At 69.4% G+C, this 56,854-nt stretch carries 52 protein-coding genes, 1 tRNA gene and 1 pseudogene (1 of these 54 cut by a window edge); 20 read left to right on the top strand and 34 right to left on the bottom strand.

The window, feature by feature from the left end:
- Nucleotides 1-622 carry the 5' portion of a Sir2 family NAD-dependent protein deacetylase gene (locus ABI385_RS09880; protein WP_348103576.1) on the bottom strand. 293 nt of this gene lie to the left of the window's left edge, so only the first 622 of its 915 coding nucleotides appear in the window; its start codon is at nucleotides 620-622; the stop codon falls past the left edge of the window.
- Between the two features lie 85 nt (nucleotides 623-707).
- Here ABI385_RS09880 and ABI385_RS09875 point away from each other — a divergent pair, with 85 nt between their 5' ends.
- Nucleotides 708-1,628, top strand: coding sequence for a LysR family transcriptional regulator (locus ABI385_RS09875; RefSeq protein ID WP_348103575.1), 921 nt, complete (start codon nucleotides 708-710; stop codon nucleotides 1,626-1,628).
- Nucleotides 1,628-2,503: an alpha/beta fold hydrolase gene (locus ABI385_RS09870; protein WP_348103574.1), complete on the top strand. Its 876-nt coding sequence runs from the start codon at nucleotides 1,628-1,630 to the stop codon at nucleotides 2,501-2,503. Before ABI385_RS09875 ends, ABI385_RS09870 begins: the two co-directional genes overlap by 1 nt.
- 4 nt (nucleotides 2,504-2,507) lie before the next feature.
- Here the strand turns inward: ABI385_RS09870 and ABI385_RS09865 are convergent, their stop codons facing one another.
- The 5 genes from ABI385_RS09865 to ABI385_RS09845 form a co-directional block, all read right to left on the bottom strand.
- Complete coding sequence (locus ABI385_RS09865; protein ID WP_348103573.1) at nucleotides 2,508-5,042, bottom strand: ComEC/Rec2 family competence protein; 2,535 nt, start codon at nucleotides 5,040-5,042, stop codon at nucleotides 2,508-2,510.
- Nucleotides 5,039-6,088 (bottom strand): helix-hairpin-helix domain-containing protein, encoded by a 1,050-nt coding sequence (locus tag ABI385_RS09860; protein WP_348103572.1) that lies wholly within the window; start codon nucleotides 6,086-6,088, stop codon nucleotides 5,039-5,041. The genes ABI385_RS09865 and ABI385_RS09860 overlap by 4 nt, the downstream gene beginning before the upstream one ends.
- Before the next feature lie 112 nt (nucleotides 6,089-6,200).
- Entirely contained in the window at nucleotides 6,201-7,070 is an 870-nt protein-coding gene (locus tag ABI385_RS09855) for a DegV family protein (RefSeq protein WP_348103571.1), read from the bottom strand.
- A 38-nt stretch (nucleotides 7,071-7,108) separates the two neighbouring features.
- Entirely contained in the window at nucleotides 7,109-10,081 is a 2,973-nt protein-coding gene (gene leuS / locus ABI385_RS09850) for a leucine--tRNA ligase (protein WP_348103570.1), read from the bottom strand.
- A 164-nt stretch (nucleotides 10,082-10,245) separates the two neighbouring features.
- Nucleotides 10,246-10,896, bottom strand: coding sequence for a lysoplasmalogenase (locus ABI385_RS09845; protein ID WP_348103569.1), 651 nt, complete (start codon nucleotides 10,894-10,896; stop codon nucleotides 10,246-10,248).
- 73 nt (nucleotides 10,897-10,969) lie between these two features.
- Here ABI385_RS09845 and ABI385_RS09840 point away from each other — a divergent pair, with 73 nt between their 5' ends.
- Nucleotides 10,970-11,359, top strand: a complete 390-nt coding sequence (locus ABI385_RS09840; RefSeq protein ID WP_348103568.1) for a thioesterase, FlK family — start codon at nucleotides 10,970-10,972, stop codon at nucleotides 11,357-11,359.
- A gap of 48 nt (nucleotides 11,360-11,407) precedes the next feature.
- Here ABI385_RS09840 and ABI385_RS09835 read toward each other — a convergent pair whose 3' ends face one another.
- The 5 genes from ABI385_RS09835 to ABI385_RS09815 form a co-directional block, all read right to left on the bottom strand.
- Nucleotides 11,408-12,307, bottom strand: coding sequence for a carbohydrate ABC transporter permease (locus tag ABI385_RS09835; protein WP_348103567.1), 900 nt, complete (start codon nucleotides 12,305-12,307; stop codon nucleotides 11,408-11,410).
- Nucleotides 12,304-13,206 carry a carbohydrate ABC transporter permease gene (locus ABI385_RS09830; RefSeq protein WP_407068255.1) on the bottom strand — a complete coding sequence of 301 codons (903 nt, stop codon included), beginning with the start codon at nucleotides 13,204-13,206 and terminating at the stop codon, nucleotides 12,304-12,306. Before ABI385_RS09830 ends, ABI385_RS09835 begins: the two co-directional genes overlap by 4 nt.
- A gap of 132 nt (nucleotides 13,207-13,338) precedes the next feature.
- On the bottom strand, nucleotides 13,339-14,724 hold the full coding sequence (gene ngcE, locus ABI385_RS09825; RefSeq protein ID WP_348103585.1) for an N-acetylglucosamine/diacetylchitobiose ABC transporter substrate-binding protein: 1,386 nt from the start codon (nucleotides 14,722-14,724) through the stop codon (nucleotides 13,339-13,341).
- Nucleotides 14,725-14,892: 168 nt separating this feature from the next.
- Nucleotides 14,893-15,702: an SIS domain-containing protein gene (locus ABI385_RS09820; RefSeq protein ID WP_348103565.1), complete on the bottom strand. Its 810-nt coding sequence runs from the start codon at nucleotides 15,700-15,702 to the stop codon at nucleotides 14,893-14,895.
- The gene (locus tag ABI385_RS09815) at nucleotides 15,699-16,571 is read right to left on the bottom strand and encodes a MurR/RpiR family transcriptional regulator (RefSeq protein WP_407068253.1); all 873 of its coding nucleotides are present in this window, start codon (nucleotides 16,569-16,571) and stop codon (nucleotides 15,699-15,701) included. The genes ABI385_RS09820 and ABI385_RS09815 overlap by 4 nt, the downstream gene beginning before the upstream one ends.
- 196 nt (nucleotides 16,572-16,767) lie before the next feature.
- Here ABI385_RS09815 and ABI385_RS09810 point away from each other — a divergent pair, with 196 nt between their 5' ends.
- On the top strand, nucleotides 16,768-17,769 hold the full coding sequence (locus tag ABI385_RS09810; protein ID WP_348103563.1) for a BadF/BadG/BcrA/BcrD ATPase family protein: 1,002 nt from the start codon (nucleotides 16,768-16,770) through the stop codon (nucleotides 17,767-17,769).
- A 147-nt stretch (nucleotides 17,770-17,916) separates the two neighbouring features.
- On the opposite strand, the gene ABI385_RS09805 is transcribed toward ABI385_RS09810, so the two are convergent.
- From ABI385_RS09805 to ABI385_RS09780, 6 genes are all read right to left on the bottom strand, one after another.
- Nucleotides 17,917-17,992: transfer RNA gene (locus tag ABI385_RS09805), tRNA-Ala, on the bottom strand.
- 67 nt (nucleotides 17,993-18,059) lie between these two features.
- Nucleotides 18,060-18,716 carry a histidine phosphatase family protein gene (locus tag ABI385_RS09800; RefSeq protein ID WP_348103562.1) on the bottom strand — a complete coding sequence of 219 codons (657 nt, stop codon included), beginning with the start codon at nucleotides 18,714-18,716 and terminating at the stop codon, nucleotides 18,060-18,062.
- A 12-nt stretch (nucleotides 18,717-18,728) separates the two neighbouring features.
- Nucleotides 18,729-19,097, bottom strand: a complete 369-nt coding sequence (gene rsfS / locus ABI385_RS09795) for a ribosome silencing factor (RefSeq protein WP_348103561.1) — start codon at nucleotides 19,095-19,097, stop codon at nucleotides 18,729-18,731.
- Between the two features lie 7 nt (nucleotides 19,098-19,104).
- On the bottom strand, nucleotides 19,105-19,767 hold the full coding sequence (gene nadD / locus ABI385_RS09790) for a nicotinate-nucleotide adenylyltransferase (protein WP_348103584.1): 663 nt from the start codon (nucleotides 19,765-19,767) through the stop codon (nucleotides 19,105-19,107).
- A gap of 4 nt (nucleotides 19,768-19,771) precedes the next feature.
- Complete coding sequence (locus ABI385_RS09785) at nucleotides 19,772-19,966, bottom strand: hypothetical protein (RefSeq protein ID WP_348103560.1); 195 nt, start codon at nucleotides 19,964-19,966, stop codon at nucleotides 19,772-19,774.
- Nucleotides 19,967-20,166: 200 nt separating this feature from the next.
- A complete protein-coding gene (locus ABI385_RS09780; RefSeq protein ID WP_348103559.1) occupies nucleotides 20,167-20,760 on the bottom strand; it encodes a DUF402 domain-containing protein in 594 nt (197 codons plus the stop codon).
- 127 nt (nucleotides 20,761-20,887) lie between these two features.
- Here ABI385_RS09780 and ABI385_RS09775 point away from each other — a divergent pair, with 127 nt between their 5' ends.
- Nucleotides 20,888-22,006 (top strand): glycosyltransferase family 2 protein, encoded by a 1,119-nt coding sequence (locus tag ABI385_RS09775; RefSeq protein WP_348103558.1) that lies wholly within the window; start codon nucleotides 20,888-20,890, stop codon nucleotides 22,004-22,006.
- Here the strand turns inward: ABI385_RS09775 and ABI385_RS09770 are convergent.
- The gene (locus ABI385_RS09770; RefSeq protein WP_348103557.1) at nucleotides 21,947-22,642 is read right to left on the bottom strand and encodes a class I SAM-dependent methyltransferase; all 696 of its coding nucleotides are present in this window, start codon (nucleotides 22,640-22,642) and stop codon (nucleotides 21,947-21,949) included. The two genes, ABI385_RS09775 and ABI385_RS09770, sit on opposite strands and share 60 nt — an antisense overlap.
- Before the next feature lie 108 nt (nucleotides 22,643-22,750).
- Nucleotides 22,751-24,034: a glutamate-5-semialdehyde dehydrogenase gene (locus ABI385_RS09765; RefSeq protein WP_348103556.1), complete on the bottom strand. Its 1,284-nt coding sequence runs from the start codon at nucleotides 24,032-24,034 to the stop codon at nucleotides 22,751-22,753.
- Between the two features lie 212 nt (nucleotides 24,035-24,246).
- Here ABI385_RS09765 and ABI385_RS09760 point away from each other — a divergent pair, with 212 nt between their 5' ends.
- From ABI385_RS09760 to ABI385_RS09750, 3 genes are read left to right on the top strand one after another with little or no spacing between them, the layout of a single operon-like run.
- Complete coding sequence (locus tag ABI385_RS09760; protein ID WP_348103555.1) at nucleotides 24,247-24,774, top strand: CDP-alcohol phosphatidyltransferase family protein; 528 nt, start codon at nucleotides 24,247-24,249, stop codon at nucleotides 24,772-24,774.
- Complete coding sequence (locus ABI385_RS09755) at nucleotides 24,771-25,688, top strand: phosphatidate cytidylyltransferase (RefSeq protein ID WP_348103554.1); 918 nt, start codon at nucleotides 24,771-24,773, stop codon at nucleotides 25,686-25,688. Before ABI385_RS09760 ends, ABI385_RS09755 begins: the two co-directional genes overlap by 4 nt.
- Nucleotides 25,685-26,887: a lysophospholipid acyltransferase family protein gene (locus ABI385_RS09750; RefSeq protein ID WP_348103553.1), complete on the top strand. Its 1,203-nt coding sequence runs from the start codon at nucleotides 25,685-25,687 to the stop codon at nucleotides 26,885-26,887. Before ABI385_RS09755 ends, ABI385_RS09750 begins: the two co-directional genes overlap by 4 nt.
- Before the next feature lie 12 nt (nucleotides 26,888-26,899).
- Here ABI385_RS09750 and ABI385_RS09745 read toward each other — a convergent pair whose 3' ends face one another.
- Together ABI385_RS09745 and ABI385_RS09740 are read right to left on the bottom strand one after the other, a co-directional pair.
- Nucleotides 26,900-27,703, bottom strand: coding sequence for a DeoR/GlpR family DNA-binding transcription regulator (locus ABI385_RS09745; RefSeq protein WP_348103552.1), 804 nt, complete (start codon nucleotides 27,701-27,703; stop codon nucleotides 26,900-26,902).
- Nucleotides 27,704-27,705: 2 nt separating this feature from the next.
- Entirely contained in the window at nucleotides 27,706-29,694 is a 1,989-nt protein-coding gene (locus ABI385_RS09740; RefSeq protein ID WP_348103551.1) for a beta-galactosidase, read from the bottom strand.
- Nucleotides 29,695-29,963: 269 nt separating this feature from the next.
- On the opposite strand from ABI385_RS09740, the gene ABI385_RS09735 reads away from it, so the two are divergent.
- From ABI385_RS09735 to ABI385_RS09725, 3 genes are read left to right on the top strand one after another with little or no spacing between them, the layout of a single operon-like run.
- Nucleotides 29,964-31,322: an ABC transporter substrate-binding protein gene (locus ABI385_RS09735; RefSeq protein WP_348103550.1), complete on the top strand. Its 1,359-nt coding sequence runs from the start codon at nucleotides 29,964-29,966 to the stop codon at nucleotides 31,320-31,322.
- A gap of 7 nt (nucleotides 31,323-31,329) precedes the next feature.
- Entirely contained in the window at nucleotides 31,330-32,274 is a 945-nt protein-coding gene (locus ABI385_RS09730; protein WP_348103549.1) for a sugar ABC transporter permease, read from the top strand.
- The gene (locus tag ABI385_RS09725) at nucleotides 32,271-33,188 is read left to right on the top strand and encodes a carbohydrate ABC transporter permease (RefSeq protein WP_348103548.1); all 918 of its coding nucleotides are present in this window, start codon (nucleotides 32,271-32,273) and stop codon (nucleotides 33,186-33,188) included. The genes ABI385_RS09730 and ABI385_RS09725 overlap by 4 nt, the downstream gene beginning before the upstream one ends.
- 14 nt (nucleotides 33,189-33,202) lie before the next feature.
- Here the strand turns inward: ABI385_RS09725 and proB are convergent, their stop codons facing one another.
- The 8 genes and pseudogenes from proB to ABI385_RS09685 all read right to left on the bottom strand — a co-directional run bounded on the left by proB (nucleotide 33,203) and on the right by ABI385_RS09685 (nucleotide 42,576).
- Nucleotides 33,203-34,315 carry a glutamate 5-kinase gene (proB, locus tag ABI385_RS09720; RefSeq protein ID WP_348103547.1) on the bottom strand — a complete coding sequence of 371 codons (1,113 nt, stop codon included), beginning with the start codon at nucleotides 34,313-34,315 and terminating at the stop codon, nucleotides 33,203-33,205.
- A gap of 159 nt (nucleotides 34,316-34,474) precedes the next feature.
- Nucleotides 34,475-35,998, bottom strand: a complete 1,524-nt coding sequence (gene obgE, locus ABI385_RS09715) for a GTPase ObgE (RefSeq protein ID WP_348103546.1) — start codon at nucleotides 35,996-35,998, stop codon at nucleotides 34,475-34,477.
- Between the two features lie 213 nt (nucleotides 35,999-36,211).
- Nucleotides 36,212-36,454 (bottom strand): annotated as a pseudogene (rpmA, locus tag ABI385_RS09710) (50S ribosomal protein L27); the annotation flags it as partial.
- Between the two features lie 44 nt (nucleotides 36,455-36,498).
- The gene (gene rplU, locus ABI385_RS09705) at nucleotides 36,499-36,807 is read right to left on the bottom strand and encodes a 50S ribosomal protein L21 (RefSeq protein WP_348103583.1); all 309 of its coding nucleotides are present in this window, start codon (nucleotides 36,805-36,807) and stop codon (nucleotides 36,499-36,501) included.
- Between the two features lie 158 nt (nucleotides 36,808-36,965).
- Nucleotides 36,966-40,211: an Rne/Rng family ribonuclease gene (locus ABI385_RS09700; RefSeq protein WP_348103545.1), complete on the bottom strand. Its 3,246-nt coding sequence runs from the start codon at nucleotides 40,209-40,211 to the stop codon at nucleotides 36,966-36,968.
- A 155-nt stretch (nucleotides 40,212-40,366) separates the two neighbouring features.
- Nucleotides 40,367-41,179: a TIGR03936 family radical SAM-associated protein gene (locus ABI385_RS09695; protein WP_348103544.1), complete on the bottom strand. Its 813-nt coding sequence runs from the start codon at nucleotides 41,177-41,179 to the stop codon at nucleotides 40,367-40,369.
- A gap of 102 nt (nucleotides 41,180-41,281) precedes the next feature.
- Nucleotides 41,282-42,094, bottom strand: a complete 813-nt coding sequence (locus tag ABI385_RS09690; protein WP_348103543.1) for a lysophospholipid acyltransferase family protein — start codon at nucleotides 42,092-42,094, stop codon at nucleotides 41,282-41,284.
- A 32-nt stretch (nucleotides 42,095-42,126) separates the two neighbouring features.
- Complete coding sequence (locus ABI385_RS09685) at nucleotides 42,127-42,576, bottom strand: MarR family winged helix-turn-helix transcriptional regulator (protein WP_348103542.1); 450 nt, start codon at nucleotides 42,574-42,576, stop codon at nucleotides 42,127-42,129.
- 83 nt (nucleotides 42,577-42,659) lie between these two features.
- Between ABI385_RS09685 and ABI385_RS09680 the strand changes: the two genes are divergently transcribed.
- The 7 genes from ABI385_RS09680 to ABI385_RS09650 all read left to right on the top strand — a co-directional run bounded on the left by ABI385_RS09680 (nucleotide 42,660) and on the right by ABI385_RS09650 (nucleotide 51,778).
- Complete coding sequence (locus ABI385_RS09680) at nucleotides 42,660-44,582, top strand: ABC transporter ATP-binding protein (RefSeq protein WP_348103541.1); 1,923 nt, start codon at nucleotides 42,660-42,662, stop codon at nucleotides 44,580-44,582.
- A 116-nt stretch (nucleotides 44,583-44,698) separates the two neighbouring features.
- Nucleotides 44,699-47,434, top strand: coding sequence for a valine--tRNA ligase (gene valS / locus ABI385_RS09675; protein ID WP_348103540.1), 2,736 nt, complete (start codon nucleotides 44,699-44,701; stop codon nucleotides 47,432-47,434).
- 78 nt (nucleotides 47,435-47,512) lie between these two features.
- The gene (locus ABI385_RS09670; RefSeq protein ID WP_348103539.1) at nucleotides 47,513-48,319 is read left to right on the top strand and encodes a DUF4129 domain-containing protein; all 807 of its coding nucleotides are present in this window, start codon (nucleotides 47,513-47,515) and stop codon (nucleotides 48,317-48,319) included.
- Nucleotides 48,316-48,840, top strand: coding sequence for a hypothetical protein (locus tag ABI385_RS09665; protein ID WP_348103538.1), 525 nt, complete (start codon nucleotides 48,316-48,318; stop codon nucleotides 48,838-48,840). The genes ABI385_RS09670 and ABI385_RS09665 overlap by 4 nt, the downstream gene beginning before the upstream one ends.
- Nucleotides 48,841-48,869: 29 nt before the next feature.
- Entirely contained in the window at nucleotides 48,870-49,862 is a 993-nt protein-coding gene (locus tag ABI385_RS09660) for an AAA family ATPase (protein ID WP_407068254.1), read from the top strand.
- 15 nt (nucleotides 49,863-49,877) lie between these two features.
- The gene (locus ABI385_RS09655) at nucleotides 49,878-51,191 is read left to right on the top strand and encodes a DUF58 domain-containing protein (protein WP_348103537.1); all 1,314 of its coding nucleotides are present in this window, start codon (nucleotides 49,878-49,880) and stop codon (nucleotides 51,189-51,191) included.
- Nucleotides 51,188-51,778: a hypothetical protein gene (locus ABI385_RS09650; protein ID WP_348103536.1), complete on the top strand. Its 591-nt coding sequence runs from the start codon at nucleotides 51,188-51,190 to the stop codon at nucleotides 51,776-51,778. The genes ABI385_RS09655 and ABI385_RS09650 overlap by 4 nt, the downstream gene beginning before the upstream one ends.
- 17 nt (nucleotides 51,779-51,795) lie before the next feature.
- On the opposite strand, the gene ABI385_RS09645 is transcribed toward ABI385_RS09650, so the two are convergent.
- The 3 genes from ABI385_RS09645 to ABI385_RS09635 all read right to left on the bottom strand — a co-directional run bounded on the left by ABI385_RS09645 (nucleotide 51,796) and on the right by ABI385_RS09635 (nucleotide 55,046).
- Nucleotides 51,796-52,584, bottom strand: coding sequence for a nucleoside phosphorylase (locus tag ABI385_RS09645; RefSeq protein WP_348103535.1), 789 nt, complete (start codon nucleotides 52,582-52,584; stop codon nucleotides 51,796-51,798).
- Between the two features lie 96 nt (nucleotides 52,585-52,680).
- Nucleotides 52,681-54,267, bottom strand: coding sequence for an MFS transporter (locus tag ABI385_RS09640; RefSeq protein WP_348103534.1), 1,587 nt, complete (start codon nucleotides 54,265-54,267; stop codon nucleotides 52,681-52,683).
- A gap of 158 nt (nucleotides 54,268-54,425) precedes the next feature.
- A complete protein-coding gene (locus tag ABI385_RS09635) occupies nucleotides 54,426-55,046 on the bottom strand; it encodes a TetR/AcrR family transcriptional regulator (RefSeq protein ID WP_348103533.1) in 621 nt (206 codons plus the stop codon).
- A gap of 114 nt (nucleotides 55,047-55,160) precedes the next feature.
- Here ABI385_RS09635 and ABI385_RS09630 point away from each other — a divergent pair, with 114 nt between their 5' ends.
- A complete protein-coding gene (locus tag ABI385_RS09630; protein ID WP_348103532.1) occupies nucleotides 55,161-55,583 on the top strand; it encodes an Ohr family peroxiredoxin in 423 nt (140 codons plus the stop codon).
- A 2-nt stretch (nucleotides 55,584-55,585) separates the two neighbouring features.
- Here the strand turns inward: ABI385_RS09630 and ABI385_RS09625 are convergent, their stop codons facing one another.
- Both ABI385_RS09625 and ABI385_RS09620 read right to left on the bottom strand, forming a co-directional pair.
- Nucleotides 55,586-55,888: a hypothetical protein gene (locus tag ABI385_RS09625; protein ID WP_348103531.1), complete on the bottom strand. Its 303-nt coding sequence runs from the start codon at nucleotides 55,886-55,888 to the stop codon at nucleotides 55,586-55,588.
- Nucleotides 55,885-56,211, bottom strand: coding sequence for a hypothetical protein (locus ABI385_RS09620; protein ID WP_348103530.1), 327 nt, complete (start codon nucleotides 56,209-56,211; stop codon nucleotides 55,885-55,887). The genes ABI385_RS09625 and ABI385_RS09620 overlap by 4 nt, the downstream gene beginning before the upstream one ends.
- Nucleotides 56,212-56,368: 157 nt before the next feature.
- Here ABI385_RS09620 and ABI385_RS09615 point away from each other — a divergent pair, with 157 nt between their 5' ends.
- On the top strand, nucleotides 56,369-56,704 hold the full coding sequence (locus ABI385_RS09615) for a hypothetical protein (RefSeq protein ID WP_348103529.1): 336 nt from the start codon (nucleotides 56,369-56,371) through the stop codon (nucleotides 56,702-56,704).
- Nucleotides 56,705-56,854: the final 150 nt, after the last annotated feature.

Here is a 56,854-nt window from a genome sequence, read left to right as displayed (position 1 = left end):
AGACCAGACAGCACGGCAGGTGGAATCGGTCGGTGACCTCGTCGTCCAGCACGATGTCGCCGTCCGGCCTGATCTGGCTCGAGACGCGCGAACCGTCCGCGGCCAGGCCCAGAGCCCGCTCGGTGAAGCCGGGGTTGGCTGCGCGCAGCCGCTCGTGCAGCTCCTCGCGCCCACTCAGGTCGCCGCAGGTCAGGCAGACGACGCGGTCCAGGCTGCCGTGCAGCTCCACGACGTCCGTCGCTCCGCTGGCCTGGTGGAGGCCGTCGACGTTCTGCGTGATGAGGCCGTCCAGCAGCCCACCCCGCTGCAGGACAGTCACCGCGCGATGACCGTCATTGGGTTCCGCCCTGGAGAACCGTTGCCACCCGATGTGGCTACGTGCCCAGTAGCGGCGACGGGCGTCGCTGGAGCCGGCGAACTCGGCATACTGCATCGGCGTCACCCGCCGGGTGCCGTCCGGGCCGCGATAGTCGGGGATGCCCGACTCGGTGGACAGACCCGCCCCCGTGAGAACGAGGACGCCGCCCTGGCGTACCAGATCGAACAACCCCTGTCGCGGCGCCTCGGAGACTCCCTGCTGACCGGCGCCCCCCGACCGACCCGAGGCAGGTGCGCTGGTCATGTGACCAGTATGTGTCTCAGCCGGCCGCAGAACAGCAGGTGATGGAGTGGCTGGCTTCGATAACCGCTCGTTATAGAATGTGGTCATGATCGACGCCGCCGGCCTGCGGGTCATGAAAGCCATCGCCGACGAGGGCAGTTTTACCGGAGCCGCCGTCGCGCTCGGATTCTCGCAGCCCGCCGTCTCACAGATGGTGCGGCGTCTCGAGCAACGCACTGGCACCGTGCTCGTCGAGCGGTTCGGTCGCAACGTCCGCCTCACCGAGGCAGGCGAGGTGCTGGCCAGACACGCCGTCGGCGTCCTGGCGGCCCTCGACGCCGCCGAGGAGGAGGTCGCCGCGATTGCTGGACTGCGTGCCGGTCGGGTGCGCCTGATGGCCTTCCCGTCCTCGTCCGCGTCGCTGGTCCCGCGGGCGCTGGCCCTGGTCAAGGAGCGTTTTCCCGACATCAGTGTGACATTCAGCGAAGGCGAACCGCCGGAGTCCCTGGCCGCACTGCGGGCCGGTGAGTGCGACATCGCGGTGGCCTTCGCCTACGAGGGCACCGATATCGGGCGTGGCGAGGACCTCGACTACTTCGTCACCCACCACCTGCTCGACGACGAGGTGCGGCTGGCCGTACCCCTGGGTCATCCACTCGCCGACCGCCAGCAGGTCGACCTCTCAGAGTTCGCCGACGAGGAGTGGATCGCCGGGTGTCCCCGCTGTCGCGGCCACCTGCTGGCGCTGACCCGTCAGGCCGGCTTCAGCCCGACGGTCTCATTCGAGACCGAGGACTACATCGCCGTCCTCGGGCTGGTCAGCTCCGGGCTCGGAGTCGCGTTGGTTCCCGACCTGATCCTGGCAGCGGCCCACACCACCGACGTCGCCACCCTGTCTCTGCGACCGGCTTCGCGGCGAGAGATCCACGCCGTGACGACCAAGGATCTGCAACGGGTCCCGGCGGTGAAGGCCACGCTCGACGCCCTCACCGACAGCGCACGGCACCAGTCGTTCGCGCCGGCCTGATGCTGCTGGACCTCCCAGACGGGCGGCAGCTGGACGTCCTCGTGTCCGGGCCCGACCACGCGGTCCCCTTCGTCTTCCACCACGGGACGCCGGGTTCCGTCCTCCAGACGAGGGTCATGCGCGCGGCGACGCTCGAGCACGGTATGCGTCTGGTCACGTTCGCCCGTCCCGGGTACGGGGCGTCGTCACGTCTGCCTGGACGGCGGGTCGTGGATGTCGCCGCCGATGTGGAGATCGTCCTCGACCACCTCGGTGCCGAACGCGCGGTCGTCGCAGGTTGGTCGGGAGGAGGTCCGCATGCGCTGGCAACCTCAGCCCGGCTCACCGACCGGGTCGCCGCGACCGTGCTGATCGCCTCGGTGGCCCCGTGCGGCGACGCGGGGATTCCTTGGGACGTCTGGCTGTTGGGGATGGGCGACGACAACCTGGACGAGTTCGGTTGTGCCGCACGGGGTGAGGAGCCGTTGCGGGCGTACCTCGACGGACAGGCCGCCGACCTGCGCGAAGCCGACCCGCATCAGATCATGGCGAACATGGCATCCCTCCTTCCTCCCGTCGACCGCGCTGCTCTCACCGACGAGTTCGGTGACGAGCTCGCGGCGGCCTTCCACGAGGGTCTGCGCAACGGGGTGGACGGCTGGCTCGACGACGATCTGGCCTTCGTCGAAGACTGGGGTTTCGACCTCGACGAGGGGACGGTCCCGACCTACGTCTGGCAGGGGTCGGCAGACCTCATGGTCCCCTTCGCCCACGGACAATGGCTGAGCGAGCGCCTCCCGAGGGCGATCCCCCACCTAGAAGTCGGCGAAGGGCATCTGTCGATCGCCATCGACGCCCTCGACCGGATGCTCGACGAGGCCGTCACCCACATCTGACCAGTCAGCGCTGCGTGGCGACTTCGACGGCGGCTTGCGCGCTCGTCCTCTCCACCGCCACGTCACCGTCCTGGTCGGTCCGAAACACTCGGTAACCGTCGGCCACCAGGGTGGCCACTGTCGACGGTGCCGGGTGCCCGTAGTCGTTGTCGCGACCGACGCTGATCACTGCCACCGGCGCGCGGACCAGTTCGAGCAGCGCGTCGTCGCGGTTCGCGGACCCGTGATGGGCGACCTTGACGAGGTCGAAGGGGGGCACCGGCGGCCCGGCCCCGGCGAGGGCCTGCTGCATCTCCAGGAGCACCGCGTGCGCAGCCTCCCGTTCGACGTCCCCGAGGAGCAGCAGGTGCAGCCCGGCGACGTCGATCGAGAGCACAAGCGATGCGTTGTTGGGGACCGATCCGGCGTGGATCACGCGCTCGGGCCACCAGACGTGGGCGGCGATGCCGTCCCAGGCCAGGTCGTCTCCAGCGTACGCCGGAGTGACCGGCACCGCTGCGGCAGCAGCCCACGACTGCACCTCCTGCGCCTGGAAGGGTGGGTCGCGGACGGGAGTGGTGATCACCTGCCGGACCACTCGACCTCGCAGGACGCCTGGGAGCCCGTCGACGTGGTCAGCGTGGAAGTGGGTGAGGACGACGGCGTCGACGACCTCGACGTGCAGGCGGGACAGGCAGGCATCGACCAGGGTCGGGTCCGGTCCAGCATCGACGACGACTGCCCGTCCCGGTCCCGACGACAGAACCAGTGCGTCGCCCTGTCCCACATCGCAGGCGACGAACTGCCAGCCGGGCAGCGGCCAGGTCATCAGATGGGTAGGGAGCACGGCTCCGACGCCCAGCACCCCCACGGCGGCGACCACGACCGGTGCCCGGCGGGCGCGGTGCACCAGCCACGGCCCGGAGAGCAGGATCCCCCCGCTGAGCGCGGCGAGCAGGGCCGCACCCCACCAGGTGGCCGGCCATGGCAGTACCGCAAGCGGTGCGTCGGCGCCGGTGCGAGCGACCCAGGCGATACCCAGCGTGGGGAGGGCCGCCAGCCAGCCCAGCCAGGTGGCTCCCCACAGCCAGACCACGGACGTCAGCGCTGTCGCGACGCCGATCACGGTCGCAGGCGCGACGAGCGGTGCAGCCGCGAGGTTCGCGAATACTCCCACCACCGACACCGAGCCCTGGAGAAGCACGATCACCGGCGCGCACATGAGCTGGGCGGCACACGGGACGGCGAGGGCGGTACCCCAGGAGCGGATCCGAGCCGGTAGGAACCGGCCGATGACGGCGCCCCAGCTGGAGGCGAAGAGCAACAGGCCGAGCGTGGCCAGAGAGGAAAGGACGAACCCGGCGGACCGGGCCAGCCACGGGTCCCAGCACAGGAGCGCGAGGATGGCGGCCGCCAACGCCGGTATGCCTGCTCGTCGCCTCGACGTCCCCATCCCCAACAGTCCGACCGCCCCCATGGCGGCCGCTCTGAGAACACTCGGCTCGGGCCGCACGAGGACGACGAACGCGACCAGTAGCCCGGCCGCGACGACAGGACGCCATCGACGACGCAGACCCAGCAGGCGGCACAGCGCCAACGCCGCCGCAAGGACGATCGCGACGTTGGAGCCACTGACGGCGGACAGATGGGTCATCCCCGTCACCAGCATCGCGTCGTCGAGCTCGGCGGGCGTTCGCGAGGTATCGCCGATCACCAGACCGGGCAAGAGGCCGCGGGCATCGGCGGGGAGCGAGTCGGTCGCGGTGGCGAAGCGTTCCCGCACGGTCGCAGCCACGCCCTCCACCCGGCCCGCATCGGCGAGGACCCTCGGCGACCCACGCGCCGTGAGTACCGCCGCGACGTCGTCGGCCGGGTCGTCAGTGGGCGCCAGGCGACCACCCACCTCTACCTCGTCGTGCCAGCCCACGGCCAGCCACGACCGGTCGCCGAACACCAGCACCGGGGTGTGGACCGCGGCGACGAAACCACGTCCGGTGACCCGTTCCAGGTCGAGGGTCACAAGGACCATCGGGTCGCTCTCGGGCCTACCGGACGGTGGGGCGAGCGCCCGGGGGTCGGACGCTACCCGCGCAACCACCGTCACCGTGGCTTGTTCGCGAGCGAGGTCGAGAACGGGTCCGGCGTCGCGAACCGCCCGTTGAGCGGACAGGGCCACGAGCGCGACGGTGGTCGCCACGAGACACAGCAGGACCAGGGTGAGCCACGCCGAAGGCTCACGAGCACTGCGCCGCCGCTGCCGCCACCAGAGGGAGAGGGCGGCCGTGAGCATCGCGCAGACACCGGCCCCGGCCGCAGTCGTCGACGGACCTGACCCGAGCAGGGCGGCCACGAGCGCCCAGGCCAGAACTGCGGGCAGGAGGAGTCGAAGGTCGGCGAGCCGATGGACGGTCCTGTCGGCCGGAGGCGCAGAGAGGGGGTTTTCGGCTGGGATGGCGGCTGGGGTGGCGGGGGGAGCTGCGGCAAAGGCCGCGGGACGTCCGGGGACGCCTTCGGGACGAGCGTTCGGACCACCAGTGCCACCCGCCGCCGCGTTGCTCACACGCGTACGCGTAGCCGCAGCTGCTCCAGGAGCTTGTCGCCGATGCCGCTCACCTCGCCCAGCTCGTCGACCGTGCTGAAACGGCCGTGCTGCCGCCGCCAGTCGAATATCCGCTGGGCAAGCACCGGTCCGACACCGGGGAGGCCGTCCAGCGCGCCCACGTCGGCAGTGTTGAGGTCGACCACTGCAGCAACGCCGTTGGAGCTGCCGGCGGTTCCGGATCCGCCGCCCACTCCTGTGGCCCCAACCGGACCGAGGGTCTGGGGAGGGTTCTCACCGGGTCGTGGGACGAACACCTGCTCGCCGTCGGACACCGCCCGGGCGAGGTTGAGCCGGCGCAGGTCCGCCTCGGGTAGCGCACCGCCCGCCGCAGTGAGGACGTCGACGACCCGGGACCCGTCGTCGACCGAGACGATGCCCGGATGGGCCACCTGCCCCACGACGTCGACAACCAGCCTGCGCGACTGTGTCGCACCCGTCGCGGTCGCAGCCGGACCAGTGCCGCTGGTCGCGAAGGCCGCGGGCACGCTTCTCGCGCCGGAAGCCCTGCTGGCGTCCGCAGCTCCCGACCGGGGCACTGCCTGTGGCGTGGAGCTCTGCTCTGCCCAGGCCACGCGCACGGCGAAAACCGCCACGGCGCACACGAGCACCACGGTGAAGGCGATAACGGCCCGCCAGGACACCCGCAGCCGGGCTCCCCGCAGGATCGCCGGCAGCGTCACGATGCGGGGTCGGTCGGCTGCCGTTCGGCGATGTCGCCCACCGGTGTCACGGGCGTCGCCGGTGCCACGGCCGCGGGCCGCGCCTGCCGCGCGGCCCTCGTCCCCTCCCGCCTCTGCGCTTGCGTCGGGACCTCCCGAGAACCACGCCTCGTCCTCGTCGGCGTCAGTGAGCTCGGGAAGGTCCCACCCGTGCGGCACCCAGCCGCGCGACGCTTCCGCCTCGGCCTGACGCGAGCGACGCTCGGTCGGTCCGGGCGAGCGCGACCGGGCCAGCAACGCCCGCACGCGGGTGAGGTCGGGCTCCGGTGGTGGGTGACGCGGCATACGACGACGGTAAGAAGCAGATCCGTGCCGGTCGAACCGCCGGACGGGCCCTGTGGATCATGGGACGAACGGTCCGGGGGGTGTGGAGATCAGGGAAGGGCGGGCGACCCGGTCAGGGCCGGGGCCGTGGCGAGGCCACAGCCGCCAGCGTGCCCGGACCCGCATGCGAGCCGACAACAGCCCCGAGCTCGGCCACGACCACCTCACCGACACCCGGAACCCGCTCGCGCAGCGTCTGCGCCAGAGCTTCGGCGCGTACCTGTGCGTCGAGGTGCTGCACCGCGATGTCGACCTGCCCACCGCTCGCGATCACGTCGTTCGCGGCGGAGGAGATCAGCTCGGTGACCCGGGCGAGTGCTCGGCTCGCGGTGCGCACCTTCTCGAGTGGCCGGATGGTCCCGTCGACCAGGGTGAGGATGGGCTTGATCGAGAAGGCCGACCCGACCAGCGCCGACGCCGCCGCGATACGGCCGCCGCGTCGCAGGTACTCTAGCGTGTCGACGTAGAAGGCCACCTTCGCGGCGGCTGCGCGAGTCCGGGCGATCCTCGCGATGGTTGCGGGATCCGCCCCGGAGGCTGCTGCCTCGGCTGCGGAGAGGACCGCAAAGCCCATCGCCATACCGAGCGACCTCGAGTCGACGACGTCCACCGGCACGGGAGAGTCGGCCGCCGCCAGCCGGGCCGACTCACACGTCCCCGACATCGCCGAGGAGATGTGGATCGACACGATGTGCGAGGCCCCAGAGGCGGCTGCCGCCTCGTAGGCGTCGAGGAACGCCTGAGGCGGCGGCCGCGACGTGCTCAGCGGCGTGAAGGTGCGCAACGCAGCCGACAGGTCCTCGACGGTCACGTCGACCCCTTCACGATGCTGCTTACCGCCCATGACGATGTGCAGCGGAACCACCGTGATCGGAACAGAGCCGCTGCGGACCAGCTCCGCCGGCAGGTATGCCGTGGAGTCGGTGACGATGGCAACGTTCACCTGAGCCACGCTAGCGCCTCGCCAGGTCACAGCTCCCGTCAGACCGGAACCACGTTGACCAAGCGAGGAGCCCGCACGATCACGGTGCGGACACCGCCGGGCGTTGCAGCCACGACCTTGTCCCGCGCCAGCACCAGGTCACGTAGTGCTGACTCGTCGATGTCGGAAGGGACCTCGACCCGGTCCCGGACCTTGCCTCGGATCTGGATGACGCAGGTCACCTCCTCCTCCACGAGCAGGTCCGGGTCGGCGACCGGGAACGGCCAGTGCGAGACGCCGGTGTCGTGGCCGAGCCGTGCCCACAGCTCCTCTGCGATGTGCGGGGCGACCGGCGCGACCATGAGCACGAGCGCCTCCACGGCCTCGCGTGGGACCGCATCGAGCTTCGTCAGGTGGTTGTTCAGCTCGATCAGCTTGGCGATCGCCGTGTTGAACCGCAGGTGCTCGTAGTCCTCACGTACCCCGGCGATGGTGCGATGCACCGTCACTCTCGTCGTCACCGCGGGAACTGCGTCGTCAACGCGGACTGATCCGGTCGACTCGTCGATCACGTTGCGCCACAACCGCTGCAGGAACCGTTGGCTCCCGACGACGGCCCGTGTCTCCCATGGCCGGCCCAGATCCAACGGACCCATCGACATCTCGTAGACCCGGAACGTGTCCGCGCCGTAGGCGGCATACATGTCGTCCGGGCTGACGGAGTTCTTCAGCGACTTGCCGATCTTGCCGTACTCGCGGTTGACCGGGTCGCCCTGCCAGCGGAAGGTCGGCTCCCGCCCGTGCGTCCCGGGGACCTCCTCCACCTCCTCGGCGGGCACGTACTGGCCGCGGGAGTCGGTGTAGGCGTATGCCTGGATCATCCCTTGCGAGTAGTACCTGCGGAACGGCTCCTCGCTCGAGACGTAACCCAGGTCGAACAGCACCTTGTGCCAGAAGCGCGCGTAGAGGAGGTGCAGCACGGCGTGCTCGACGCCACCGATGTAGAGATCGACACCGCCCGGGTCGACCGTGCCCGCGGGGGCGCCCGTCACCGGCGTCGGGTAGGCCCCCAGCCAGTAACGTTCATTCTCCGGGTCGCAGAATGTCTCGTGGTTGGCTGGGTCGAGGTAACGCAGGTAATACCAACAGGATCCGGCCCAGTTGGGCATCGTGTTGGTCTCCCTGCGATAGGTGCGCACCCCGCTGCCGGCGCCCAGGTCGAGCTCGACCTCGACCCATTCCGGCACCCGGGACAAGGGCGGCTCAGGCATACTCTGCGCGTCCTCAGGGTCGTAGGTCTTCGGCGTGTAGTCCGGAACCTCGGGCAACGTCAACGGCAGCATCGAGTCGGGCAGCCGATGTGGCGTGCCGGCCTCGTCGAAGACGATCGGGAACGGCTCCCCCCAGTACCGCTGGCGGCTGAATAGCCAGTCCCGCAACCGGAAGTTGACCGTCCCACGCCCGATCCCGTGGTCCTGCAGGTAGCCGATGATCACGGCCTTGGCCTCGGATACCCCGAGCCCGTCGAGGGAGATGTCCTCGTTGGCCGAGTTGATCGCCGGGCCGTCACCGGTGAAGGCCTCGCTCTCGGGGTGGTTCTCGCTCGGCTGCACCGTGCGGACGACAGGCAGGTCGTACGCCACCGCGTACGCCCAGTCGCGCTCGTCCTGGCCCGGCACGGCCATGATCGCGCCGGTGCCGTACCCCATCAAGACGTAGTCGGCGACGAACACCGGAATGGGCTGTCCCGTCAACGGGTTCGTTGCGAACGCGCCGGTGAAGACACCGGTCTTGGACCGGTCGTCCATCTGTCGATCCACCTCGCTCTTGCGCGAGGTCGACAGCCGGTATGCCGCGACGGCCTCACGGGGAGAGGCGGCGGCCACCCGGTCCGAGCCCTTCCAGACCTCCTTGGTTCCCTCCGGCCATCCATCGGTCGGGACGATCTCGTCGACAATTGGGTGCTCCGGCGCCAGGACCATGAACGTGGCACCGAACACCGTGTCCGGCCTCGTGGTAAAGACCTCGATCCCCGAGTTGGTCCCCGAGGCGGAGCCGCGCGCGGTCGGTGCCGGGAAGACGACTCGCGCACCGTTCGACCGCCCGATCCAGTTGCGCTGGATGACTTTCACGTTCTCCGGCCAGTCGACCCGGTCCAGGTCGTCCGCGAGGCGGTCGGCATACGCAGTGATCCGCATCATCCACTGACGCAGGTTGCGCCGGAACACGGGGAAGTTGCCGCGTTCCGAGCGACCCTCGTTGGTGACCTCCTCGTTGGACAGCACGGTCCCCAACCCGGGGCACCAGTTCACCGACGCCTCGGAGGTGTAGGCCAGGCGGAACTCCCCCAACACTGCCTCTCGCTCGGCGCCGCTGAGGTCGGACCAGGCCCCACCGTCTGCACCTGGGACGGCGCGCGCACCAGATATGAACTCGGCTTCGAGCTCCGCGATCGGCCGGGCCGCTCCGCGTTGTCCGTCGGGTCGGACGGCCTGCGAGTCGTACCAGGAGTCGTAGATCTTCAGGAAGATCCACTGCGTCCATCGGTAGTAGTCCTCGTCGAACGTCGCATAGCTGCGCCGGTCGTCGAACCCCAGCCCGAGCCGCCGCAGCTGGCGACGCATCACGACCATGTTTGCCTCGGTCGTTTTGCGCGGGTGCTGGCCGGTCTGCACGGCATACTGCTCCGCCGGCAGCCCGAACGCGTCATACCCCAGGCAGTGCATGACGTTGCGCCCGAGCATCCGGTGGAACCGTGAGTAGACGTCGGTCCCGATGTAACCCAACGGATGACCGACGTGCAGACCCGCACCGCTCGGGTACGGGAACATATCGAGCACCACGAGCTTCTCGCCCAGCTCGGCGACCTTGTCAGGCTCGGCCCACGGGCCTGCCGGGTTCGGTGCGTGGAACGTCCCGCGCTCCTCCCACCGGTCCTGCCAGGCCTGCTCGATCTCGCCGGCCAGGATCGCCGTGTAGCGGAACGCCGTGCCGCTCGGGTCACCGGTCCCGCTTGTCGTCTCGCTGCTCATCTAGGTCTGCCTGCTCTTCTGCTCGGTCATGGGGTCTCCTGCTCCGGACATGGAAAAGCCCCTCGCACAGGAGGGGCGCCGCGCTGCGTGGAGGTCAGCGCGGCTGGAGAAGGAGGAGCTGCCGGGTCATGTTCGACAGGCTACCGCAGCCCACCTCGAGCCGATCAGGCCACGAGGTCGGGCCTCAGCAACCCGACGGTGAGCAGACCGAGCGCCAGGTGGTAGGTCACCATCACGACCAGGGCACTTCCTCGGAAGTCCCTCCCGAAGCGCGAGGACGCCAGTGTCGCGTCGCTGACGATGAACAGCGACGCCCCCACCGCGACCAGCAGATGCCCGGACCACCAGGCGACGCATCCGACCGCACCAATGACCAACCCGTATGCCAGTGGGGGCACCCCTTCGACCGGGTCGCGGCGGGCCAGCGGGACCAGCGCGACCGAGACCACCGCCAGCACCAGCAGCACCGTGATGACCACGCCGACCCAGAACGGCTGGCGATGGGACATCGTCAACACCGACCCCGCGAAGGCGACCTGCGCGCAGAGGAAGCTGACCAGACCGATGCCCAGCAACCGGTCGGACCGACGGAGCAGAAGCACATCACCGAGCAGACAGAAGCCGAGCGCCACCAGCAGCCACCGTCCGCTCGTCGTGAGGTCGGCGTGCAACAGCCACGCGAACGCGGCCAGAAACGTCGGCACCGCAGGCCCCGCGACCTGTTCGACCTCGCGAAGGCCACGCCCGACGACGCACCAGTCGACCGCGGCGGCCGCCGCCGTGACCGCCAGCAGAAGCCAGGCATACGTGTTCACGGCCGAACTGTGACAGAACCGCAGCGTCACCAACTCACGGCTCGCCTGGGGCTCGGGCCCGTATGCTTCGAGAATGGAGGCCAGCGAGCACACCGTGACCGATGCCGACACCGCGGTCCGACTGGGAAGCGGCGACATGCCGGTGCTCGCGACACCTCGCCTGATCAACTGGATCGAGCGTGCTGCGTTCGCAGCGGCGGCCGAGAGCCTGGACGATGACCACACGACGGTCGGGGTGATGGTGAAAGTCGAGCACATCAAGCCGGCGCCGGTGGGGACCACGGTGCGGGTCACGAGCTCCCGGCCGGTGAGCGACGGACGCAGGTTGATCTTCCACGTCCGGGTCCTCGACGACCACGGCGACGAGGTCGCCGTCGGCGAGTTCCAGCGTGCTGTCGTGGACCGGGCCCGCTTCCTCGCCAAGGTCGGCCTGGCACCCGAGGCTTCGTCGGACGCCGGCTGACCGGCTGATCCCGGCATATCCGGCCGTTTTCAGCGAGGTCGAGGCCGGTTACCGGGAGGTCCCCTGCGCTACCGAACCTTGCAGCTGGCGTTGGAAGATGATGTAGACGACGAGGACCGGCAGGACGGTGATGACGACGGCCGCGAACAGCGCCCCGTAGTCCACGGAGTAGCCGGCTTGTGAGGCGAACGATGCCATCCGTTGCGAGAGCACGTATTTCGCCTCGTTGGAGTTCAGGGCCACCGGCAGCAGGAACTGGTTCCAGAGCCCGAGGAAGTTGAAGATCGCCACCGAGGCGAGACCGGGTCTGGCCATCGGCAGCATCACCTGGAAGAAGGTCCGCCACTCCCCTGCCCCGTCGAGCTCGGCCGCCTCGTAGATCTCGTCGGGGAGCGCCTTGAAGAACGCGAACAGGAAGAAGACCGTGAACGGCAGGGCGAAGGAGACGTAGGTGACGATCAGGCCCTGATAAGTGTTGAGGACGTTGAGGCTTCGCAGGATGAAGAACAACGGGACGATCGCGAGGAAGACCGGGAAGGTCAGTCCGGCGAGCATCGCATAGTAGATGGCCCGGTTCCCGAAGAACTCGAACCGCGCCAACACGTAGGCGCACATCGCTCCGAGCACCATCACGATCGTCAGCGAGAAGCCCACGACGATGATCGTGTTGATGTAGGACTGACCGATCCCAGCCGTGTCCCACGCAGACGAGTAGTTCGAGAACGTCAGGCTGGACGGCAGGCCGAAGGGCGACCCGAGGATCTCCGTGGTCGTCTTGAAGGACGACAGCACCGTCCAGAGCAGCGGCAGGATCACGACGATCGACCACAGGATCAGCACTGCGTGTGAGAGCGCCGTGGCAGGACCGGTTCCTCTCTGGGCCCCGGCGGGGCTGCGGTCGACCGGCGCCGTCTGCTGCCAGGCGGTGTCAGCAGTATCGGCGCTCATACCTGGCCTCCCGAGTCGCGGCCGCCAGTCACCCGGTTGACGCCGAAGACGATCGCGGCGAACAGCAACGTGACGAGCGCCATCACGACGCCCATCGCGGTGGCATACCCGAACTGCCCCTTGGTGAAGGCAGTGTTGAACAGCTCTTGGGGCATGACCAGGGTGCTGTTGTTGGGTCCGCCGAACGGGTTGAGCGCTTGCATGTAGACGAACGCGTCGAGCGCGGCGATGCCGAGATAGATGTATGCCGTCTGCACGGTGTCGCGGATCAGCGGGATGGTGACCGACCAGATCGTCCGGAGCCGGCCGGCACCGTCGAGCCGCGCTGCCTCGTAGATCTCGGCGGGCACGCCCTTGATGGCCGCGACGAACAGCACCGTGTAGAACCCGACGAAGCTCCAGATGATGACGAACATCGTCGCGGGCATGGCGGTGGCGACGTTGCCGAGCCACGCGAACGAGGCGAACTGTTTGAGACCGATCCCCGTGAGCATCCCGTTCAGCATCCCGGCCGACGGGTCGTACACCTGCGCCCAGATGATGCCGATGACGATGGCCGGAACGGTGTAGGGAAAGAACGAGACCACCCGGTAGAAGCCCGAACCGCGAAGCCCCCGGACATTGCCGCTCGCGGACCCGGCCACCGTGACCAGGCTGGCGAACAACAGCGAGAGCGCGATCGTCACGAACGGGACGACGATGGCCAACAGGATGTTGTTGAGTACCGACCGACGGAACGCGTCGTCGGAGAGCAGCTTCTGATAGTTGGCGAACCCGATGAAGTTCATCGTGGGCGTGAAGCCGGACCAGTCGGTCATCCCGAAGTAGAGCGCCTGCACGAACGGCGAGATGACGAACACGATGAACAGCGCCACCGGCACACCGAGGAAGACCACCATGAAGCTGACCCGGTCGAACGTCAGACGGCGCCGCCGCCGGACCCTGCCCCCCAAGGGGGCAGAGCCCGGTCCAGCCGACGCAACCGGCGCGGTCACGGTGCGACCGTCCCGGTCATGCGAAGGTGCCGGCCATCAGGAGGTGACCGTCTGCTTCTTGATCGAGGAGTCGCCCCGGACCCGATCGGAGATCTGCTGCAACCCCGTGGTCAGGCCGGCCACGTCCGTGCCACCGGACAGGAACGAGTTCCAGACGACGAGCTGCTCCTTGTTGATGCCATAGAGGTCGACGAACTGGTAGTTGAAGACGTTCTTGCCGGCAGCATCCAGCATCTTCGACTGGGACACCAGGGCGCTCGAGCCGAACCCGTCGGCCGGAACCAGACCCTTGACGATGGTCGGCGCCAGCCGCGTCTTCGCGAAGTTCGTCGCCGCATCCTTGGACAGCATCGCCCGCAGCACCTCCTTCGCCCCCGCCGCGTTCTTGCCCGCCGAGGGGATGATGAACGGCTCGCCGGCGGCACTGCGCAGCGACTCGTACGCCATCTTCGGGCTCGCCGTCACGGTCATCTCCGGGATGCCGGTCATCTTGAAGTCGGTCTTGGTGGCCTTCTTCATCTCGTTCTCGATCCACGAGCCCGACGGGTAGAGCAACGCCTGCTGGTCGTTGCTCCACTGCGCCTGCGCCGCGGTGAACTGGGTCCCCGCACCACCGGGCACGAAGTAGCCCGCCGCCACACAGTCGTGCATCGCGGTGAACACCGACTGCATCGCCGGCTGCGACCAGCAGTTCGGCTCGAGGTTCTCCAACGCGATCCGCACCTCCGGACCGCCCTCCTTGATGGCCGAGTCCATCGCCAAGGTCGAGTAGTAGGTCGCGGCCTCCTTGCCCCATACAAACAGGTACTTACCTTTGGCTTTCGCCTTCGCGCCGAGGTCCTTCGCCTCGTCCCACGTCTTCGGCGGCGTCCACCCGTTCGCGTCGAACAGGCTCTGCGAGTACCAGATCGCGTAGATCGTCAACACGTAGTTCAACGCGACGAACTTGCCACTGAACGTCCCCGGCTCCTTCACCCCGTCGTACAACGTCGACGAGATCGGCTGCCCCTCCAGGTTGTTCGCCGCCAACACATCGTCCAACGGCGTCAGCTGGTCGAGGATGGTGTTGAAGCCGATCGACCCCGCACCCGAGTTGTCGATCAGGTCCGGCGGGTTCCCACCGACGAACCGCGGCTGCAGCTGCTGGGCGATCTGCGTCGACGGCGAGACCTTCACCGTCACACCGCTCTGTTCCTTCTGGACGATGTCGGCCGCGAACGTCACATAGTCATAGCCATAGCCGCCATTAAAGATCACCGCGTCGACGGTGGATCCCGAGGCGACTCCGAACGGGTTGTTCGCCGAGCCGGCCGCCGTGGTCGCGGCCCCTCCGCCGGTGCTGGTGGTCGTGCCGGAGGAGGCGCACGAGGCAAGCGCTCCGCCGAGGGGCACGAGAGCGGTGGCGGCGAGCGCGCCGCGCATGAAGGTGCGTCTGTCCAGGGCCCTCGAAGCGAGGCCCTCCGCACCGAGGCGGGTCGAGCGTGAAGCCGGGTCAAGAGGCGTGCTGTCGCTGGTCATCGTGGGAGTCAGCCTTTCGGGGGGTGGGATGGTGCAGTGCTGCTGAAAGGTGTGCGGGTACGGGTCGAGGACCTAGGCGGAGCGCCGGATCCGATCGCCGTAACGTGCCTCGAGGACATGGTTGTGCTCGTCACCTCCCGGGATGTTGGCGGAGATGTAGACAGGTGGTGTCGCACCAGTCTCCGCGATGCGTGTGGCGGCGCCGATGGTGAGGAGCTGGGCGATGTAGGCGGCGGTCATCGACGAGACGGCGCCGACCCCGATGCCGGACGGCAGCTCGATCGTGGTGTCTCCGTATGGCGCTCGGTTGTCGATAGTGACGTCGGCGATCTCGCTCAGGCGGAGGCCGCTCGGGTGCTTGGGGGTGACGGCGTTCGTGTGCTCGAGGCTGGTGACGGCGATGACGCGGTGCCCGTCGGCCTTGGCGCGCAGGGCAACCCCGACGATCGACCCGTTCACGCCGGAGTTGGAGGCGATCAGGAAGACGTCGGCGGGGTCGATGACCGAGAGTGCGAACAGCTCGTCGACGACCGTGGCATCGCGCTCGAGGCCGCCCCCGCTCAGCTGGGACGCTTCGCGCGAACCTCGCACCACCACGTCGCGCAGGGCGATCTGGCTGGTCGGGACAAAGCCACCCGCCCGACCTGCGACCTCCATCGCGAATGCCTGGGAGTGGCCGGTGCCGAACGCCTGCAGGACACCACCGCTCTCGAGGCCCGCCACGACAAGGTCGATGGCGGGGTCGAACGCGCCGCTGGCAGCATCGTCGGCGATCGCCTGCAGCCGGGAGCTCACCTCGCGGTAGAACTGTGCGAAGTGCGTGGTCACGGTGGAGTCGGTCCGCGGAGGCGCGGCAGCACCGGTCATCTCGTCGTCGGTCACACCGCACTCCTGGGTCGGGGTCTGGCCCTGGTCGCGCGGGGCGGCGGCGTCTGCGTCATCGAGGCGCGTCGATGAGGGGCGACGGCCGCGGCCGACGCGGCCAGCGTGGTCGTCGTCCGGGCGAAGTTCTGCTGCGCCACGATGAGGTAGAGCAGGTCGATGGCGAACAGCTGGGCGTGCTTGGCCGACAGGTCGTCGGGGCGAAGGTACTCGTCCGGAGCCACCGTGACGATGTGCACGTCGGCGATGGCCGCCAACGGCGAGTCGGGGTTGCTGGTCAACGCAAGCGTGAGGGCGCCCGACGACCGGGCTTGCGTCAGCATCTCGATGGTCTCGATCGTGCGGCCGGTGTTGGAGATCCCGATCGCCACCGAGTCGTCGCCGAGCAGCGCTGCACTCGTCAGGCCGTCGTGCACCTCGCGCCAGACATGGGCGTTGATCCCGATGCGGTAGAGGCGCAGCTGCATCTCGTTCGCCATGACGGCGCTGCCACCGATGCCGTAGATGTCCACCCGGTCTCGGGTGGCGATCGCTTCCGCGACCCGCTGCACGTCGCCCAGGTGGATCGAGCCCGCGGTCGCCTGGAGCGCCGCCAGATGCGACCGGGTGAGCGTCTGGAGGACCACGTCGGGAGCGTCGAGCGGGTCGAAGGCCCGGCCGATGTCCGCGCGCCAGGTTGCCTCGGCCCGGAGCCGACCCGCATCCGCGGCCACCCCGACGCGGAACGGGACGTACCCGGCATACCCGATCATCCGGCAGAACCGGGTCACGGTCGCCGCGGAGGTCCCGGCCCGGGCGGCCAGCTCGGTGATCGACAGCTCGAGCGGGGCGAGGGGCTCCTCCAGCAGCAGCGTGGCGAGCTTCGTCATGGCCCCCGACATCTGTGACACATTGGCCTCGATGCGGCTGCGGACACCGACAGGCGTGTGCTCCCGAGCGGGTGCCGGCGGGGCCGTCAGTCTCATCGAGTTCACGGGTGCTGAAAATCCATCTCATGTCGGCGCGACGTTGCTGAAAACTATTCTCACCATATCGAGGGGGCTGGAAGGTGTCGCGTAGGTAACGATGTTGACCGTTCTGGGAGTGGATGCAGGAGGCACCTCGACCCGCGTCGTCGTCGTCGACGGTGGTGGCCGCGCGCTGGGGTATGCCTCGAGCGGCGCCGGAAACCCCGTCTCGTCGGGTGCTGACCAGGCCGCAGGCGCCGTCCGGTCGGCTACCCGAGAGGCGTTGAGACGCGCCGAAACTCGCGCCGATGGCGTCGCCCACGTCGTGGTGGCGATGGCCGGCTCGAGCGTGCAGCCGGATACTCGCTGGCTGACCGAACCGCTGGCCCAGCTCGGCCTCACCGCGCTGGTGACGTTCGAGTCGGACCTGCTCGCGACGTTCTGCGCGGGCACACCCGCCGACGCCGGCTACGCGCTGGTCGCCGGCACCGGCGCGTCGGCCGTGCGCGTCGAGCAGGGTACTGCCGCCGCCGTCTCGGACGGTCTCGGCTGGCTGCTCGGTGATGTCGGGTCGGGCTACTGGATCGGGCACCGGGTGGTCGTGGACGCGTTGGCGGCGCTGGACGGGCGAGCCGGGCAGACCGCCCTGTCGAGCATGCTGCTCGAGTCGCTGGGTCTCTCGTCGCCGGACCGGTCGTCTCGCCCGTGGGAGCAGCCCGGCGCGCGCCGGGACGAGTTGCTGCAGGAGGCGGTCACCCGGCTGTATGCGTTGCGTCCGGTCCAGCTCGCCCGGTTTGCCCCGCTGGCGTTCGCCGCTCCCGACGACCTCGTCGCTCGGCGCATCGTCGACGAGGCCGCCCAGGGCCTGCTCGTCACCTTGCGAGCGGTCGTGGTCCCCGAGGTCAGCGGTCCGGTCGTCCTCGGTGGCGGCACGATCTCCCAGCATGGTGACCTGGCCCGCCTGGTCGGGTCGGCACTCGGCGAGTCGGACGGTCCGCAGGTGCTGACGGTGTCGGACGGGACGGTCGGTGCCGCAGTGCTAGCGCTGCGGCACGCCGGAGTCACCGTGGACGAACCCGTGTTCGCCACCGTCACCGGCACCCTGTCCGGGCTGCGCTGAGGGTGGGGCCCACACAGGTCCGCCAGACGACGAAGGGCCGCGCCGCGAAGCGGCCGACCCTTGTCGTCTGGTGGAGCTGAGGGTGGGCCCACACAGGTCCGCGAGACGACGAAGGGCCGCGCCGCGAAGCGGCCGACCCTTGTCGTCTGGTGGAGCTGAGGGGACTCGAACCCCTGACCCCCTCCATGCCATGGAGGTGCGCTACCAGCTGCGCCACAGCCCCTCATCCCCGTGTGGGGACTGCGGAAGTGTAGCCAACCGCGGGTGACCCACCCAAATTGACCGCCCGTTCACGAGATCGGGTCGGCGCCCAGGTTCCAGGCGTCCAGCCGCCAGCGGGTCGGCACGACGGCACCGCCGATGAGCCCCGTTTCGGCGAGGACCGCCCAGTGACAGTTCTCCAGGCCCCACAGCACCTGCATCGCCTGCATCTGGTCCAGCCCGGCCAGCGCGGCGGCGCCGGCGCGGCTGGACACACCGTGGCCGACGACCACGGCCACCCGCGCCGGTTCGAGCTCGTCGATCACCTCGCGTAACGCCGCCAGCACGCGGACGGCCGTCTCGGCGACGGTTTCCCCCGTCCGGCCGCGGCGCACATCCTGCCCGCGGCCGAGGGCCTCCAGCTCGGCCGACCCCTCGGCCCGCACCTCGGCGCTCGTCCGCCCCTGCCACTCCCCGACGTCGATCTCCCGCAGGCGCGCGTCCACCCGTACGGGCAGGCCGGCAGCGCCGCCGATGGCCTGAGCGGTCACCCGGGCCCGTTGCAGGTCCGAGGACACAACGAGCTGGGGCCGGTATGCCGCGACCTCCGGGGCGGCCCGGTGCGCCTGGGCGAGGCCCACCTCCGAGAGAGCAGAGTCGCGGTGGCCCTGCCAGATGCCTGCGGCGTTGTCGTGAGTCTGTCCATGCCGCACGAACACCAGCCGCCGGCTCGCGGTATCACTCACGGAGGTGGACGTTCAGGGAGCAGCGACGGCGGCCAGGTCGACCTCGGGACAGTCCCTCCACAGCCGCTCGAGCTGGTAGAACTCGCGCTCCTCCGCGTGCTGCACGTGGACGACGATGTCGCCGAAGTCGATCAGGACCCAGCGTCCCTCGCGCTGGCCTTCGCGACGGATCGGCTTGCAACCCTGGTCGCGCAGCCGGTCCTCGATCTCGTCGACGATCGCGCCGACCTGTCGTTCGTTGCTCGCGGAGGCGATGACGAAGACATCGGTCAGGGCGAGCTGGTCGCTCACGTCGATCGCCATGACGCCTTGGGCGATCTTGTCCTCGGCGGCGAGCGCGGCCACTTTGGCGAGAGCGATGGCTCGGGGTGTTGCGGTCACAAAGCTCCTAGGTGAGGGTCGCCGCGCGGGCCGTGACCCGCTGCTGCGGGGCGGGCACCGGTGGCGCGGGGGGGGCTGTCGAGGTGGCGGAGGCATACAGGTGGTGCTTGTTGATGTACTGGACGACCCCGTCGGGCACGAGGTACCAGACCGGCCGGCCGTCCTTGACGCGGGCGCGGCAGTCGGTCGAGCTGATCGCCATGGCGGGGACCTCCTGGAGGCTGATCCGGTCGGTCGGCAGGCCCTTGTCGCTCAGCTCGTGCCCCGGGCGGGTGACACCGACGAAGTGGGCCAGGGTCCAGAGCTCCTCGACGTCCTTCCAGGTGAGGATCTGCGCGAGGGCGTCGGCGCCGGTGATGAAGAACAGCTCGGCGTCGGGTTCGGCGGAGCGCAGCTCCCGCAGCGTGTCGATCGTGAAGGTGAGGCCGTCCCGGTCGACGTCGACCCGGCTGACCATGAACCGGGGGTTCGACGCGGTGGCGATCACCGTCATGAGGTAGCGGTGCTCGGGCGGGCTGACTTCGCGGTCGCCTTTCTGCCAAGGTCGGCCGGTCGGCACGAAGACGACCTCGTCGAGGTCGAACCGCGCCTGGACCTCGCTGGCAGCGACGAGGTGGCCGTGATGGATGGGGTCGAAGGTGCCACCCATCACGCCGAGGCGCTTGCTCAGTGCGTCACCCGTGGTGCTCACTGTCGTTCGCCCGGTGGCGTTTCGGCACCTTCTGCGCGGTGTTGCGGAACGACCAGAGCACCGCCAGCGCGAGCAGGAAGCCGCAGAACGCGATAATGCCGTAGACGATCGGGCTCATCGGAATGCTCCGCTTTGCCTCTTCGGCATGCACGAGGAGCGGCATCACGCTGGCTGACATGCGCCCATCGTAACGTCAGACGTCACGTGAGGAGAGGGTGGATGTCATGCTTAAAGTCACCGCTGATCTGGCCGTGTCGCTGGACGGGTATGCGGCCGGCAGCCGGAGCGCCATCGGGTGACGCACCTCATCTCCGGCGTATCGGAGCGTTGGACCCCTTGAAGGGGGTCCAACGCTGCGAGTCAACCAGTCCGACAGAGTCAACTGCGTCCGCCGTTGGCCCAGTCCGGGAGCGGTGCGAGCCCGACATCGGCGGCCACCATCGACCACCGATGGCCGATGCTCGCCCATGGCTCCTCTCCGGCGACGATCGCGGCGACGACGGCGTCGCACGAGGCCTGGGCAGCCGAGATGACGTCGGCGGGATAGCCGTAGCGCACCTGGTGCTCCTCGAACTCGTCTTCGTCGTCGACGAAGAGGGTCCCGTCGGCGAGCTGGACGACGTCGAGGTCGAGGTCGACGGCGCGGACCGTGTCGCCCTGGACTCGCCCCACCTCATCCCCCACCCGCCCAGTGGTCCACGACGGGGTGTCGGTGACGTCCACGTAGATGGCGACGGGGGCGGCCGGACCGTTGAACGAGGCGACGAAGTCACCGCGCCAGGGGACGAGGAACGCAGACTCGGCCTCCGTCCAGGACTCCATCCCGGGGCGACGCATCGGCATACCGGCCGGCGAGCCGAGCCAACGGCCGTGATCGTCCTCACCCAGGTCGCGCAGGTCCATCTCCCAGTGCGGCGAGCCGCCGTACTTCGTGTACCGGACCCGCACCACCGCTCCCGCATGCGTCGCCACGGCGTCACGGTAGCCCGGCGTCGGTGCGAGACCGGTTCGCACCGGCCCGCATCGACTCGGTCACGTTCATGGGAACCCCCGGGTCGACACACAACCGAACGCGGACAACGGCCGTAACCTTGGCCTCATGAGTCCGGTGCTGTCGGTGGTCATCCCGATGTTCAACGAGGAGGACGTGCTGCCCCTGCTCGTGCAGCGGTTGCGGCCGGTCCTCGACGGGATCGGGCTCGGCGACGCCGGCTACGAGGTGGTCGCCGTCGACGACGGAAGCACCGACCTGACCCCCGCCGTGCTGCAGCGGGTGCGGCGCGAGTGGGACCAGCTGCGCGTCGTGCGGTTGCGTGCGAACGCCGGGCACCAGGCCGCTATCTCGGCCGGCGTCAAGGCGGCCCGCGGCGACTATGTCGTGACGATCGACGCGGACCTGCAGGACCCGCCCGAGGTCATCGTGCAGATGCTGACAAAGGCGCGCGACGAAGGCGTCGACGTGGTCTACGGCGTGCGCACCGACCGGTCCAGCGACTCGGTCTTCAAACGCACCACCGCTCACGTCTTCTACCGCACCATCCAGACCATCTCGGGCACCGCGGCGATCAGCGACGCCGGGGACTTCCGGCTGATGTCGCGCGCGACGGTCGACGCCATCAACGACCTGCCCGAGCACAATCGGGTGCTGCGGTTCATCGTCCCCGCCCTCGGCTTCCCGTCCGACGTCGTCGCGTACCGGCGCGAGGAGCGGGCGGCCGGCAGCTCGAAGTACCCGCTACTGAAGATGCTCAAGCTCTCGATCGACTCGATCACCGGGTTCTCGATGGCACCACTACGGCTCGCCACGTTCCTCGGGCTCGGCGGCGGCGCGCTCGCCGTGCTGCTCGCCCTGTATGCCATCGTCGCCAGCCTCAGCGGCCGGACGGTCGCGGGGTGGACGTCGACCGTCCTGATCGTGGCCTCGGTCGGCGCGGTCCAGCTGATCTGCCTGGGTCTGCTCGGCGAGTACATCGGCCGGATGTACACGCAGATGCAGGGTCGACCGACCTACTTCGTCGCGTACGACTCGTGGACGGCGGCGCGCAAGGGCCACGGGCCGACCGACACCCCGCTGCCCCCCGAGGCGCGGGTCAGCGTAGGGAAGCACCTGCCGGTCGCCGCGAGTCCGGACCGCCGGACGGTACCGGGCGCGACCCGCTCAGCCGCGCGGGTGCGCGGTGACGAGCAGGCTGACACCGGGCAGCTGCTTGACCGGTAGGTAACGCTCGGCGGTGATGATTGCGCGCAGCGCCGTGTTGACCACGGGGTGCACGTCGTCGAGGTCGCTGCCGGACGAGCTGCGCCGACGCAGGGCCACGACGGGTCGCAGCAGCACGTTCCACGAGGTCATCGAGGCGATGTCGAACCCGCCGCGGTGCAGGACGCTCGAGAGCGTCTCTCGGGTGTAGCGGCGGACGTGGTCCACGGCGTCGTCGTGCGCCGACCACAGTCTGGGGTCCGCTGGCACCGCCACGAGGAACGTGCCGTCCGGGCGCAGCGCCCGGCGGATCTCCGTGACCGCGACGTCGTCCTCCTCGATGTGCTCGAGGATGTCGAACGCCACGACGAGGTCGATGCTCCGGTCGTCCAGGGGCAGCCGGCGCGCATCCGCGCGCACGGTCGAGAGCCCCCGCTCGTGGGCAACCTCGGCTCCCTCCGGGCCGAACTCCATGGCGACCGGCGTCCACCCGAGATCACGAAGGACGCGGGTGTTGCCGCCTCCGGCCGCCCCGATGTCGAGCGCCCGACCGGGCGTCATTCCTGCGAGCGCCTTGCCGAGCAGGTGACGACGCTCCCGGTACCACCAGTGAGTGTCTTCCAGCGCAGCCAGCTTGCGTACCTCGGTACCCTCCACGGTCGGTGATCATGCCAGCCGCCGGCGAGGGGGGACTAATCCACAACTCATTCACGACTAATCCGCGACTAATCCAACGTCGGCGGTGCAGGCAGAGGGCCGCACCGCTCAGGCGCGGATCTGGCCGTCCCCCTCGACTACCCACTTGGTCGTCGTCAGCTCGGGGAGTGCCATCGGGCCGCGGGCGTGCAGCTTCTGGGTAGAGATCCCGATCTCGGCCCCGAACCCGAACTGACCACCGTCGGTGAACCGGCTCGACGCGTTGACCATGACCACCGCGGCATCGACCTCGGCCGTGAACCGGCGTGCCGCCGCTCGGTTCTCGGTGACGATCACCTCGGTGTGCTGCGTGCCGTTCTCGCGGATGTGGTCGAGCGCCGTGTCCAGGTCGGGAACGATCCGCACGCTCATCTCCAACGCGTTCCACTCGGTCCCGAAGTCGGCGTCCGAGGCCAGGGAGTATGCCGCGCCAGCCGCCTGCGCGTATGGCTCCACCTCGGCGGCGACGTGCAGGGTGACCCCCGCGGACCCGAGCTCGGCGAGCACCTTGGGCAGGAAGGCCTCCGCGACGTCGGCGTGCACGAGAAGTGACTCAGCGGCGTTGCACACGCTGGGCCGGTGGGTCTTGGAGTTGAGCACGATCGGGAGGGCCCGGTCGAGGTCGGCCGCGGCGTCGACGTAGACGTGGTTGACGCCGATCCCGGTCTCGATGACGGGCACCGTGGACTCACGGACGACCGTCTGGATCAGGTCGGCGCCACCGCGGGGGATCACGAGGTCGACCAGACCACGAGCGGTCATCAGGGCCCGGGCTGCATCGTGGCCGCCCTGCTCGAGCAGCTGCACCGCAGCCGGGTCGAGCCCCTGGTCGGCGAGCGCGCCGCGCATCACCTCGACGAAGGCGTGGTTGCTGGAGGTGGCCGCCGAGCCGCCGCGCAGGATGACGGCGTTGCCGCTCTTGAGTGCGAGCGCGGCGGCGTCGACCGTGACGTTGGGACGCGCCTCGTAGATCATGCCTATGACGCCCATCGGGACACGTACCTGCCGGATCTCGAGCCCGTTGGCGAGGGTCGCACCACGTACCACCTCGCCGACCGGGTCCGGCAGCCCGGCGATATCACGCACTGCCTGGGCGATCTCGCCGACGCGACGTTCGTCCAGGAGCAGCCGGTCGAGCAAACCCTCCGGCATCCCCCGGTCGCGGCCGCGCTGGAGGTCCTGGGCGTTCGCCTCGACCACCGATGCGGTCGCGGCGTCGAGAGCGTCGGCGATGGCGAAGAGTGCCTCGTCTTTGGCTGCCCCGGAGAGCAGGGCGAGTCGGCGGGACGCGACGCGGGCACCGCGAGCGACCTCAGAGACCTGCTCGACGACGGTGGGGTCGATCTGGGCCATGCTCCAGGATACGTCGCGGGGGCACTGACGCCTCGCGGGTTTCCGAACCGCGGACGGGCCGGTGGCCGACATACTGGCCCTCCCCCACCTCGCCGAAAACGAGCATCGAGGAGCCCGTCCTGGTCACCGGTCTGTATGTCTTCAAGCCCTGGTACACCAAGCGGCTCTCCTCGATTATCGATGCCGCTGTACACCGGAATCTCTCACCCGACGTGTTCACGCTCGTCGGCGTCCTGGCGGCCGCGGCCGCGGGCGTAGCGATCTGGCAGGGTTGGTGGCTACCGACTCTGGTGTTGCTCGCCGCGCGACTCGCCGGTGCGAACCTCGACGGCGCGGTGGCGCGGGCCCGTGGGGTATCTCGCCCCTGGGGTTTCGTCCTGAACGAGGTAGGAGACCGCACCAGCGACCTGCTCATGTATGCCGGTCTGGTCGCGCTCGCGGCCCGCACCAGTGGTTCGTGGGTGTCGACCACCGTGGTATGGACGCTGCTCGCCGCCTTAGCGGCGACCCTTCCGACGTTCGCCTCGCTCGCCGCTGCGGGAGCCGGAGCGCCCCGTCGCAACGGAGGCCCGCTGGGCAAGACGGAGCGGTGTGCGCTCGCGGTCCTGTCAACCGGAGTGCCGGTGTTGCTCCCATGGGTCAATGCGCTTGTCGTGCTGGGCTCCATCGCGACCGCCTACGCGCGGCTGCGCGGATCCCACGCCGAGCTGACCGGTGACCCAGAGCGTGGTGCCGAGTGAACGACGCCCTGACCCAGCTCTGGATCCGGCTGCTCAGTGGCGACCGCGGCGGTTTGACGCTCGACCTGCACGCAGGACCGGTGCACCTGTTCGCGCAGGGCCGGTCGGTCTTCTTCATGTGGGTCACCATCGTTCTGCTCGCGCTGGCCGGCGGTGCTGTGCTGCTGTCGGGACAGCGCGAGCTGCGCCGCCGGTGGATGACGTGGGCACTGGTCGCCCCGGTCGTCGGCATCCCGATCTGGCTGGGCCCTGGGCCCACCGCCTTGCTGGCCGCGGCGCTGGCCGTCCAGGCGGTCCGGGAGTACGTCCCGCTCGTCTCCCTCCCCGGTCCCGAGCGCACGATGCTGCTGGTGCTCGCAGTCGGTTACCCGCTCGCCGCGTGGCTCGAACCGAACCTGCTCGCGCTCGCGCCGGTGCTCGCGCTGCTGTGCGCGCTACCCGCTCTGCTGGCCGGCGACACCGACCACGGCTTGCGGCGCGCGAGCTCGGCGGCGTTCGGTTCGATCTGGATCTGCTGGTCGCTCGCCCACCTCGTGGTTCTCGGTGACAACGCCTTCCTCGTGTGTTTTGCGGCTGCCGCCGCGGACGTTGCGGCCTGGTCCGGAGGTCGAGGCCTTCGGCGGTTCGGTTGGGCCCGGCGGCCACTGTCTCCGCTGTCGCCCAACAAGACGATCGGCGGCCTCGTGGGTGCTCTGGCCGGCGCTCTGACCGTGCTGTTCCTCCTCGGGACCATCTCGGTCGGACTCGTCGTGGCTGTCGGGCTGGGTGGTGTGGCCGGGGATCTGCTGGAGTCGATGGTCAAGCGACAGGCGCGGGTCAAGGACGCGGGGACGTGGCTTCCCGGGTTCGGGGGCTTGCTGGACCGCATCGACTCTCTGCTCATCGTCCTGCCGCTGGCTGCGGTGCTCGGATGAGCGGCGCGACTCCCGGCGGTGCGTTGCGTAGACACCATCTGTGGCGCCTGGTCTTCGCGAGCACGGGAGGTCTCACCGTCACGGGCCCCCTCCCGCGTGGGCCGGCCGTTCTCGTCGCCAACCACTCCTCGCACGCCGACACTGCGGCCCTGATGGCCGCCATCCCCGCGGCCGGGCTACCGGTGTTCGCCGCCGCAGCCGACTACTGGTTCGTCCGGCCCATGAGACGGTTCCTCGTCACCACCCTGGCCGCTGCCGTGCCGGTGGAGCGCCATGAGGGCGGTGCTTATGCGGCCCTGCTCGAGGCCTGCGCGCCGGTGGTGGCGTCCGGCGGGATCGTCATCGTCTACCCCGAGGGGACCAGGACCAAAGACGGAGCGATAGGCGAGTTCGCTTCTGGTGCCGTCAGACTCGCGGACGACCTGCACGTACCTGTCATCCCCGCGGCAGTCTTGGGGACGCGGGACATGCTTCCGAAGAACGGTTCGTTCAGCGCTAAACCGGTCGAGATCCGCTTCGCCGACGCGTTCGATGCGAGCGGGCTGGGCCGTGACCGCAGCAGCTCCCTAGAAGGGTCGGGACGGCTGCGAGACGCGGTGGTCGCCCAGCGGGAGCGCGGGCCGGTTGCCGACCCGCGCTCGCCGCTGGGAGAGCGTGTCAAGCAGCTCGTCGACTCCCCCGCCGGGATAGTGGTGGCGTTCACGTGGGGCTTCGCCGAGGCGTTGAGCTGGCCGGTGATCGCGGAGATGTCGATCGCCTTCTTCGCGATCACCAGCCCCCGGCGGGTCGTTCGGTGGTCGATGGCGCTGGCCGCCGGTTCGGTGTCGGGTGTCGTCGTCAACGCCGCGCTCGCGCGTCGTGGCGTGACACTGCCCGCACCCCTCACGACGGCGCGGATGCGACGGTCGGCTGCCCGCCACCTGTCGACGGGGGCCTGGGGAATCCGCCATCAGGCGTTCAACGGCATACCGGTCAAGGTCTACGCCGTCGAGGCGGTGCGGGCCGGCATCCCCCTCTCGCGGCTCGCGGTTGCGGCGGGGGTGGAACGCACCGGGCGCATCGTCGGTGTCGGGGTAGTGGCGAGCGCCGTGTCGGTGATCGTCCGGGCACCGGTGCGACGTCGCTACGGAACGTATGCCGCAGTGGCGATCGGCGTGTGGGTGGTGGGGGTGGCTCAGGTCCGCCGCCGCTGGTCCTGACCCGCCGGGAGATCAGACCGACTGACGGGCCCGCGGGCGCCGACCGGTATGGGCGACGACGAGCGAGTCGACCTGCTCGGTCAGCGCCACGCGAGCCCGCGTGGACAGTCCGTCGTCGGTGATGAGCAGGTCGATGTCACAGAGGTCGACGAAGGTGCTCAGCCCGACAACGCCCCACTTGGTGTGGTCGACGAGGATGCAGACTTGACGGGCCGAGTCGACCAGCGCCCGGTTGGTCTCGGCCTCGACGATGTTGGGGGTCGTCAGCCCGGCCTTGACGTCGACCCCGTGCGCCCCGAGGAAGAGCCGGTCGACGTGCAACGTACGGAGCGCGTTGACTGCGACCGGTCCGACCAGCGCGTCGGAGGGGGTCCGCACTCCGCCGGTGAGTACGACCGTCTGGCCCGGCGTCGCGGACTCGTGGAGGAGCTGGGCGACCGGGACCGAGTTGGTGACCACGGTCAGGTCGGATACGCCACGCATCAGGCGGGCGAGCTCGTACGTCGTGGTGCCCGCCGAGATGCCGACGGAGGAACCCGGCTCCACCAGCTCGGCGGCCCGCGACGCGATCGCGCGCTTCTCGGCTGTCATCAGGGAGGACTTGACGAGGAACCCGGGCTCGTGGGCACTCGCGTGACCGACCGCCAGCGCGCCGCCGTGGACCCGCTCCACCAGTCCTTCGCGGGCGAGCTGCTCGATATCACGGCGGACGGTCATGTCCGAGACCCCGAGATGGTCGACGAGGTCCCCGACCCGCACCGCACCCGACTCCTCGACCAAAGCCAGGATCGCGGTCCGGCGCTGGCCGGCGAGCACGGTCAACCTTCCCTGATGACGGCGACGCCACCGGGTGGCAGCGTCAGGCTGCCGACGACCAGCCGGTCGGCGACGAGGTCGTAGCCGTCGGCGTTGACAGGCTGCTGCGACGTCGTGTCGTTCACGAGGAACAGCCACGACCCTCGGTCGCCCCGGCGACGCACCCGGTCGACGCCCGCGGGTGCCGCCGACACCGCGTGCACGTCACCGGCGGCCAGGACGTCGTCGAGCAGCCGGCCGAGCCGCTCGTCGTCCGGCAGGGTGGCGAGATACCAGGCGTCCCCAGCCCCGACCGTTCGCCGGGTCAGGGCGGCGCGGCCGGTGAGGGGTCCACTGGCATACCGGTCCAGCACCTCGGCGCCCTGTTCACGCAGGTCCTCGGACCAGAGCCGGCCCGCGCCACCGTGCTCGAGGGCGACCGTCTCGTCCGGCATCAGGGGGAAGAACTCTTCGACTCGCACACCGAGCAGCTCACTGAACGCCCCGGGGTACCCGCCCAGACGCACGTGGTCGTCGGGGGTCGCGATGCCGGAGAAGAACGTGACCACCACCTGGGCGCCTGCCTCGGCCGCCCGGCTGATCGCTGCCGCGTTCTCGTCGGACACGAGGTAGAGCGTCGGGACCACGACGACCCGGTATGCCGTGAGGTCGGCTCCGGGGTGGACCACGTCAACGGTCACCCCACGTTCGCGCAGCAGCCGGTGGATCGTCAGGCCGGTGTCGGCGTACTCCAGCTGCGAGGAGGGCATTGCCGGGCCGCTCGCCGCCCAACCTGCCTGATAGTCCCAGAGGAGCGCGACGTCGGACTCGACCACGCTGCCGACCAGCTCGCCGAGGCGGGCGGCAACGGCCCCGAGCTCGCAGACCTCGCGGAACCGGTCACTGTCCGCGCCCGCATGCGGGACGAGCCCGGAATGGAACTTCTCCGAGCCCGACTGCGAGGCGCGCCACTGGAAGAAGCCGAGCGTGTCGGCGCCCCTGGCGACGTGGGCAAGGCTGTCGCGGATCGTCTGTCCGGGCCACTTCGCATGGTTGACCGGTTGCCAGTTGACGGCGCTCGTGGAGTGCTCCATGAGCATCCACGGCTGTCCGCCCGCGAGTCCGCGGGTGAGGTCGTCGGCGAAGGCGAGCTCGGCGCGCTGGTCCGGGAGGGTGTCCACGAGGTAGTGGTCGGTGCTCACGACGTCCTGGTGAGAGGCCCACTGGTGGTAGTCGAGCAGCCGGAACCCGGCCATCGTCATGAAGTTCGTGGTGATCGGGACGCCGGGTGAACGCTCGGAGATGACCTGCTTCTCGGCCTGGTAGAAGTCGAGCAGCGTGTCGGAGCCGAAGCGGGAGAAGTCCAGCTGCTGAGTCGGGTTGGCGAAGCTCGTGGTCCGTCGCGGCGGCAGGATCTGCTCCCAGTCGGTGTAGCGCTGGCTCCAGAACGCCGTGCCCCACGCCTCGTTCAGCTCGTCGAGCGTGGCGTAGCGGCGTCGGAGCCAGCGACGGAAGGCGGCCGCGCAGGTGTCGCAGTAGCAAGGCAGGTTGTGGCAGGCGTACTCGTTCGAGACATGCCACATCGCGAGGGCGGGGTGCTCGTGGTATCTGGAGGCGAGGGCACCGGTCAGTGCCAGGGCGTGCTCGCGATAGGTCTCGTCGGAGGGACACCAGGCCTGCCGGCTGCCCGGCCACAGGGTGTGTCCGTCGTGGTCGACCGGCAGGGTTTGGGGGAAGGCGGTGGAGAACCACGGGGGCGGTGTCGCCGTCGCCGTCGCCAGGTCGACGGCAATGCCGTTGGCGTCGAGCAGGTCCATGATCTCGTCGAGCCAGCCGAACTCGTACTCCCCCTTGGCCGGTTCGAGCCAGGACCACGAGAAGACGCCGAGGGTGACGAACGACACCCCGGCCCGACGCATGAGCTCCATGTCCTCGGGCCACACTGACCGCGGCCACTGCTCGGGGTTATAGTCGCCGCCGAAGGCAACACCGTTGACCGGCCATGGTCGCATGGCGCCAGTCTCCGGTCCCACACTGGCAAAGTCAACACAAACCAACATGCGGTCAGCCGAGGCGGATGAAACCTGCTGCAACCCGGCAACGCCTCGATTGTCCTTGCTGGCGGCGCTTTTTCGGGAGCCGAATCTTTACCATCGCTGTCTTGACACGGCCCCGGTGGGGAGTCATCCTCAGTCCGGTAGTGATGGTTTCTGATCGTTCCTGTCCTCCGGCCGACTCCACGCTAGGCGCGCTTTCCCATTCAACGACGAAGGAGCACGACATGCCTCGCCCCTCCACCCAGGCTGAGTATCTCGCCAGCCTCGTCCCGCCCTCGGCGGCAGGGTTCTCCCGGCGCTCGATGCTGAAGGGTGCTCTCGGCGTGGGTTCGCTCCTCGCGGTTCCCGGCGCCTTAGCCGCCTGCAGCAGCAGTGGGTCGAGCTCGGGTACCTCCACCGGCGGCGGCGCTGCTACCGGCACCGTGACGCTCGGCTCGAACGGGTCCGACGCTGTGCCGAAGGCGGCAACCCAGTCCGTCATGGACAACTTCTCGAAGTCGAACAGCGGTCTGTCGGTGAAGATCAACACGATCGACCACAACACGTTCCAGGAGAACATCAACAACTATCTCCAGGGCTCGCCGGACGACGTGTTCACCTGGTTCTCGGGATACCGGATGCGGTTCTTCGCCGACAAGGGCCTCGCCAGCGATGTCAGCTCGGTCTGGAGCAACCTCGGCGGGATGTCCGACGCGCTCAAGAAGGCGTCGACCGCGGACGACGGCAAGCAGTACTTCGTCCCGTCCACCTACTACCCGTGGGCCGTCTTCTACCGCAAGAGTGTCTTCGCGGACAAGGGTTATCAGATCCCGAAGACGCTCGATGACCTGAAGACCCTGGGCGCCCAGATGCAGAAGGACAGTCTGATCCCGATCGCGTTCGGCGACAAGGACGGCTGGCCCGCCATGGGCACCTTCGACCAGCTCAACCTGCGGATCAACGGATACGACTACCACGTCAGCCTGATGGCGGGCAAGGAGGACTGGAGCGGGCCCAAGGTCCAGAAGGTCTTCGACACCTGGAAGGGGCTGCTGCCCATCCACCAGACGGACTCCCTCGGCCGCACCTGGCAGGAGGCCGCACAGTCGTTGCAGCAGAAGAAGTCTGGCATGTATGTCCTCGGGGCGTTCGTGGCGCAGCAGTTCACCAAAGGCGCCGAGCAGGACGACCTCGACTTCTTCAACTTCCCTGAGGTCGACTCCGCGATCGGCAGCGACGCGATCGAGGCTCCGATCGACGGCTACATGATGTCCAAGCGGCCCAAGAACCAGGACGGCGCACTGAAGCTGCTGGGCTACCTGGGCTCCCCCGACGCGCAGAACATCGCCGTCAAGGCGGACCCGAGTGTGATCGCCACCAACGACAAGGCGGACCAGTCGGCGTACACGGCCCTGCAGAAGAAGTCGGTCGAGTTCGTCAAGGCGGCCAAGTCCATCGCGCAGTTCATGGACCGGGACACCCGCCCGGACTTCGCCTCTACGGTGATGATCCCGGCAATCCAAAGCTTCATCAAGTCGCCGGACGACATCGCTGGGCTCACGAAGAGCATCCAGCAGCAGAAGCTCAGCATCTTCACCAGCTGAGCATCCAGTGACTATCGCCAACGCCCAGAAGGCCGCCGAGACAACCGCAACGGGCGGCCGGAAACGCCGCTACCGAGGGATCGACCATCTCAGCGCTGTCGACCGGGTCGTCGTCTCGCTGATGATCATCATCCCCACCATCTTGGTGGTGGGGCTGGTGTGGTTCCCTGCGATCGCCTCGGTACTCCTCTCGTTCACCAGCTGGGACGGTATCGGCAGCCTCAGCGCAGCCAAGTTCGTCGGACTGAAGAACTACAGCGACGTGGTCAGCATCTACCCGCCCTTCTGGCCCGCCGTGCAGCACAACCTGATCTGGTTCGCGGTCAACTTCTTCCTAGTGACCCCGCTCGGCATCTTCTTCGCCGTGCTGCTCGACCGGGAGATGAAGTTCTCGCGGGTCTACCAGACGGCTCTCTACATGCCGGTCGTGCTCTCTCTCGCCCTCGTCGGGTTCATCTGGCAGCTGATGTACAGCAAGGACCAGGGCCTGATCAACGCGGTCACGGGCAGCACGATCGACTGGTACGGCGACCCGAGGTACAACCTCTGGGCTGCACTGCTGGCCTCGAGCTGGAGGCAGACCGGATACATCATGTTGCTCTATCTCGCAGGGCTCAAAGGGGTCGACCCCTCGCTGCGCGAGGCGGCGCGAGTGGATGGGGCGAGCGAGACCCAGGCGTTTTTCCGGGTCGTCTTCCCGGTGATGCGACCCATCAACATCATCGTGCTGGTGGTGACGGTCATCGAGTCGCTGCGAGCCTTCGACCTGGTCTGGGTGATCAACAAGGGACGTAACGGCCTCGAGCTGATCTCGACCCTCGTGACCAGCAACATCGTCGGCGAGGCGAGCCGCATCGGCTTCGGGTCGGCCCTGGCGACGTTCATGCTCATCATCTCCTCGATCTTCATCGTCATCTATCTGCGCATCGTCATGAGAGGTGAGCAACGATGACCGTCACCACGACGCCTCCGACCGCCACAGGTGAGAAGCGGGCGGTGACCGCCGAACGCCCCGCCCGCGGGCCAGCACGCATCGTGCTCCAGGTGTTCCTCATCCTGGTCTCGCTGGCTTGGCTTTTCCCGTTGTTGTGGGCGGTGATCAACTCGTTCCGCGACTACGCGTTCACCGCGGCCCACGGGTACGTCTCGTTCGGTGGATTCACCCTGTCGAACTACGTCAACGCTTGGCAGCAGGCCAACTTCGGCCACACACTGCTCAACTCGGCCTACATCACCATCCCTGCCGTCGTGCTCACGCTGTTCCTGTCCTCCTGCATCGCGTTCGTCGTCGCACGGTTCTCCTTCAAGTTCAACCTCGCCCTGCTGGGCCTGTTCACGGCGGCCAACCTGTTACCTCCGCAGGCGCTGCTGATCCCGGTCTACCGGATGTTCCGAGCGGTCGAGCTGCCGTACTGGCTGAGCGACTCAGGAACCCTGCTCGACAGCTACTACGGGCTCATCGCCGTGAACGTCGCGTTCCAGACCGGGTTCTGCGCGTTCGTTCTCAGCAACTACATGAAGACCCTCCCCCGGGAGCTCTACGAGTCTGCGGTGGTCGACGGCGCCGGTGTGCTGCGCCAGTTCTTCCAGCTGACTCTGCCACTGTGCCGTCCCCCGCTCGCTGCCCTGGCGACCCTGCAGGTGACCTGGATCTACAACGAGTTCTTCTGGGCCACGGTGCTTCTCCAGTCGGGCGACAAGTACCCGGTGACCAGCTCGCTCAACAACCTGCGGGGGCAGTTCTTCACCGACAACAACCTGGTCGCCGCCGGATCCATCCTCATCGCCCTACCGACGCTGATCGTGTTCTTCGTCCTGCAGAAGCAGTTCGTCGCCGGCCTGACGCTCGGTGCGACGAAAGGGTAACGCTGGGCTCGCGCTCAGAGCAGGACAAGGTCGTCGCGGTGGATGACCTCGCGTTCGTACTGCGCACCGAGGTCTTTGGCGAGGTCGTGCGTGGACCGGCCGAGCATCGAAGGCAGCTCATCGGACGAGTAGTTGACGAGGCCACGAGCCACGGGGACCCCGGCCGGCGTACAGACGTCGACGGGGTCACCTTCGTCGAACCTGCCCTCGACACCGGTGATCCCGGCCGGTAACAAGGACTTTCGACGGTCCACGACAGCACGCACCGCGCCGTCGTCGAGCACGACGCGACCGCGGGGCGTGGTCGCGTGCGCCAGCCAGAGCAGGCGGGAAGCGCGTCGAGAACCGGTGGGAGAGAACAGGGTTCCCACGTCCTCCCCCGCCAGCCCAGCCGCCGCATGGTCCGCCGAGGTGAGCAACGTGGTGACCCCGGCCGTCGTCGCAATTGCCGCTGCCTCCAGCTTGGTGGCCATCCCACCCGTGCCGAAGGTCGACCCCGAACCCCGCACGACAACGCCAGCGAGGTCCTCTGGCCCCGAGACCAGCGGGATCCGCCGACTTCCCGGCTGGTTCGGCGGACCGTCATAGAGCGCCTCGACGTCCGAGAGCAGCACCAGGGCGTCGGCGTGGATCAGGTGGGCGACCAGAGCCGCCAACCGGTCGTTGTCACCAAAGCGGATCTCGTGGGTGGCCACGGTGTCGTTCTCGTTGACGACCGGCACGATCCCGAGGTCCAGGAGACGCTCGAGTGTGCGGCGGGCGTTGCTGTAGTGCGCCCGCCTGGTCACGTCGTCGGCGGTGAGCAGAACCTGACCGACGGTCAGCTCGTGCGCGCCGAAAGCCTGCTGGTATGCCGCCACGAGGGCGCCCTGACCCACACTGGCCGCCGCCTGCTGGGTGGCGAGGTCCCGGGGGCGGCGGACCAGGCCGAGCGGAGCCAGCCCGGCGGCGATCGCGCCGGACGAGACGAGGACGACGGCGTCGCCGCGGTTGCGGCGCCCTGCCAGAGCATCCACGAGCGACTGCAGCCGGGCCGCGTCGAGACCGCCGTCGGGACCGGTCAGCGAGGAGGAGCCCACCTTGACGACGAGGCGTCCCGCTGTGGCGACGAACGACCGGGAGGACACCGCCCGAGTCTAGGAAACCCGGCGGGTGCAGGCGGCGCCGGTCCACGGTCGCGTACCGGGCGCGGCACCAGGCTCGACCACATGGTCAGTCGTTGCGGGCCTCTGGGCGTATGGGGCGCAGCCATCGACCACCTGGTCAGTCGTTGCGAGAACCCACACTCAAGCGTCGTCGGAGTCGCGGGAGGTGGCCCAGTGACCGGACCGACGCTCTGCCTCGAGGTCGGCCTGGGTCGCCTGGCGGGCGACGTAGCGGTCGCGGGCGGCGCTGCGCTTCTCGTCGCGGTTCGGGCGGGTGGGCTGGTCCAGGCGCAGGTCGGTGCCGCGCTGGCCGAGCAGCTCGGCGCCGGCGATGAGGGTGGGCTCCCAGTCGAACACCACCGCGTCGTCTGCCGCGCCGATGAGGACGGTGTCACCCGTGACCGCGCCGGCCTTGAACAAGGCCTCCTCGACCCCGAGCCGGCCGAGCCGGTCGGCCAGATATCCCACCGCCTCGTCGTTGCTGAAGTCGGTCTGCTGCACCCATCGGGTCGGCCGGTCCCCGACGAGGCGAAACACCGGCCCGTCCGAGGTCTGCTCCTTGACGATCCTGAACCCGCTGTCGTCGACCGCGCGCGGCCGTAGGACAACTCGCTGGGGGACGACCTCACCGAGCTCGACGCGCGCGGCCGCGACATACCGGGCCAGCGCGAACGTCAGCTCCCGCAATCCGGTTCGGGCAACGGCCGACACCACGAAGACCTCGAGCCCACGGGCTTCCAAGTCAGCCCGGACGAGATCCACAAGATCACGAGCGTCGGGGACGTCGGCTTTGTTGAGGATGACGATGCGGGTCCGCTCGGCCAGCGGGCGGCCCCCTAGGTCAGCATCGGGCACATATGCCGACAGCTCCTCCTCGATCACGTCGAGGTCCGAGAGCGGGTCGCGACCGGGTTCGAGAGTGGCGCAGTCGATGACGTGGGCCAGCACCGAGCAACGCTCGACGTGACGCAGGAACTCCAGCCCCAACCCCCGTCCGAGATGCGCGCCTGGGATCAGACCGGGCACGTCCGCGATCGTGAACCGGACGTCGCCGGCGGTGACCACACCGAGGTTCGGGACCAGGGTGGTGAACGGATAGTCGGCGATCTTGGGCCGGGCGGCCGACAACACCGAGACCAGCGACGACTTGCCCGCCGACGGGAAGCCGATCAGGGCGACGTCCGCGAGCGACTTGAGCTCGAGGACCACGTCGTATGCCTCGCCGGGCTCACCGAGCAGGGCGAAACCGGGGGCCTTGCGCCGCGCGGATGCCAGCGCCTTGTTGCCCAGTCCACCGCGCCCACCCCGGGCGACCACGTGCTCCTCACCGGCCGCGACCAGGTCGACGATGATCCGGCCGACCGTGTCCTTGATGACCGTGCCGGGCGGGACGGCGAGGACCAGGCCCTCACCGTCGGCGCCGTTGCGCTCGTCCCCTGCTCCCGGCTTGCCGTTGCCGGCGTGCCGATGCGGGTGGTGGTGGAAGTCGAGCAGCGTGGTCGACTGCGGGTCGACCCGGGCAATCACTGACCCGCCACGTCCCCCGTTGCCGCCATCCGGACCGCCGAGCGGCTTGAACTTCTCCCGCTTGACCGACGCCACCCCGTGCCCGCCGCTGCCGGCACTGACGTGCAGGAGGACCCGGTCGACGAAGCTCGCCGCCATCACGCCCTCCTTTGTGGTCCTCGGACACCTGTGTCAAACAGAAAGGGCGGACCAGGTGGTCCGCCCTGTCTGGTACTGCTGGGTTCCTGTCCGGCACCGCCAAAGTGCGATCAGGGGCACGCGTCAGGCGTCGGCCTTCTCGGGCACCTGGGCCATCGAACTCACTGTGCTGACTGGGCTCCCTGTGCTGACTGAGCTCAGTGTGGCGACCTGCTCGATGTTGACGGTCTTGCGACCACGCTTCGTGCCGAACTTCACTGCGCCGGCGACGAGGGCGAAGAGGGTGTCGTCCTTGCCGCGACCTACGCCGTCACCGGGGTGGAAGTGGGTGCCGCGCTGTCGGACGATGATTTCGCCGGCGTTGACCTTCTGGCCGCCGAACCGCTTCACGCCGAGGAACTGTGCGTTCGAGTCGCGACCGTTGCGGGTCGAGGACGCACCCTTCTTGTGTGCCATGTCTGTCTCCGAATGTCCGTGTTGAGAATGAGCCGAGAGACGTCTCAGACGTCGATCGAGGTGACCTTGATCTGGGTCAGGTGCTGACGGTGGCCCTGGCGCTTGCGGTAGCCCGTCTTGTTCTTGAACTTCATGATCGTGATCTTCGGACCCTTGGCCGCCTTGACCACCTCGGCGGTCACCTTGACCTTGGCCAGCGAGTCGGCATCGCTCGTGACGGTGCCACCGTCGACGACCAGCAGCGGCGTCAGGTCGACGCTGTCGCCCGCCTCGCCCTTGACCTTGTCGATGATCAGGACATCGCCCACCGACACCTTCTCCTGGCGGCCGCCAGCGCGAACAATCGCGTACACGTCAAGCTCACTCTCGTTGTCACTCGTGGTGGCGCGCACTCTCGGCATCCGCTGCCCTTACCGTCACGTAGAGCCCGTGGGTTCACGGGGCACAGATCGGTGGGCGCACCAAGGGTCAAGGGTACCGGGTGTCACGTGCCGACCCAAATCGCTGCAGGTCACCCGTCGCTGACGGGCGCCTCCTCGTCACGGCCGGCCGCTCGTGGCGGACCGGCCGGTGCGACGACACGGCCACGGCGGCGGCGTGGTGCCCCGACTGGCGTGGCCACGGGGGGCGGGTATGCCGCTCGGACCGGCTCCAGCTCGGCCGTCTGCTCGAATACCGCCACCTCGGACAAGTCCAGCTCGACGTCCACGACGTCTGCCGTGATCGGGTCGAGAGCGTCGAGCGCCTCGCTCAGGTCTGTGCCAGGGGTGTCAGGCATACCGGCGTCGGCGAGCACCTCGGAGACCGCCAGCTCGGCCGTCTTCATCGCCGCCGCGTGAGCGGCCGCGGCAATCTGCGCCGGTGTCGGACCCTGCGGACGGTGAGCGGCGGCCGGCTCGGTCGCTCGCCCGCGTGCGGACTGGCCAACCCGGGAGCCGGTGTGACCGCCATTACCGGCATTACCGGCATTGCCGGCATTGCCCGACCCCGAACCCGAGTGCTCGTGGCTGCCCATCCCGTTTCCATCGCTCTTGTCGACCGGATCACTGGAGATGATGAACCCGCGGCCGGCGCAGTGCTCGCAGGTCTCGGAGAACACCTCGATCAGTCCGGAGCCCACCCGCTTGCGGGTCATCTGGACCAGCCCGAGCGACGTCACCTCGGCGACCTGGTGCTTCGTTCGGTCCCGCCCGAGGCACTCGAGCATCCGGCGGACGACCAGGTCGCGGTTTGACTCGAGCACCATGTCGATGAAGTCGATGACGATGATGCCGCCCACGTCGCGCAGCCGCAGCTGGCGCACGATCTCCTCGGCAGCCTCGATGTTGTTCTTGGTCACCGTCTCCTCGAGATTGCCCCCGGACCCGATGAACTTGCCGGTGTTGACGTCGACGACGGTCATCGCCTCGGTGCGGTCGATGACCAGGGAACCACCGGACGGCAGGAAGACCTTGCGGTCCATCGCCTTGGCAATCTGCTCGTCCACCCGGTAGCGCGTGAACAGGTCCTCCTCGCTCGTCCAGCGGGTGACGCGCTCGGCGAGGTCGGGCGCGACGCTTCCGACGTACTCTGACACCTCCTGCCAGGCGAGCTCACCGGCGACGACGAGGGAGGCGAAGTCCTCGTTGAAGATGTCGCGGATGACGCGCACCGTCAGGTCAGGCTCACCGTGCAGCAGCACGGGGGCACTCCCGGACTTCTTGGCCTTCTTGCCCGAGCCGCCGGCGGCCTCCGCGGTGGCCATGATCTCGTCCCAGGTATGCGTCAACCGCTCGACGTCGGCGCGCAGCTCCTCCTCCGAGGCTCCCTCGGCGGCGGTGCGCACGATGACACCGGCGGTGGACGGCACGACCTCCTTGAGGATCTTCTTGAGCCGGGCGCGCTCGGTGTCGGGGAGCTTGCGGGAGATGCCGGTCATCGAGCTGTTGGGCACGTAGACGAGGTAGCGGCCGGGCAGGGAGATCTGCGAGGTCAGCCGCGCGCCCTTGTGACCGATCGGGTCCTTGGTCACCTGGACCAGCACGCTCTCACCGGAGGACAAGGCGTTCTCGATGCGCTTGGCCTGGTTGTTCTCCAGGCCTGCCGCGTCCCAGTTGACCTCACCGGCATACAGGACGGCGTTTCGGCCCTTGCCGATGTCGACGAACGCCGCCTCCATCGACGGCAGCACGTTCTGAACGCGACCGAGGTAGATGTTGCCCGCCATGGAGACGCTGGTCTCTTTGGAGATGTAGTGCTCGACCAGGACGCCGTCTTCGAGGACACCGATCTGAGTCCGGTCGCCGAGGTGCCGGACGACCATGACCCGCTCGACGCTCTCGCGACGGGCGAGGAACTCGGCCTCGGTGATGACGGTCCGCCGGCGCCCGGCGTCGCGACCTTCGCGGCGACGCTGCTTCTTCGCCTCGAGACGTGTCGAGCCCTTGAGTGCGGTGACCTCGTCGCGACGAGAGTCTCGCGGCTCGCGCTCCCGCGGCTCACGAACGCGGGTCGTAACACCGGGGGTGTCGTCCTGCTCGCCACCGCCACTACTGCGGCGCCGACGACGGGTACGCCTGCGGCTCGACGGGCTTCCGTCGCTCGCCTCGTCACCGGCCCCGTCCTCGGACGCCTCAGAGGACGTGTCGTCGGAGGCGGGTGCGGCCCCGGTCGACGTCTTGGCCTCGGCGGCTTGGTCGTCGGTGGTGGTCGTCGAGCTCGTCGAGCTCGTCGAGCTCGTCGAGCTCACTGTCGGGGTGTCGGCTGGAGCGTCTGCGGCCTCGGATGACGCCGAGCCGCGACCACGACGGCCCTTGCCGCCGCGGCGGCGCCGCCGCCGGGGCGCGTCGCTCGTGTCGTCGCTATCGGTGTCCGTCGCGTCGGTGTCCGTCGCGTCGGTGTCCGTTGCGTCGGTGTCCGTTGCGTCGGTGTCCATCACCGCGACGACGGCGAGCTCGTCGGCGAGCAGCTCAGCGTCTGCCGGAATGTCCTCGGCGAGCACCGCAGGCACGTCCGGAGCGACCTGACCTACCTGCGCCGACGGGTCGGCGTTGCCGGTGGACGTGGCACGACGCGAGCGCCGTGTCGAACCGGCCGATGGGGCCGCTGGTGACGCCGTGGGTGACGCAGACGGGGAGGATGCGCGCCGCCGGCGGGGGGTGGCCGGCGCCCGAAAAACCGCACCGAGGTCGAGGACAGCCGGTGCTCCGCTGGTGTGCTCAGGCCTGTGGTCGGACGCGGGCGACTCGTCGGAGGCGGACGCCTCGACCGTGTCGGCTGCCGGGTGGGTGACGGGGGCGTCGGCGCTCGGAGACGGCGCAGTCAAGGCGTCGAACTGGAGGCCCCGCTCGTCGACGACAGCCGCAGGGGTGGCATCCGCGGCGGTCGCAGCGGCGGCCTTGGCGCGGGAGCGCGGGCTCGCCGTGGCCTTCGTGGCCGTCTTCGTGGTCGCGGCCTTGCGCGCCGTCCTGCGTGGGGCAGTCACGGCGACGGACTGGTCCGCGGCGCCGGCCGCGGACGGCTGGTCAGGAGCCGGATGTCCAGGAGCAGCCTGGTCGAGAGTGGGCTGGTCAGATGCCGGTTCACTCGGGGCAACGGCCGTCGCCGAAGCGGTCTTTCGCGGGGCGCGCTTGCGCGCGGCCTTCTTCGCCGGAACCGGGTCCGTGGCCGGCTCGACGCCCGACGCGGTGTCCTGACCGGTGTCACCGGCGAGAAAGCTGGTGCCGCTGGTCTGCGTGGTTTCGGTGCTCTGCGTAGTGGTGTCGTTCTCGGAAGCCATCGGGCGTCCCTCTCCACCCTGGGCGAGGAGCCACACCGGCCTGTCGGGCCCGGCTCGCCACGAGGGCGGCTTGTGCGTCGTCGACGCCGCGGTTGCGGTGCGACGAAAGTCGTCTTGCTACAGCTGGCGGCTCGCGAGTAGACGCGGCACCGGGTTCAGCTGCCGCCGGCCGTCTCATCGGCGGCCAGTGGATCAGCCACCTCCGCGGATGCGTCTCGCAACGGACCTTGGGCCAGCCGGGTCACCAGGGGTGGTGTCGGCGGCTCCAGGTCGGCCGCTGTCTTCAGCGCGGTCAGAATGTCGTCGGGGCGTACAGCCGGTGTGGTGTGCCGTACGACCACCCGCAGTATCGCACACCCGGCCCCGTCGTCCGGGAGCGAGGTGGGCAATGCCTGCGGAAAGGCCTCGGTCACCGCGGCGACCATGGTCTCGTCGGCCACGGTCATCCGGACCACGGCGGAGCGCACGTCGAACGTCCGCGGCCCCGTCTTGAACGTCCGGGTGACCTCGATCCGGTCCAGGGCGAGCAGCGTGTCCGCAGCCGCTTGTAGCCGCTCGGCTCCGACGTCGCGGAAGGCGATGACCCAGTCGCTCGCCTGCAGCCGGTCGGCGAGCGCACCGGGCGCTGCCTCCACGACCTCGACCACGTCGAGACCGGCCGGGAGCGCCTCGTCGAGGGCGGCGCGGACCGCCTCGGGGTCCACCCGCTCGGTCACGCTGATCTCGACATACTCCGCCTCGCTCGCTGTACCGGTCGGTGCGGCGTTGGCGTACGAGATCCTGGGGTGCGGGTGGAAGCCCGCGCTGAACGCCATCGGCACGTCTGCGCGGCGCAGCGCGCGCTCGAGGGCCCGCTGGAAGTCCCGTGTCGACGAGAAGCGCAGTCGGCCCCGCTTGGCATACCGCAGGCGCAGCTTCTGCACCGCCGGCGCCGGCGCCGGACCCTCGGGAACGCGCTGGGGAGCCATGTCGGGCAGGCTACGCCGCTCGGCACACGCTCGTGCGCTCAGAACACGGTATGCGGTGTGCTGAGCGCTGCGGTGTGTGCTGAGTGTGAGGTCGGCAGTCGGTCAGGACGAAGGCGGTGTGGTGCCGCCCCCTCTCGAGGCTGCCTCTCGCTCGGCCTTGCGCGCCGCGCTCGCCTTGCGGATCGCGTCGCGGCGCTCCTGGTCGTCCATGTCGTTGGCCTGCTCGAGCGTCGGTGCCGTGCCGCCGAGCCGGGCCGGGAGGTAGGTCAGGTCGTCTCCGGTGAGCGGTTCGTAGGACTCCTGCAGCGTGTGCAGCATCGACGTCATGACGGCGTGGATCTTGGCTGTCGCCTCGTCGATGCTCTCCCCCGGCGCAACCGGCACCGGCTCGCCCACGGTGATCGAGATCGGGACGTTGGTGCGCCCCAGACGTCTGGGGTGGCCCTTGGTCCAGATCCGCTGTGACCCCCACATGACGACGGGAAGCAGAGGCACTCCGGCCTCCTGGGCCATCCGGGCGGCGCCGTTCTTGAACCCCTTGAGCTCGAACGAGCGCGAGATCGTCGCTTCGGGGAAGACCCCGACGATCTCGCCTTCGCGCAGGTAGCGCACCGCGTGCCCGTAGGACGAGGCCCCGGCGCTGCGGTCCACGGGGATGTGCTTCATCGCGCGCATCAGCGGGCCACTCACTTTGTGGGTGAACACGCTGTCCTTGGCCATGAACCGGACGAACCGGCGAGCCGGGCGAGCGGCCCAGCCGGCATACGTGAAGTCCAGGTAGCCCGTGTGGTTGATGATCATCACCGCCCCACCCGTCCGCGGCACGTGCTCCGCCCCGGCGATGGTGAAGTGGATCCCCTGGGCAGCGAAAACGCCGCGCGCCGCGGTGATGACGGACGCATACACCGGCTCCATGCGCACAACCTACGGGACCGCAACCGTCGCGCCTATGGCTCGTCGGTCACGAGTCCGGTCAGGATCCGACGCAGGTGAGCCCGGTCACGAGTGGACACGGTCTCGAACAACGCGTCGGTCGCCTCCGTCCGGGAGCCCTCGATGGTAGCGACCGTGCGCAGGCCCGTCGGAGTCAAGGCGAGGGTCGTCGCCCGGCGGTCTCGGGGGTCCGGACGACGCTGCACAAGGTCGAGTGCCACCAGCCCGTCGACCACCTCGGTGACCGAGCGCGGAGCGATCCGCAGGCGGCCGGCCAAGTCCGTGAGACGCAGTCCCGGCTCTCCTGCGACGACGAGCAGCGCGCGTCCCTGGTGGGGCGAGATCCCCAGTGGCGCAAGCTGTTCGCGCCAACCGGCGCGCAACCGGCGCGCGACGGCCGTCACGAGGTCGGCGAGCGTCGGGTCTGGCAGCGGGCCGAGCGGAGGGTTGGGCGGGGAATGCACATGGCGATCCTAGCGTTACCCTGCCAGCCTCATAGTCTGGCAACCTCAGCATGTGAGTGCGAACTTCGAAAGGAGAGACGCCCATGACCGGCACTCCCACCCCATCCTCATCCGTCCCCTCATCCGGTGCCGGTTCCGCCACCCCCTGGGGTAGCCGCTCGAGCGGTCCCTCGGGAGGCCGCGAGTCACGCGGCCATTCAGGGGCCCGCAAGGTGGACCCAGCCGACCGTGCCCAGCTGGCCGAGTCCCCCGTGAGCTGGCGCCGCGTCGGCGCCCTCTTCGCCCCTTACCGGGCCCGCATCGCCCTGGTGATGTCACTGATCGTCGCGTCCTCCGCGGTCTCGCTGTCGACGCCCTTCCTGCTCCGGCTCGTCATCGACGACGCCCTCCCCCAGCGCGACACCACGCTGCTGCTCCTCGCCGTCGGCGGGATGCTCGCCGTCACGGTGGTCACCGCGGTCCTCGGCGTCCTGCAGACCTGGCTGTCCACCACGGTGGGACAGCAGGTCATGCACCGCCTGCGTACCGACGTCTTCGCGCACCTGCAGCGCCAGTCGCTCGCCTTCTTCACCCGGACCCGCAACGGCGAGATCCAGTCCCGCCTGACCAACGACGTCGCCGGTATGCAGTCCGTCGTCACCTCGACGGCCACGTCCGTCGCGTCCAACGTCACCACCGCCGTCGGCACGGCGATCGCCATGGTCGCCCTCAGCTGGAGGCTGTCCCTGCTCTCGCTGCTCGTCATCCCGCCGGCCGTCTGGCTGACCCGGCGGGTCGCCCTCCTGCGCCGAGAGGTCACCGCCAAGCAGCAACGTCGGATGGCCGACCTGCTGATCCAGGTCGACGAGGGCCTGTCCGTGAGCGGCGTCCAGCTGACCAAGACCCTCGGCGCGAGCGAGACCATGTCGTCCCGCTTCGCCGCCACGTCTCGCGAGCTAGTCGACCTCGAGGTCCAGTCGCAGCTCGCCGGCCGCTGGCGGATGGCGACCATGAGCATCGTCTTCGCCGCCATTCCCGCCCTGATCTACCTGGCGGCCGGCTTCCCCGCGACCTCCGGTGGCATGACCATCGGGACGCTCGTCGCGTTCACCGCCTTGCAGACCGGGATCTTCCGGCCTCTCATGGGCCTGCTCGACGTGGGCGTGTCGATCGTCAGCTCGATGGCGCTGTTCAGTCGGATCTTCGGCTACCTCGACCTGCGGGCCGACGTCGAACCGTCGCTCGACCCTGTTGCGGTCGACCACGCGGCACTGCGTGGGGAGATCCGGTTCGACGCCGTGTCGTACCGCTACCCCGACGCCGACCGCCTGGCCCTCGACCGCGTCGACCTGGTCGTGCCTGCCGGCACCTCACTCGCCCTGGTCGGCGAGACCGGGTCCGGCAAGTCGACGCTGGCCAGTCTCGTGGCGCGGCTGCGCGACCCGTCGTCCGGTCGCGTCAGCATCGACGGGGTCGACCTGCGCGACCTGTCCTTCGAGGACCTGGCACGGATCGTCGGGGTCGTGTCGCAGGAGACCTACCTACTGCACGCGTCGATCCGCGACAACCTCCTGCACGCGCGGGCCGACGCCACGGACGCCGACCTGTGGGCCGCTCTCGAGGCCGCCCAGGTCGCCGACCTGGTCGCTACGCTTCCGGGCGGCCTCGACACCGTGGTGGGTGCCCGCGGGCTGCGCTTCTCCGGAGGCGAGAAGCAGCGCCTCGCCATCGCCCGCACGCTGCTGCGCGACCCCAGGGTGCTCGTCCTCGACGAGGCGACCAGCGCTCTCGACAACGACACGGAGCGCGAGCTACAAGCCGCCCTCGAGGTCGTCGCCCGGGGCCGCACCACGATCACCATCGCGCACCGCCTCAGCACGATCGAGGACGCGGACCAGATCGCCGTCCTGTGGCACGGACGGGTGGTCGAGCTCGGCTCTCACGCGCAGCTGGTCGACCGAGGCGGGCGTTATGCGCGCCTGGCGGCGGACCGCACCCCGACGCATACCGAAACTGCCGCCGCTTGACGGTGTTGCGTCCGACAGAGTGGTGGCCCTGGCTACCGAAACGTCGGACGCAGGCCCAGCGAGGGTGGCGGGAATCCCGGTCGGAACAGGTGCGCAGGTCTGGGAGAATCGCGACCATGACCACCATCTCCCTCGCACCACACATCCCCGACAGGCCGTCCGTCGACGGCCTCGAGGAGAAGTGGATGCAGGTATGGCGGGAGAACGGCACCTACACCTTCGACCGGGAGCGCGCGCTCGCCGGCGGCCGGGACGCGGTCTGGGCCATGGACACCCCGCCGCCCACCGCGAGCGGGTCGCTGCACATCGGTCACGTCTTCGGGTTCACCGAGGCGGACTGCATTGCCCGCTACAAGCGGATGGCGGGCCTCGAGGTGTTCTACCCGATCGGGTGGGACGACAACGGGCTGCCGACCGAGAAGCGTGTCCAGAACTACTACGGCGTCCGGGGTGACGCCTCGCTGCCCTACGACCCGGCGTTCGTCCCGACCCAGCAGGGCGGCGAGGGCCGCTCCACCAAGGCGTCGAACCAGCAGCCGATCAGCCGGCGCAACTTCATCGAGCTGTGCGACATCCTCACCGTCAAGGACGAGGTGACGTTCGAGGAGACCTTCCGCAGGTTGGGACTCGCCTGCGACTGGGCGATCAGCTACCGCACCATCGACGAGCGCTCCCGCTCGGTCTCCCAGGCGTTCTTCCTGCGCAACCTCGCGCGCGCAGAGGCATACCAGGCCGAGGCTCCGGGCCTGTGGGACGTGACGTTCCAGACTGCCGTGGCGCAGGCTGAGCTCGAGGCGCGGGACTACCCGGGCGCCTATCACCGCATCGCGTTCCGCGCTGCCGACGGCACCCCGGTCTTCATCGAGTCGACCCGCCCCGAGCTGCTGCCGGCCTGCGTCGCGCTCATCGCCCACCCCGACGACGAGCGGTATGCCTCGCTCTTCGGGACCACGGTGACCTCCCCGCTGTTCGGGGTCGAGGTGCCCGTCGTCGCGCACCCGCTCGCGGAGATGGACAAGGGCGCCGGCATCGCGATGTGCTGCACCTTCGGCGACCTCACCGACGTGCAGTGGTGGCGCGAGCTGCAGCTGCCCACCCGATCGGTGATCACTCGCGACGGGCGGATCCTGCCTGAGACCCCGACCTGGCTCACCGCCGACCTGGCCCGAAGGACATTCGAGGAGATGGCCGGCAAGACCACCTTCGCGGCGCGCACCGCCGTCGTCGACGCGCTGCGGGCCTCCGGTGACCTCGACGGCGAGCCGACACCCACGCAGCGCAAGGCGAACTTCTACGAGCGCGGCGAGCGACCGCTCGAGATCGTCACCTCGCGACAGTGGTACATCCGCAACGGCGGCCGCGACGAGACGATCCGCGCGGCGATGATCGAGCGGGGGCGCGAGCTGGACTTCCATCCGGCGTTCATGCGCGCCCGCTATGAGAACTGGGTCGGTGGGCTCAACGGTGACTGGCTGATCAGTCGGCAGCGGTTCTTCGGTGTGCCGATCCCGGTGTGGTACCCCGTGCTGCCATCCGGCGAGCTCGACCACGACCACCCGATCGTCCCCGACGAGGCAGGCCTGCCCGTCGACCCCGCGGCCGAGACGCCCGCCGGATACAACGACACACAGCGCGACCAGCCGGGTGGGTTCAGCGGGGACCCGGACGTGATGGACACCTGGGCCACCTCGTCGGTCACACCGCAGATCGCCGGCGGCTGGGGCGTCGACCCGCAGCTGTGGGAGGTCGTCTTCCCGATGGACCAGCGGCCGCAGGGTCACGACATCATCCGCACCTGGCTGTTCGGGACCGTCGTGCGCTCGCACTTCGAGCACGGCACCCTGCCCTGGCGGCACGCGACCATCAACGGCTGGATCCTCGACCCCGACCGCAAGAAGATGAGCAAGTCCAAGGGCAACGCCACCACGCCGATCGACATGCTGGTCGAAAATGGCACCGACGCGGTCCGCTACTGGGCTGCCTCGGCCAGGCTCGGCATGGATGCGTCGCTCGACACCGCGCAGATGAAGGTCGGGCGACGACTGGCCATCAAGGTGCTCAACGCGAGCAAGTTCGCGCTGTCCTTCGGCGAGTCCGGGGAGGGTGGAGACCCAGCAGATGCGGGCACCCCCGCAGACACCGGAGACGCTCTCGCTGCCCTCGCCGCGCAGGTGACCGAACCCCTCGACCGCGCCATGCTCGCCTCCCTCGCCGACGTCGTCGACCTCGCGACCCGGGCCAACGAGGCGCTGGACTACACCCGTGCCCTCGAGGTGACGGAGTCCTTCTTCTGGTCGTTCTGCGACGACTACCTCGAGCTGGTCAAGGACCGGGCCTACGGGTCCAGCTACGGAACGGACGCCACGGCAGACGGGGTGTCGCCGAGCCAGGGTGCCGCTTCGGCCCGAGCAGCGCTGCGGCTCGCCCTCGACGTGCAGCTGCGGCTACTCGCCCCGGTGGTCGTGTTCGCGACCGAGGAGGTCTGGTCCTGGTTCCACGAACCCGCCGCCGGGTCCATCCACCAGGCAGCCTGGCCCACCGCGGCCGAGCTCGGTCCACATGCGGCCCCGCATACGGACGGCGGCGAGGCGGACGTCCTGACCGCCGTCGGCGAGGCACTCGCGGGGGTGCGCAAGGCCAAGTCGGACGCCAAGGTCGGTATGCGTGCCGAGATCACCGCTATGACCCTCGTCGGGCCGGCCTCACAGCTGGACCGCGTCCGGATGGCCGAACCGGACCTGCGCGCGGCCGGCCGCATTCAGGCGATGGAGTATGCCGTCGACGACTCGTTGCCGACCCTCACCGTCCGGGACGCGCAGATCGTGCCTCCCGAGCCGCGCCAGCGGGGCTGACCGACGCAGGTGCGAGGGTGACTGCGGGTAACGTGCCTGCATGAGGGAGCCGGGCGTGCACACGGGAGCTGTGCCTGCATGACTGAGCCAGGCCCGCGCGAGGTTCTGGTCCCCTCCCCGCCGGGCGGACCGGTCCCTTGGCTGCTCGGAGCCGGCGCGTTCGGCCTCGTGGTCCTCGCCGTGGCCGCGTCGTCCGGCCCCGTCCAGGTGGCTACCTCGCCGCCCCCAGGCAGCGCGCGGTCCGTGTTGTCGGCCTCACCGACGGTCACGACGACGACGGCGGAACCGCTGAGCAACAGCTCCCTCGCCCCCAACGCCAACCAGCTTCCCGACCTGCCTCCTGTCATCGTGCTGGCCCTGAAGCTGCTGGTCTTCGCCCTGGTCGCCTGGGCCGTATACCTGCTGCTGAAGGCCATCTGGCGGCACTTCCCGCGTTGGCACACCCGGGTAGTTGCGAGCAGCCCCATCGAGGCGCTGCCCTCGTTGCCGGAGGATCTGCTCGAGACCGCCGATGCCCGACTGGGCCTCCTGCAGGAAGGCAGCCCGCGCAACGCGATCGTCGCGTGCTGGGTCGACCTGGAGGAGTCGGCCACGTCGGCCGGGCTGCCCCGCAGGCCGGCGGAGACCTCGGCAGAGTTCACCGTCCGCGTGCTGCGCACCTGGGACGTCGCGCCGGATGCGATGGGTCGGCTCGCGGAGCTCTACCGCGAGGCACGTCACTCGCGCCACCAGCTGACCGAACAGCACCGGGCCGAGGCGGTCAGCCGGCTCGAGGCGATCCACGACGACCTGCGTCGGGTCGTGGCCGAGTCCCAGCTGGGCTCCGGTGAGTCACCGGTGAGCACCCGGATGAGTCCAGATGAGAGGTCGGTGAGTCCCCGGTGAGTCCACGGTGGCGGCTGGCCGACCAGCCGCGAGGCCGCCGGCGGCTGATCTGGCTCGCCGTCGCATATGTCGTGGTGCTTCTCGCCCTGGTCGGGCTCGGACTGTCCGTCTCGCCGATCCTGCTCGGCACACTCTTCCTCGCCGGGTTCGCCGGAGCCGCCTTCGCGATCGACCGGTTCGCGGAGAACCAGGACGACCAGTGGTCCACGAGCCAGCCGTCCACGGCCGGACTCGGGCGCGGGTCGGACCACCTCACCGTGGCTCTCGCCCGACGCCTCTCGAGCACCGCGACCGACCCGCGCAGCCGGGCCAGCCTCGCCGGCGAGCTGCACCGCCAGCTGCGGGTGGTCGTCGTCGACCGGGTTCGTCGCGAGCGCGGGTTCGACCTGACCTCCCACCCGCGCGCCGCGAACGACGTCCTTCCCACCGAGCTGGTCGCCCTGGTGACCGGGCCGCCGGACCCACGGCTGACCGACTCCCGTTATCTGGCTGACCTCCTCGACAGAATCGAGTCCACGTGAGCACGCCGGGCACGCCAGACATGTCGGGCATGTCGGGGATGTCGGGGATGTCACTGCCCGAGGTGTCCGCCCTGAGTGGACGCATTCTCGACGAGGTCGAACGCGCCGTGGTCGGCAAGAGGCAGCCGCTGGCCCTCGTGCTGAGCGCGATCCTCGCCGGCGGGCACGTGCTGCTCGAGGACTTCCCGGGGCTCGGCAAGACCCTGGCCGCGCGGTCGTTCGCGGCGACGCTCGGGCTGGACTTCACGCGTGCCCAGTTCACCCCGGACCTGCTGCCGGGGGACCTGACCGGGTCGTTCGTCTACGACCAGCGCGAGCGGGAGTTCGCCTTCCGTCGGGGGCCGCTGTTCACCGGACTGCTGCTGGCGGACGAGATCAACCGGACCCCGCCCAAGACGCAGTCGGCGCTGCTCGAGGCCATGCAGGAGCGGCAGGTGACCGTCGAGGGCCAGACGTTCGTGCTGGACCGACCGTTCCATGTCATCGCGACCGCGAACCCCGTCGAGTACGAGGGCACGTATCCGCTGCCCGAGGCGCAGCTCGACCGGTTCCTGCTGCGGGTGTCGTTCGGCTACCCGACCGCCCGCGAGGAGCTGCAGGTCCTGACCAACCGGATGACCCGTCGGCACGAGGAGATCGACCTCGATCGGGTCACCGACGGGCCGGGGCTGCTGGCCATGCAGGAGGCCGTCGAGGCGACCACCGTTGACGACAGCGTCGCGGCATACTGCGTCAACCTGGCGACTGCGAGCCGCGACCACCCACACGTGCTCATGGGTGCGTCGCCGCGCGGCTCGCTCGCGCTGCTGCTCGTCGGTCGGGCGTATGCCGTCCTGCGGGGTCGGGACTACGTCACTCCGGAGGACGTCAAGGCGGTCGCCGTGTCGGTCCTCGCGCACCGCATCACCGTCAAGCCCGAGCTCTGGATGAGCAACGTCACCGGCCGCAGCGTCGTCGAGGCCATCCTCGGCAGCGTCCCGACGCCGGCTGCGCGCGAGTCGCATCACGGCGACGGCAGCTGAGTGGGTGAGTCAGAGATGAGCACGCCGGACGGGCCGCCCTGGCGCCCGACCGCGGCCCTGTTCCGGGCCACGTTGCTCGGCGGGCTCGGTGCGTTCGCGGCGGTGCTGTGGCATCGGCCGGACGTGCTCGTCCTCGCGACCCCGATGCTGGTCGTGGCTACCTGGTCCTGGGTGCGGCGACCCCACACGCCGCTCGAGGTCAGGACCAGGCTCGGCCACCAGACGCTGCGCGAGGGCGAGGCGACGACCATGCGGGCCGTCCTCTCGGTGCCCCGCGGCGTGGACGACGTCGTCATCCAGGTCTCGCCCAGCCTGTTCGCCCAGCTCGACCCGCCCCTGGGCATCCAGGTGGTGGGGTCACGCGAGGTGAACGCCGACCGGTCCGCCTCGGCGTCCGTCGTCGTCCGGTCGACCCGGTGGGGGATCCGGGCGGTGGCTGAGGTCCAGTACGCAGCGTGGTCGGAGTGGGGGGCGTTCCGGCAGGGACCGGTGAGCGTCGACCCCGTCCTGCTCACGACCCTCCCCCTGCCGGCGACGTTCACCCCGTCGGCTCCGCTGCCTCCACCCGAGGGCCTGGTCGGGCCGCACCGGTCCGCCCGGATCGGCAGCGGGAGCGAGTTCGACACCCTGCGCCCGTTCCAGCCCGGAGACCGGCTGCGCCGGATCCGCTGGCCCGTGTCGCTGCGTACCGGGGTGCTGCACGTCTCCTCGACCTACGGCGACGAGGACGCCCTGGTCGTGATCGTCGTGGACGCGTTCAGTGACCTCGGACCACGCGAGGGCATCGACGGGCGTCCGACGAGCCTCGACGTGACCGTCCGCGCAGCCGCCGCGATCGCCGAGCACCACCTCGCGGTCGGCGACCGGGTGGGGTTGCGCGTGGTCGGTTCCGCCGACATCCCCCGGGTGCCCGTCGGCACCGGACGCCCGCACCTGCGGCGGGTCCTCGGCGTTCTCGCCAGGATCCGGCCGGCGACGGAACGCCGTGACGACGGTGAGCGGGCGATCGCCGGGATCGGCGCCGGGGCGTTGGTCTTCGTGCTCTCGCCGTTGGTCGACCCCGGGATGGTCGACGTCGTGGCCCGGCTCGGCGCGCGAGGACTGACCGTCGTGGTCGTCGACACGATGCCCGACCACCTCTGGACCGGGCAGGAGGACGTGTATGCCTCGCTCGCCTGGCGGATCCGGCGGCTGTCTCGGGGCGAGGATGTCGCGAGGTTGACCGGGGCTGGGGTGCCCGTCGTGCCCTGGAAGGGGCCGGGGAGCCTGGATCTGGTCTTGAGGGAGCTCTCCCGCCGAGCGCGGGCACCGAGGATGGCGCGCCGATGACGATGCCTGTCACTCAGTCCGCACCCACCGGTGCCATACCCTCCGGCCGCCTGGTGAGGCTGGGGTGGTCCGAGGAGTACTCGCCCCCGCAGCTGCTGCTCGCTGCGCTGGTCGCCGCAGCGCCGGCCGCGTTCGTGGCGTGCATGGTCCTGGCCGGCGGCGGGTTGTCCTGGTGGTGGCTCGTGTTGGCGCCAACCGGCCTCGCCCTGGTCTCGCGGCTCGAGTCGGTCGTCGTGCTGTTGCTCTGGCTTGGGCTGGGCATCCTGTGGATGGGGCTGGTCCCCGGGCCGTTCTCGTGGTGGTGTGTGCCGGCGGCGCTCGTCCTGCTGATCTCCCACACCGCCCTCGCGCTGCTGTCCGGTCGGCCGAAGGCCGGCGGGCTGGCCCCCGAGACAGGCCCCCGGACGGCACGGCGGTGCGCGGTGGTCGCCGGTGCGACGGTCGGGGTAGCGGCGCTCTCCCGGGCGACGCTGGCCCTGGACGTGGCAGGACAGGCGCTGCTCGTGGCGCTCGCCCTGGCGATCGTCGCCGCCTGGTGGTGGTGGGCCGGCGTCAGTGGGTCTGACGGCGTCGGCACGAGCGGATGAACGACGAGACCCCTGCCTCAGCCCAGAGCGAACGCGGTCGCGCGGGCCACGGCGAGCGCCGAGTGCGCACCGTTCTCAGGGCCCTTCTCGAAGTCCGAACCCTGTGTCGCCATGGTGTTGGTGACGTGGGCGAGGCAGACGACCTTCCGCTCGAGGGCCTCGGCATAGGCATACAGACCTGCCGCCTCCATCTCCACGCAGACCACACCCTCTCGCTGCGCCGCCGCGATGCCCGCGGCGGTCTCGCGATAAGGGGCATCGGTCGTCCAGGAGCTGCCCCGAAGGACGGGTTCCGGCAGCGCCGTGAACGCGGTGCCGAGCCGCTCGTCCAGCCGAGGGTCGAGAACGCTCCAGCGCCCGGGAGGCAGGTAGTGGACGCTGGTGCCCTCGTCCCGCAAGGCTCGCTCGATCAGGACGAAGCACGGGGTCTCGGGCAGCGGCCCGATCTGTCCGGCAGAGGTGATGCTGAGAACCAGCCTCGACCCCGAGGCGGCGAGCTGCTCGGCAACCAGGACCGCGAAGGGCGCCCCCACAGCGCTCCCGACCACGCCGACCTCGATCCCGTCGAGGTCCGTGGTCCACATCTGCGTGTGGTAGCAGGCCCAACCGGGATGCAGTCGGCCGCGGCCAGAGGAGGCGAGATGACGCACGATGTCGCCGTCCGGGTCCAGCAGCGCCACCTCCGGCACGTCGGCGACGGGCAGCCGCCTCTGCCGGCGAGCCTCCCGGAGCAGGTTCGCTGGCTCGAACAACGACGGTTCGTCGTATGACTTCGCTCCCAGCAGCGGTGATGCGTCGTCGGTCACGGAGACATTCCATCAGGCTCGTGCCGGGTCGGCCCGCTGCTGGAACGGCACGGGCTGGCCGGCACTGTTCTGACGATGCTGACGATGCTGACGTGCTCAGCCGAGATGCGGGCCGGCAACCTCTTCGCGGGCGGCAAGCTCCTCGTGCTTGACCGTCAGGCCAACGAGGACCACGACACCGGCAACCAGGATCATCCCCGCGCCGAACAGGAACCCGCGCGTAGAACCCTCGGTCTGGGCCACGAGCGACGCGTGGGCCATGGCCGCCTTCGCCTGGTCCGCGGTGATCGCCCCGGAGGCCGCCTGAGCCTGGATCGGGCCGGCCAACCCCGAGAAGCTGTCCGCGAACCGGTGCGTGAACACGGTGGTCAGGGCGGCTAGGCCCACAGCGCCACCGATCTGCTGCGCCGTGTTGAGCGCAGCCGAGCTGGCGCCCGAATCCTCGTCACGCACACCGGCGACCGCCGTCAGTGTGAGCGGCACGAAGGTCAGGCCGAGACCCACTGCGAGCACGATGATCCACGGGAGCAGGTGCGCGGCATACGAGCTGTCCACCGTGAGCCGGCTGAAGCCGAACATCCCGATCGCGCCGATGACGGCGCCCGGGCCGGAGATCCACCGCGGGTCGATCTTGCTGGCCAGCGTCGAGGCCACCCCGGCACCGACCACCATGGCGGCCGAGAACGGGAGGAACGCGAACCCGGCCTCGAGCGGGCCGTATCCAAGGACCTGCTGGATGTAGAGGCCGAGGAAGTAGAACATCGCGAACATCCCGGCGCCGACCATCAGCATGACGAACAGGCTGATGCCGCGAGTCCGGTCGGCGAGGATGCGGATCGGGAGCAGCGCGTTGGGGTTGCGCTTCTCGACGAGCACGAAGGTTGTCAGCAGCACGACACCCAGGGCGAGCGAGGTGAGGGTCATCGACGAGCCCCAACCACCGGCCGGGTCGGCGGCGTGGGTCAGGCCGTAGACGATGCCGACGAGGCCGACGGTGCCGGTGACGGCACCGGCCAGGTCGAAGCTCCCCCGCGTCCGCTCACTCTCGACGAGCACCCGCGGAGCCATGGACGCGACCAGGATGCCAATCGGCACGTTGATGAAGAACGTCCAGCGCCAGTCGTGCTCGGTCAGGGCGCCACCGAGGATGAGGCCGACGGCGGCACCCACACCGGACATCGCGGCATACACGCCCATGGCGCGGTTGCGTTCCTTGCCCGCCGGGAAAGTCGTCGTGATCAGGGCCAGCGCGGCCGGCGAGGCCAGCGCGGCGCCCATCCCCTGGACGATCCGGGAGCCGATGAGCATGCCCTCGCTGACGGCCAGGCCGCCGACGAGAGACGCTGCGGCGAAGAGCAGCACGCCGGTGATGAACATCCGGCGCCGTCCGAGCAGGTCGCCGAGGCGCCCGCCGAGCAGCAGCAGGCTGCCGAGCGCCAGGGCGTAGGCGTTCACGACCCAGGACAGGTTGGCCGCGGAGAACCCGAGGTCCTTCTGCAGCGCGGGAAGCGCGATGTTCACGATCGTCCCGTCCAGGACGATCATCAGCTGGGCGCTGCCGATGACGGCGAGCGCGAGTCCGAGGCGCCGGCTGCGTTTCGCCCCTGCAGTATTGGACGGCGGTCGGGTCGGCGCGCTGTGCTGGGGCTCAGGGGCCAGCGGCCGGTCGGTGATGGTGGACATGGTGGGCCTTTCGTGAAGCGTTCATGGGTACAGACGCAAGGGCACGCCGGTATGCCGGCGTGTCCGGTGAGAGATGGGCCGTCCCCGTCGACGGCGGTGTGGGGTCGAGCTGTGGTGGTATGAGGAAAGGTTCGAAGGCGCCCGTGCCGGGCGGTCGGTCAGACGAGGGTGGCCCGACAGGCGGGCAGGACGACCTTGTCGACGATCGAGACAACAGTGCTGAGGTCGGTGTCCTTCCCGAACACCACCGCCCGATGGACGGACATGGCCGGCAGGATGCTCGCTAGCTGGTGAAGGTCTGCGTCAGGGCCGATCTCGCCGCGCCGCTGGGCTCGGCTGAAGACCTCGACAGCGTAGGCCGTCATCGGCTCGAGAAAGCGGGTGGTGAACTCCGACATCAGCTCGGCGTCCCGGTGCAACGCCGGCATCACGGCGCCGAGCAGCTCGGACAGGCCGGAGGTGAGGCCGCCGTCCTGGCAGGCCACGGAGACCAGGTCGCCACGCAAGGTGCCCGAGTCGGGCCGGTCGAGCAGGTCCGACCTGTCCACGCGATCCGGACAGATCGTCTCGGCGATGGCGTCGACCACGAGAGCCGCTTTGCCCGACCACTTGCGGTAGAGAGTGGCCTTGCCGACCCGGGCCCGGGTGGCCACGGCATCGAAGGTCAGCTTGTCGTAGCCGAGCTCGACGAGCAGATCGACCACGGCCTGGTGGATCTCCGTGGCGCGCTCGCCCTCCACCCGGGGACGGGTAGCTGAGGCGGTGGCGCTGAGGACCATGACGGACCGCTTTCCCTAGCTGATGGAACGAAACTGTTTCGTTCTATCCGAAGATAAGCCATGGGTGGTCATGCGTCAAACCCGATGGTCAGGGCCGTGCGGCATACTCCCCTCATGCCACTCGAAACCCTCACCGAGGTCCTTTACAGCACGTCCGCCACTGCGACCGGAGGACGCGTCGGCCGCGTCCAGAGTGCCGACGGCGTCCTCGACCTCGAGCTGCGGCGGCCGGGCAGCAAGTCCAACCCGGCCGCCAACCCGGAGACGCTCTTCGCGGCCGGGTATGCGGCCTGCTTCGGCAGCGCTCTGACATCGGCCGCCAAGGAGCGCGACGTCGACGTCAGCAACTCGAGCGTGACGGCGGCCGTGTCACTAGGCAAGACCGACACGGGGGTGGGCCTGGCCGTCACCCTTACCGCGCACCTTCCAGGCGTGGACCCCGACATGGCGCAGCAGCTGCTCGACGCGGCCCATCACGGGTGTCCTTACTCGAAAGCGACGCGCGGCAACATCGAGGTCACCGTCGAGCTGGGCTGACCTCAGGCCATCACGGCGACGTTGCGGGTCTCGGCGGTCTCGGCCATCTCGCCCACGTCAGCGAGCGCGGTGGACAGCGTGTCGAGTGCGTCGAGCGTCGCGTTGAGGCTTTTCCTCAGCTCCGCCTGGTACTGCCGCTCGCCCTGTCGCGACACGGTGGTGAGGCTCCAGCCTGTCAGGTCCGCATCCACCGCCGCGAACATCGTGTCGAGGCTGGACTTCAGGTTCGTGCGCATGGTGTCGAGGTCGGCCTTGAGGGCCGCCACACTGCCCTGCTTGTAGACCAGCGTCGTCGTCCCGCTCATCGCGGCACCGGGCTCAGTCGGTCGCGGGCCCTGGAGTACGCCTGCACGGACGTACCCTGGCTGCTCGCCGTCTCCTGGTCGGTGGTGGCGAGCTTGCCGGCATACCCGTTGACGCCGCTCGGGATCTTCGCACCCGCGGCATACCAGGCCTTGAGGGCCTCGTAGAACGCCCCCGCTCCGGACCCGGTGAACCCGGCCGTCTCGCCGCTCATCCCCTCGGCCGCGTTCTTCAAGGTCGTCTGCAAGCCCGAGACAGCTGCCGCAGCGGTTCCGGCGGCCTTGGTCTGAGCACCGAGCACCAGCTCGGTCGTCGTGTCTCCCACGAGGCGAGAGTACCCCGAGGCGTGGATCGTGCGGTCGGGTCTGAGCACCCGTGCTCAACTGTTGTCAGTGAACTGGCAGGTCCTGTTGATGCTCCTCTAGGGTTGGCCGAGAAGCGACTGCGCGGGTGGAGCGCGGTCTGGCGATGCGGGGGTGGGGATGGGCAGGCATGACTTTGCGGTCGACCTGGAGGGGATGGCGAACGCGGCCAAGGGGATCAACGACACGTCGAAGCTGTTCAAGGACAAGGACGTCGAGGACCTGATCCCCTCGGAGGGCGATGTGGGGCACGACACCGTCTGGGACGCCCTCGACGAGTTCCAGGACCGGTGGGAGCGGGGCACCAAGAACATGGTCGAGGACGTCGGCGAGGCCGGCGGCCGGCTCGCCAAGATCACCATGAACTACCTCGATTACGAGCAGAGCTCGGGCAAGAGGATGGAACCCCTCAAGGGCGAGTTCGAGGGGCTGACGATTTTCGGGGCGAGCGAGTGACCCCGTCCTACACCGTCTCTGGCTCGCCGGCGGCGATTGTGGTCAAGGCGGGGGGCATGCGCACCCGCGGGACGGCGTTCACCAAGGTTGCCGACGGGCTGGACTCGATCAAGACCGACGGGTGGGCCTCGAAGTCGGCGGAGATGTTCC

Source organism: Lapillicoccus sp. (assembly GCF_039935575.1).
Classification (GTDB): Bacteria; Actinomycetota; Actinomycetes; order Actinomycetales; family Dermatophilaceae; genus Lapillicoccus.
Note: the sequence above shows the minus strand (reverse complement) of the source record. Positions and strands in the feature narration are given on the sequence as shown.

Coding starts and splice junctions, on each gene's coding strand:
- ABI385_RS09815 (WP_407068253.1), bottom strand. CDS start 16,571: ATGACGAAGCTCGCCACGCTGCTGCTGGAGGAGCCCCTCGCCCCGCTC.
- ABI385_RS09640 (WP_348103534.1), bottom strand. CDS start 54,267: ATGTCCACCATCACCGACCGGCCGCTGGCCCCTGAGCCCCAGCACAGC.
- ABI385_RS09840 (WP_348103568.1), top strand. CDS start 10,970: ATGGAGGCCAGCGAGCACACCGTGACCGATGCCGACACCGCGGTCCGA.
- ABI385_RS09875 (WP_348103575.1), top strand. CDS start 708: ATGATCGACGCCGCCGGCCTGCGGGTCATGAAAGCCATCGCCGACGAG.
- ABI385_RS09615 (WP_348103529.1), top strand. CDS start 56,369: ATGGGCAGGCATGACTTTGCGGTCGACCTGGAGGGGATGGCGAACGCG.
- ABI385_RS09670 (WP_348103539.1), top strand. CDS start 47,513: ATGACTGAGCCAGGCCCGCGCGAGGTTCTGGTCCCCTCCCCGCCGGGC.
- ABI385_RS09695 (WP_348103544.1), bottom strand. CDS start 41,179: ATGGCTCCCCAGCGCGTTCCCGAGGGTCCGGCGCCGGCGCCGGCGGTG.
- ABI385_RS09830 (WP_407068255.1), bottom strand. CDS start 13,206: ATGGTGGTCTTCCTCGGTGTGCCGGTGGCGCTGTTCATCGTGTTCGTC.
- ABI385_RS09785 (WP_348103560.1), bottom strand. CDS start 19,966: ATGTCAGCCAGCGTGATGCCGCTCCTCGTGCATGCCGAAGAGGCAAAG.
- ABI385_RS09775 (WP_348103558.1), top strand. CDS start 20,888: ATGAGTCCGGTGCTGTCGGTGGTCATCCCGATGTTCAACGAGGAGGAC.
- ABI385_RS09740 (WP_348103551.1), bottom strand. CDS start 29,694: ATGCGACCATGGCCGGTCAACGGTGTTGCCTTCGGCGGCGACTATAAC.
- ABI385_RS09680 (WP_348103541.1), top strand. CDS start 42,660: ATGACCGGCACTCCCACCCCATCCTCATCCGTCCCCTCATCCGGTGCC.
- ABI385_RS09725 (WP_348103548.1), top strand. CDS start 32,271: ATGACCGTCACCACGACGCCTCCGACCGCCACAGGTGAGAAGCGGGCG.
- ABI385_RS09625 (WP_348103531.1), bottom strand. CDS start 55,888: ATGAGCGGGACGACGACGCTGGTCTACAAGCAGGGCAGTGTGGCGGCC.
- ABI385_RS09750 (WP_348103553.1), top strand. CDS start 25,685: ATGAGCGGCGCGACTCCCGGCGGTGCGTTGCGTAGACACCATCTGTGG.
- valS (WP_348103540.1), top strand. CDS start 44,699: ATGACCACCATCTCCCTCGCACCACACATCCCCGACAGGCCGTCCGTC.
- ABI385_RS09650 (WP_348103536.1), top strand. CDS start 51,188: ATGACGATGCCTGTCACTCAGTCCGCACCCACCGGTGCCATACCCTCC.
- ABI385_RS09655 (WP_348103537.1), top strand. CDS start 49,878: ATGAGCACGCCGGACGGGCCGCCCTGGCGCCCGACCGCGGCCCTGTTC.
- ABI385_RS09735 (WP_348103550.1), top strand. CDS start 29,964: ATGCCTCGCCCCTCCACCCAGGCTGAGTATCTCGCCAGCCTCGTCCCG.
- ABI385_RS09660 (WP_407068254.1), top strand. CDS start 48,870: ATGTCGGGGATGTCGGGGATGTCACTGCCCGAGGTGTCCGCCCTGAGT.
- ABI385_RS09860 (WP_348103572.1), bottom strand. CDS start 6,088: ATGCCGCGTCACCCACCACCGGAGCCCGACCTCACCCGCGTGCGGGCG.
- ABI385_RS09630 (WP_348103532.1), top strand. CDS start 55,161: ATGCCACTCGAAACCCTCACCGAGGTCCTTTACAGCACGTCCGCCACT.
- ngcE (WP_348103585.1), bottom strand. CDS start 14,724: ATGCGCGGCGCGCTCGCCGCCACCGCTCTCGTGCCCCTCGGCGGAGCG.
- ABI385_RS09700 (WP_348103545.1), bottom strand. CDS start 40,211: ATGGCTTCCGAGAACGACACCACTACGCAGAGCACCGAAACCACGCAG.
- ABI385_RS09810 (WP_348103563.1), top strand. CDS start 16,768: ATGTTGACCGTTCTGGGAGTGGATGCAGGAGGCACCTCGACCCGCGTC.
- ABI385_RS09870 (WP_348103574.1), top strand. CDS start 1,628: ATGCTGCTGGACCTCCCAGACGGGCGGCAGCTGGACGTCCTCGTGTCC.
- obgE (WP_348103546.1), bottom strand. CDS start 35,998: ATGGCGGCGAGCTTCGTCGACCGGGTCCTCCTGCACGTCAGTGCCGGC.
- ABI385_RS09835 (WP_348103567.1), bottom strand. CDS start 12,307: ATGAGCGCCGATACTGCTGACACCGCCTGGCAGCAGACGGCGCCGGTC.
- ABI385_RS09765 (WP_348103556.1), bottom strand. CDS start 24,034: ATGGCCCAGATCGACCCCACCGTCGTCGAGCAGGTCTCTGAGGTCGCT.
- leuS (WP_348103570.1), bottom strand. CDS start 10,081: ATGAGCAGCGAGACGACAAGCGGGACCGGTGACCCGAGCGGCACGGCG.
- ABI385_RS09690 (WP_348103543.1), bottom strand. CDS start 42,094: ATGGAGCCGGTGTATGCGTCCGTCATCACCGCGGCGCGCGGCGTTTTC.
- ABI385_RS09635 (WP_348103533.1), bottom strand. CDS start 55,046: ATGGTCCTCAGCGCCACCGCCTCAGCTACCCGTCCCCGGGTGGAGGGC.